Annotated in this window: 41 protein-coding genes (2 of these 41 only partly in view); 19 read left to right on the plus strand and 22 right to left on the minus strand. The window is 51.8% G+C overall.

Features of this window, described 5'->3' with window-relative positions; genetic code table 11:
• A protein-coding gene (locus MRY86_RS18805; protein ID WP_293569527.1) for a hypothetical protein crosses the window boundary here: on the minus strand, positions 1-771 show its 5' portion. Its footprint begins 1,083 nt before the window's first position; only the first 771 of its 1,854 coding nucleotides appear in the window; its start codon is at positions 769-771; the stop codon falls past the left edge of the window.
• A gap of 120 nt (positions 772-891) precedes the next feature.
• Here MRY86_RS18805 and MRY86_RS18810 point away from each other — a divergent pair, with 120 nt between their 5' ends.
• Positions 892-2,436 carry a thiol-activated cytolysin family protein gene (locus MRY86_RS18810; RefSeq protein ID WP_293569529.1) on the plus strand — a complete coding sequence of 515 codons (1,545 nt, stop codon included), beginning with the start codon at positions 892-894 and terminating at the stop codon, positions 2,434-2,436.
• A 210-nt stretch (positions 2,437-2,646) separates the two neighbouring features.
• Here the strand turns inward: MRY86_RS18810 and MRY86_RS18815 are convergent, their stop codons facing one another.
• Positions 2,647-3,201 (minus strand): hypothetical protein, encoded by a 555-nt coding sequence (locus MRY86_RS18815; protein WP_044219012.1) that lies wholly within the window; start codon positions 3,199-3,201, stop codon positions 2,647-2,649.
• Between the two features lie 92 nt (positions 3,202-3,293).
• Between MRY86_RS18815 and MRY86_RS18820 the strand changes: the two genes are divergently transcribed.
• The 3 genes from MRY86_RS18820 to MRY86_RS18830 are packed head-to-tail and all read left to right on the plus strand — an operon-like array spanning position 3,294 to position 7,468.
• The gene (locus MRY86_RS18820; RefSeq protein WP_293569533.1) at positions 3,294-4,076 is read left to right on the plus strand and encodes a type III pantothenate kinase; all 783 of its coding nucleotides are present in this window, start codon (positions 3,294-3,296) and stop codon (positions 4,074-4,076) included.
• A gap of 3 nt (positions 4,077-4,079) precedes the next feature.
• Positions 4,080-5,222: a methionine aminotransferase gene (locus tag MRY86_RS18825; protein WP_293569535.1), complete on the plus strand. Its 1,143-nt coding sequence runs from the start codon at positions 4,080-4,082 to the stop codon at positions 5,220-5,222.
• 8 nt (positions 5,223-5,230) lie between these two features.
• Positions 5,231-7,468, plus strand: a complete 2,238-nt coding sequence (locus MRY86_RS18830; protein WP_293569537.1) for a DUF5682 family protein — start codon at positions 5,231-5,233, stop codon at positions 7,466-7,468.
• A 277-nt stretch (positions 7,469-7,745) separates the two neighbouring features.
• On the opposite strand, the gene MRY86_RS18835 is transcribed toward MRY86_RS18830, so the two are convergent.
• From MRY86_RS18835 to MRY86_RS18855, 5 genes are all read right to left on the minus strand, one after another.
• A complete protein-coding gene (locus MRY86_RS18835; RefSeq protein ID WP_293569539.1) occupies positions 7,746-8,384 on the minus strand; it encodes a LysE family transporter in 639 nt (212 codons plus the stop codon).
• 120 nt (positions 8,385-8,504) lie between these two features.
• Positions 8,505-9,812, minus strand: a complete 1,308-nt coding sequence (locus MRY86_RS18840; RefSeq protein ID WP_293569541.1) for an aminopeptidase P N-terminal domain-containing protein — start codon at positions 9,810-9,812, stop codon at positions 8,505-8,507.
• Between the two features lie 138 nt (positions 9,813-9,950).
• Positions 9,951-10,337: a YkvA family protein gene (locus MRY86_RS18845; protein ID WP_293569542.1), complete on the minus strand. Its 387-nt coding sequence runs from the start codon at positions 10,335-10,337 to the stop codon at positions 9,951-9,953.
• Positions 10,338-10,348: 11 nt separating this feature from the next.
• Positions 10,349-11,401, minus strand: coding sequence for a 23S rRNA (adenine(2503)-C(2))-methyltransferase RlmN (rlmN, locus tag MRY86_RS18850; protein WP_293569543.1), 1,053 nt, complete (start codon positions 11,399-11,401; stop codon positions 10,349-10,351).
• Positions 11,402-11,429: 28 nt separating this feature from the next.
• Positions 11,430-13,235: an aminopeptidase P family protein gene (locus tag MRY86_RS18855; protein WP_293569544.1), complete on the minus strand. Its 1,806-nt coding sequence runs from the start codon at positions 13,233-13,235 to the stop codon at positions 11,430-11,432.
• A 258-nt stretch (positions 13,236-13,493) separates the two neighbouring features.
• Here MRY86_RS18855 and rpoN point away from each other — a divergent pair, with 258 nt between their 5' ends.
• Positions 13,494-14,996 carry an RNA polymerase factor sigma-54 gene (gene rpoN, locus MRY86_RS18860; RefSeq protein ID WP_293569545.1) on the plus strand — a complete coding sequence of 501 codons (1,503 nt, stop codon included), beginning with the start codon at positions 13,494-13,496 and terminating at the stop codon, positions 14,994-14,996.
• Between the two features lie 15 nt (positions 14,997-15,011).
• Here the strand turns inward: rpoN and MRY86_RS18865 are convergent, their stop codons facing one another.
• Entirely contained in the window at positions 15,012-16,187 is a 1,176-nt protein-coding gene (locus MRY86_RS18865) for a serine hydrolase domain-containing protein (RefSeq protein WP_293569546.1), read from the minus strand.
• Between the two features lie 209 nt (positions 16,188-16,396).
• Between MRY86_RS18865 and MRY86_RS18870 the strand changes: the two genes are divergently transcribed.
• The 3 genes from MRY86_RS18870 to MRY86_RS18880 all read left to right on the plus strand — a co-directional run bounded on the left by MRY86_RS18870 (position 16,397) and on the right by MRY86_RS18880 (position 18,493).
• Positions 16,397-17,464, plus strand: a complete 1,068-nt coding sequence (locus tag MRY86_RS18870) for a TrkA family potassium uptake protein (RefSeq protein WP_293569547.1) — start codon at positions 16,397-16,399, stop codon at positions 17,462-17,464.
• Positions 17,465-17,553: 89 nt separating this feature from the next.
• Positions 17,554-18,171: a nucleotidyltransferase domain-containing protein gene (locus tag MRY86_RS18875; protein WP_293569548.1), complete on the plus strand. Its 618-nt coding sequence runs from the start codon at positions 17,554-17,556 to the stop codon at positions 18,169-18,171.
• Complete coding sequence (locus tag MRY86_RS18880) at positions 18,149-18,493, plus strand: HepT-like ribonuclease domain-containing protein (protein WP_293569549.1); 345 nt, start codon at positions 18,149-18,151, stop codon at positions 18,491-18,493. Before MRY86_RS18875 ends, MRY86_RS18880 begins: the two co-directional genes overlap by 23 nt.
• Positions 18,494-18,561: 68 nt before the next feature.
• On the opposite strand, the gene MRY86_RS18885 is transcribed toward MRY86_RS18880, so the two are convergent.
• The gene (locus tag MRY86_RS18885; RefSeq protein WP_293569550.1) at positions 18,562-20,118 is read right to left on the minus strand and encodes a hypothetical protein; all 1,557 of its coding nucleotides are present in this window, start codon (positions 20,116-20,118) and stop codon (positions 18,562-18,564) included.
• Between the two features lie 271 nt (positions 20,119-20,389).
• Here MRY86_RS18885 and MRY86_RS18890 point away from each other — a divergent pair, with 271 nt between their 5' ends.
• The 5 genes from MRY86_RS18890 (at position 20,390) to MRY86_RS27230 (ending at position 26,323) form a co-directional block, all read left to right on the plus strand.
• Positions 20,390-21,586, plus strand: a complete 1,197-nt coding sequence (locus tag MRY86_RS18890) for a Pycsar system effector family protein (RefSeq protein WP_293569551.1) — start codon at positions 20,390-20,392, stop codon at positions 21,584-21,586.
• A gap of 228 nt (positions 21,587-21,814) precedes the next feature.
• Positions 21,815-24,202, plus strand: coding sequence for a TonB-dependent receptor (locus MRY86_RS18895; protein WP_293569552.1), 2,388 nt, complete (start codon positions 21,815-21,817; stop codon positions 24,200-24,202).
• 101 nt (positions 24,203-24,303) lie between these two features.
• Entirely contained in the window at positions 24,304-24,936 is a 633-nt protein-coding gene (locus tag MRY86_RS18900) for a Uma2 family endonuclease (RefSeq protein WP_293569553.1), read from the plus strand.
• A gap of 100 nt (positions 24,937-25,036) precedes the next feature.
• Positions 25,037-25,912 carry a cation diffusion facilitator family transporter gene (locus tag MRY86_RS18905; RefSeq protein ID WP_293569554.1) on the plus strand — a complete coding sequence of 292 codons (876 nt, stop codon included), beginning with the start codon at positions 25,037-25,039 and terminating at the stop codon, positions 25,910-25,912.
• An 81-nt stretch (positions 25,913-25,993) separates the two neighbouring features.
• Complete coding sequence (locus MRY86_RS27230; protein ID WP_363325454.1) at positions 25,994-26,323, plus strand: AAA family ATPase; 330 nt, start codon at positions 25,994-25,996, stop codon at positions 26,321-26,323.
• Here MRY86_RS27230 and MRY86_RS18910 read toward each other — a convergent pair.
• The 4 genes from MRY86_RS18910 to MRY86_RS18925 all read right to left on the minus strand — a co-directional run bounded on the left by MRY86_RS18910 (position 26,232) and on the right by MRY86_RS18925 (position 31,406).
• Complete coding sequence (locus MRY86_RS18910) at positions 26,232-26,870, minus strand: DUF4349 domain-containing protein (RefSeq protein WP_293569555.1); 639 nt, start codon at positions 26,868-26,870, stop codon at positions 26,232-26,234. The genes MRY86_RS27230 and MRY86_RS18910 overlap by 92 nt on opposite strands.
• Before the next feature lie 68 nt (positions 26,871-26,938).
• Entirely contained in the window at positions 26,939-29,863 is a 2,925-nt protein-coding gene (locus MRY86_RS18915) for an FAD-binding and (Fe-S)-binding domain-containing protein (RefSeq protein WP_293569556.1), read from the minus strand.
• Positions 29,864-29,972: 109 nt separating this feature from the next.
• Entirely contained in the window at positions 29,973-30,608 is a 636-nt protein-coding gene (locus MRY86_RS18920; protein WP_293571821.1) for an isoprenylcysteine carboxylmethyltransferase family protein, read from the minus strand.
• 21 nt (positions 30,609-30,629) lie between these two features.
• Positions 30,630-31,406, minus strand: coding sequence for a hypothetical protein (locus MRY86_RS18925; protein WP_293568781.1), 777 nt, complete (start codon positions 31,404-31,406; stop codon positions 30,630-30,632).
• Positions 31,407-31,751: 345 nt separating this feature from the next.
• Here MRY86_RS18925 and MRY86_RS18930 point away from each other — a divergent pair, with 345 nt between their 5' ends.
• Positions 31,752-32,648 carry a hypothetical protein gene (locus MRY86_RS18930; RefSeq protein WP_293568783.1) on the plus strand — a complete coding sequence of 299 codons (897 nt, stop codon included), beginning with the start codon at positions 31,752-31,754 and terminating at the stop codon, positions 32,646-32,648.
• A 206-nt stretch (positions 32,649-32,854) separates the two neighbouring features.
• Positions 32,855-33,529: a response regulator transcription factor gene (locus tag MRY86_RS18935; protein WP_293568785.1), complete on the plus strand. Its 675-nt coding sequence runs from the start codon at positions 32,855-32,857 to the stop codon at positions 33,527-33,529.
• On the opposite strand, the gene MRY86_RS18940 is transcribed toward MRY86_RS18935, so the two are convergent.
• From MRY86_RS18940 to MRY86_RS18950, 3 genes are all read right to left on the minus strand, one after another.
• Positions 33,526-36,726, minus strand: a complete 3,201-nt coding sequence (locus MRY86_RS18940; protein WP_293568787.1) for a sensor histidine kinase — start codon at positions 36,724-36,726, stop codon at positions 33,526-33,528. The two genes, MRY86_RS18935 and MRY86_RS18940, sit on opposite strands and share 4 nt — an antisense overlap.
• A gap of 249 nt (positions 36,727-36,975) precedes the next feature.
• The gene (locus MRY86_RS18945; protein WP_293568788.1) at positions 36,976-37,518 is read right to left on the minus strand and encodes a DedA family protein; all 543 of its coding nucleotides are present in this window, start codon (positions 37,516-37,518) and stop codon (positions 36,976-36,978) included.
• 95 nt (positions 37,519-37,613) lie between these two features.
• Positions 37,614-37,835, minus strand: a complete 222-nt coding sequence (locus tag MRY86_RS18950; RefSeq protein ID WP_293568790.1) for a heavy-metal-associated domain-containing protein — start codon at positions 37,833-37,835, stop codon at positions 37,614-37,616.
• Positions 37,836-38,072: 237 nt separating this feature from the next.
• Here MRY86_RS18950 and MRY86_RS18955 point away from each other — a divergent pair, with 237 nt between their 5' ends.
• Together MRY86_RS18955 and MRY86_RS18960 are read left to right on the plus strand one after the other, a co-directional pair.
• Positions 38,073-38,930 carry a hypothetical protein gene (locus tag MRY86_RS18955; RefSeq protein WP_293568792.1) on the plus strand — a complete coding sequence of 286 codons (858 nt, stop codon included), beginning with the start codon at positions 38,073-38,075 and terminating at the stop codon, positions 38,928-38,930.
• 21 nt (positions 38,931-38,951) lie between these two features.
• Positions 38,952-39,728, plus strand: a complete 777-nt coding sequence (locus MRY86_RS18960; RefSeq protein WP_293568794.1) for a hypothetical protein — start codon at positions 38,952-38,954, stop codon at positions 39,726-39,728.
• Here MRY86_RS18960 and MRY86_RS18965 read toward each other — a convergent pair.
• Positions 39,725-40,864 (minus strand): VWA domain-containing protein, encoded by a 1,140-nt coding sequence (locus tag MRY86_RS18965; RefSeq protein WP_293568796.1) that lies wholly within the window; start codon positions 40,862-40,864, stop codon positions 39,725-39,727. The two genes, MRY86_RS18960 and MRY86_RS18965, sit on opposite strands and share 4 nt — an antisense overlap.
• Positions 40,865-40,948: 84 nt before the next feature.
• Here MRY86_RS18965 and MRY86_RS18970 point away from each other — a divergent pair, with 84 nt between their 5' ends.
• On the plus strand, positions 40,949-41,836 hold the full coding sequence (locus tag MRY86_RS18970; protein WP_293568798.1) for a bile acid:sodium symporter: 888 nt from the start codon (positions 40,949-40,951) through the stop codon (positions 41,834-41,836).
• 650 nt (positions 41,837-42,486) lie between these two features.
• On the opposite strand, the gene MRY86_RS18975 is transcribed toward MRY86_RS18970, so the two are convergent.
• Entirely contained in the window at positions 42,487-45,744 is a 3,258-nt protein-coding gene (locus MRY86_RS18975; RefSeq protein ID WP_293568800.1) for a PAS domain S-box protein, read from the minus strand.
• Positions 45,745-45,774: 30 nt separating this feature from the next.
• On the minus strand, positions 45,775-47,145 hold the full coding sequence (locus MRY86_RS18980; RefSeq protein ID WP_293568857.1) for a sigma-54 dependent transcriptional regulator: 1,371 nt from the start codon (positions 47,143-47,145) through the stop codon (positions 45,775-45,777).
• 275 nt (positions 47,146-47,420) lie between these two features.
• Between MRY86_RS18980 and MRY86_RS18985 the strand changes: the two genes are divergently transcribed.
• The gene (locus MRY86_RS18985; RefSeq protein ID WP_293568802.1) at positions 47,421-54,302 is read left to right on the plus strand and encodes a T9SS type A sorting domain-containing protein; all 6,882 of its coding nucleotides are present in this window, start codon (positions 47,421-47,423) and stop codon (positions 54,300-54,302) included.
• Between the two features lie 325 nt (positions 54,303-54,627).
• Here MRY86_RS18985 and MRY86_RS18990 read toward each other — a convergent pair whose 3' ends face one another.
• The 3 genes from MRY86_RS18990 to MRY86_RS19000 form a co-directional block, all read right to left on the minus strand.
• The gene (locus tag MRY86_RS18990; RefSeq protein WP_293568804.1) at positions 54,628-55,170 is read right to left on the minus strand and encodes an RNA-binding protein; all 543 of its coding nucleotides are present in this window, start codon (positions 55,168-55,170) and stop codon (positions 54,628-54,630) included.
• 498 nt (positions 55,171-55,668) lie between these two features.
• A complete protein-coding gene (locus MRY86_RS18995) occupies positions 55,669-56,088 on the minus strand; it encodes a DoxX family protein (RefSeq protein ID WP_293568806.1) in 420 nt (139 codons plus the stop codon).
• 54 nt (positions 56,089-56,142) lie between these two features.
• Positions 56,143-57,671: the 3' portion of an FAD-dependent protein gene (locus MRY86_RS19000; protein ID WP_293568808.1), read on the minus strand. It continues 40 nt past the right edge of the window; the window shows 1,529 of its 1,569 coding nt (coding positions 41-1,569); its start codon lies off the right edge, out of view; its stop codon occupies positions 56,143-56,145.

Consider the following 57,671-nt stretch of genomic DNA (forward strand, 5'->3'; position numbering starts at 1 on the left):
CTGCAGCCGGTGGTAGTTGGAACCCAGCAGAGTCAGCACTTCTGCGTAGTACTGTTGTTGACCGGCCAGTTGGTAGTGCTTAGCCGATGCCAAAAAGTAGGGGAGCGCTTCCTTGTAATTGGACTCGTCGAAGAGGGTTTTGCCGATATGCTGCTCGGCCTCTGCAACCCGCGCTGTTTCCTGTAGCGCCAAATGGACTTCCCGGGCGGTTTGGAAATCCTGAAGCGCTAGTCTGCGGTAGCCCTTTTGCTGATAAAGCAGTCCTCTTTGCACGAAGTGTTGGGCCAGGAGGGAACTGTCGTGATGCGCCACCAGGTATTGCATGCTTTCTTCAATGGCTTCCAGCGCCCCGTCTATGTCGCCTGCCTCTGAGCGCAGGATGGTCAGATTCTTTCGGATGCCGATCATGTGCAGGCTGTCGCCATCAAGGGCAGCAAATTGCATGGCAGTATCCAGAGAAGAACAAGCGGCAAGCGGCCGGCCGCCCATGTAGTGATAGTTGGCCCGAAAGTTATGCACATCGCTGAGCCCCCGGTAGTACTGCTGAGGGCCGAGGTAGCTTTCGGCAATCCGAAGCAGGGAATCTGTTCTGACGGGATTTTCCCAAAACCAGGCTTTAGCTAATTCCAGATAGCGCATGCCCGTGATGGTGTCATGGGCAGGCTGTTGTACCAGCTGAGCCAGGCTATCGATAGGATCTGCTGATAATTTTTGCGGCAGCAGTAACACTGCTGCCTGTAGTAGGATGAAAAAGAGCCTTCGGGATTTCATACGGTGAATATAGGGCAAAACAGCAGTATTTACTAGCTGTCCACGATTTGTCCACGCCTTAATTTTGGACGGAGGCACCATCGGGGTCTACTTTTGAGCCATACCAAAATCTATTCTGCGATGACTATTCGATTTACTGCCTTGCTATGCTTATTGAGCCTCTTCCTTTTCCAATCCTGCAATAAGGACAAGGAAGAAACACCCTCTATTCCCGAAAACCCCATGGCTACAGATATCAATGCCTACATCCGGAGCCTGACCTACAACCCCGTGGACATGCTTAATATCAATAATACGCCCGGAGATTTGGCGCAGAAAACACCGGGGGAACCGAGCACAGAATCCGGTCCTCTGGATCGTGGATACCGCAGTAGTTGTGTGAGCCAGCCTTACGAGCTGGAGAGAGATTTTTCAGAAATTGCGATCCTTAATCCGGGTAGCGGAAATATCTATCCGGGCGCCCTGGTCTTGGCCAATGCTGATTTATTATCGGGCACACCCCGGCCATTGGGCCTGGAGCGCAACCCGGTGACGCTAACCATCGACCTGCCTGGGATAGGGGATAAAGGTTCCTTTACGGTGGCTGATCCATCGAATGCAACGGTAAGCCCCGCTATCGATGAGGCATTGGAGCACTGGAACAACACGGCTTTCCAGCAGGGCTATTTCAACGGAGCCCGTTCCTATTACGAGGCCAGTGAAGCCTTTGAGCAACGGCAGTTGGGCATTGAACTGGGTATCAATGCAGAGTGGGTGACAGGATCGGTATCCTCACACCTCAGCACTAGTACGAGCACAGACCGGCGGGTGGCGCTCCTGGCTTACCGGCAAATTTTTTACACGATCACCGCCCAGTCGCCCTTTGAGCCTACGGACTATTTGGGGCCTGATGTCACTTTGGAGCAGGTGCAGTCCTCCACGGATGACAACAACCACCCGGCCTACGTGAGTGCCGTAGACTACGGCAGGATCATCCTGTTCCGCATGGAAGCCACTAATGTGGAAACGTCCATTGACCTGAACGCTGTGATGAACTACGCCGCCGGTGGGGTAAGCGTGGCGGCTGATGTAGCCAGCCGGTACGATGAAATCCTGAGCAACTCCTCCATCAGTGTGCTCACCATTGGAGGGAGTGCCCAGAGCGCTGCCCAAGCCCTGGAGAATATTAGTGGCCCTGGAAGCCTGACCCCGCTCATTGTTGAAAACGCTGTCTACTCCCGGGAGAATCCGGGGCTGCCTATTGCCTACCGGGTCAACTTGTTAAGTGACAACCGGATTGTTAAAATGGGATTTAGCTCCGATTATACAGATGTGCGTTGTGGAAAGATCGCTTACAACCATCCAAGGATTGACTTTTACAATGATTTCGATACCTACAACTTACGAATTAAGCTGACTTACGATCACGATTATCCGCCCGCAGATGATACGGGCGAAACCACAGAGCTGCAAATTAACGATGAAAGCTCCGCTACCTTGCCGGACGTACCAGACGGCGCATTCGATGTCCGTATGATCGTAAGGCGGATCGATGGATTGACTTGGCGGGAGTGGGAAACGAGGAACCTTTACCACATTTCTTCGAGCCAAAACGAGGATTGCTGGCGGGCCTACCGTGGTGGTTTTTCCACCGGCTTTGCTACCTTTTTGGAAAAATGTGACTAGCGGGAATAAAAAGCGCCTGTTTGTACTTCAGTTGAGGTGAAAACAGGTGCTTTTCCGTTTGCGCCGGGTTGAGAGATTTATTCCTGGCGTCATCCGGCTTAAGCCGGGCTCCAAGCATGGGCACCTGTTCAGGTCCTGATCCAGCCAGCCAGGAGCGAAGGTCTTCGAGCCCGGTCCCTTCCAGACAAGCTTCGTCAAAATAGCAATCAATTATTCCGGAGATTCTCCGCCATTGGCACCGAAGTTGAGCTGAAAACCGATGCGCTTGTTGGGTTCATCATCGTCGTAGTCTTCCCAATTGGTGATTTCCTGCAGGAATTCTTCCATATGGCGCAGGAAGTAAGGCTCTTTCAGTTCCTCGGGCCGATAGATGGCAATGGTCTTGGGTGGGCGGGGCTGCCCGTAATTCTCAATGAACGGATAATTGATCAAAACGATGATTTTGCCGTTGAACAGCTGCTGGTATACAAGTGAGCCGTTGTGCTTGATGAGGTGGCGCTGCACATCATCGCTAACCTGCTGGTACATACCGCTCTTTGACTGCCCAAGTGTGAGCACGATCGCCTCCAGGTTTTCCACATCCGAACGGTGTTCCAGGCGGGCAGCAAAGCCCGTAGCTTCGAGCATATCCTGTAAGGTGTCCTGAATTTGCTTGCACGTCTCCGTTTTCCAATTCTCCCGGTAGGTCTGCGTATTTTGGAGAACTTCCTCGTACTGTTGTACCTTTCGCTTGAGGTTGAATAGTTGAGAATCAGGTTGTAGCATCAGATTTTGGTTTTGGTTGCGCTTAAAATATAAAAAAAGCCAGAGGGCTCCCCGGATTTTTTTACATTTAGGGAGATAGCAAAAGCCAAATAATGATCCTAGCCATAGATATAGGCAACTCTAATGTAACGCTTGGTTTGTACACTGATGGGCACTGGGCGCATTTTCACCGCCTGCCGACCAAGACCGACCGGCAGTCTGCTATGTTTTATCAGATGGGCTGCACCTCCTGGTTGATGGAGCAGGGGATAGAAGCGGGCGCTATTGAGCAGGTTGTGGTGAGTACGGTTGTCCCGGCCCTGAAGCGCACCTTTATGCAGCTGAGCAGGCACCTGTTCGGTCAGGAGGCACTCCTGGTTGCCCCGGAAATCTACCAGCACCTGCAGTTGAAAATTGACCGGCCCGAGGAGCTGGGCACCGACTTGTTTGCCAATGCGGTAGCAGCACACTACCTGCACCGGCAGGACTGCATTATCGTGGACTTTGGTACAGCGCTGACTTTTACAGTAGTGGATCGAAAAGGGCAGCTGCTGGGCGTTTCCATCGCGCCGGGGCTGAAAACAGCCATCGGTGCCCTGTTTCAGAAGACTGCACAGTTGCCGGAGGTGCCCCTGCAAATGCCGGAGTCGGCTATTGGCAGAGATACGGTACAGGCTATTCAAAGTGGAATCCTGGTGGGGTATGTGGGACTGGTGCGGCATATGTTGTCCAGTATTCGGGCAGAAGTAGGGGCGCAGTACATGGCGGTGGCTACCGGAGGCTTATCGGCTATTTTGCACCCCCTGGAGACAGATTTTGATGCCATCGATCCTCACCTGACACTCGATGGCTTGCGGATCATCGCAGAAGAAACGACTAAAAAGCTTACCACCTGAACTATGCAAGTGTATTCCAAGCTGCCGAATGTCGGCACCACCATATTCTCTGTTATGTCAGCCCTGGCCAATGAGCATGGGGCGATTAATCTCTCTCAGGGATTTCCCAATTTTGAGTCCCCGCAGCGGCTCACTGATCTGGTTTGCGATTACCTGCAGAAGGGATACAATCAGTATGCGCCAATGCCGGGCCTGCCGGAACTGCGGGAAGCAATTGCCGGAAAGATAAATCTGATGTATGGTGTTAACGTTGACCCCGGCTCAGAAATCACCATTACTGCCGGGGCAACACAGGCCATTTACTGCGCCATTGCTGCCTTCGTTCGCCCGGGCGACGAGGTCCTCCTGCTGGAGCCTGCTTATGATTGCTACCGGCCTGCCGTGGAAGTCAACGGGGGCATACCAGTCATATACGAACTCAAAGCCCCGCACTACAAAGTCAATTGGGACCATGTGGAAGCGCTCCTGACGCCGGCTACCCGCATGATCATCATCAACACGCCAAATAACCCCACAGGCACCACGCTCCAAACCACTGATCTGCTCGCGCTGCAGCAACTTACCGCCGGCACCGATATACTGGTGCTAAGCGACGAAGTGTATGAGCACCTGATTTATGATGAGGCCAGCCACCAAAGCGTACTGCGTTTTCCGGGTTTGCGCAGCCGCAGCCTGGCAGTCTATTCTTTTGGAAAAACCTTCCATAATACGGGTTGGAAAATCGGCTACTGCGTTGCCCCGCCCGAGCTGATGGTGGAATTCCGTAAGGTACATCAGTACAATACCTTTGCGGTGCACCGACCTACGCAGCATGCGCTGGCCGACTACCTGCAGGATGCTACGACCTACGAAAGCCTACCGGGATTTTACCAGCAAAAGCGAGATCTGCTGCTCGAAGTCATGGCGGGCTCGAGGTTTAAACCGCTCCCTTGTCAGGGTACTTATTTCTGCAATTTCGATTATTCCGGGATCAGTGATGAACCGGACCGGGTCTTTGCGCATCAGCTGATCACAGAGCACGGAGTAGCCGCTATCCCAGTTTCTGCCTTTTACACAAGCGGGCGGGACGAGCGGATCATCCGGCTCTGTTTTGCGAAAACCGAAGAGACGCTACAGGCCGCTGGTGAGCGCTTGCGAAAAGTATAGAACGACGCATGTACAAGATCTACGGCATACGGCATCACGGGCCGGGCTCCACCCGGAGCCTTTTACAGGCTTTGGAAGCCCAGCAGCCCGACTGTCTGTTGATTGAAGCGCCGGAAGACGCCAGCTCTGCATTGGAGTACATGTTGCACCCCGGGCTGCACCCACCGGTCGCGATTCTCATTTATGATGACAAAGACCTGCGGCACGCCTCTTACTTGCCCTTCGCGGAGTTTTCACCCGAATGGCAGGCGGCGCAGTTTGGTCTGGCACAAGGGCTGGATGTGCGGTTTATGGACCTGCCTATGAGCATGCAGTTTCAGCTGGGAGAGGAGGAGGAGCAGTTGTCGCTGTCTTTGCCAGATGCCGTCCGGGAAGCGCCCGAAGTACGCGACCCCATGGGCTACATGGCCCGCCTGGCGGGCTACCGGGACAGCGAGCGCTGGTGGGAAGCCACCTTCGAACAGCCCGAGCATGATATCGATATTTTCGCAACCATAATTAGCCTGAACACGGCCCTGCGCGATGAACTCGGGCGGTCAGAGCGCCCCCTCAACCGTTTGCGGGAAGCCTACATGCGCAAGCAGCTGCGCAAAGCCATCAAAGACGGATTCAAGAATATCGCTGTGGTTTGCGGTGCCTGGCACACCCCTGCGCTGCACTACCTCGACCGCTTCAAGCAAAAAGACGATAATACGCTGCTCAAAGGGCGCAAAAAGCGTAAAACCACTGCCACATGGATTCCCTGGTCGTATCAGCGGCTGGCGTTTCAAAGCGGGTATATGGCCGGTGTGGTTTCTCCGGCTTACTACGAGCTGCTCTTCAGCAAGCGGGAGGAGACCGTACAGTATTGGATGGCGCGGGTAGCCGGTTTGCTAAGAGGCGAGGGCTTTGATGCAAGTGCCGCGCAGGCTGTCGATGCTGCCCGGCTTTCCCAAACCCTTGCAGGCATGCGCGGACAACCGGTAGCAGGCATTGATGCCATGAAAGAAGCCGCCCTGGCGGTCTTCGCGCAAGGGAGCCCGGAGCCTTTGGAGCTTATCGAACAGGAACTTATCATCGGGCAACAGGTGGGGGAAGTGCCGGACAGCATCCCGCAAATTCCCCTGCAGCAGGACATGGAAGCCCGGATTCGCTCCGCCCGCCTGACCAAGCTATACAAGTCAGGTGCACCTGAAGATAAAGCCCTTGATTTGCGCAAAGATACCCACCTGGATGCCAGCCACCTGCTGCATCAGCTGCGGATTTTGGACGTACCCTGGGGGCGTGTTCAGGAGCAGCCGGACGGCAAGCTGGGCAGCTTCAGTGAGTACTGGCACCTGCACTGGCAACCCGAGTATGTTATCCGGCTTATACAGGCGGGCATGTGGGGCAATACCGTGGAAGCAGCGGCTAATAACTACCTCCTGAAAAAAGCACAGGAAGCTCATAAACTTGATGAATTGGTTGCCTTGGCTCGTGAGGCACTGTTAGCCGGGGTCACCGCTGCCTTCAATCCCCTGGTGCGGCAACTGGAAGACGCTGCAGCGGTCACTCAGGATGTGTATGCCCTTATGCAGGCCTTGCCCGTATTGGCCGACATTCAGCGCTACGGCGATACCCGGCAGACGGATACGGAGGCGGTGGAAGCTCTCATCCGGCATATGGTACCCCGTATTGCCATTGGACTACCAGCAGCGGTGCTGAACATTGAGGAAGAAGTGGCCAGAGACTGGCTACGCCAACTGGTGCAGAGCAACCGCGCCATCAGCCTGCTGAATGAGCCGGCATTTCACAAAGAGTGGAACCGGTCGCTTGCGCAAATCACGAATGCTGTACCGGCACACCCACTGCTCCGGGGGCTCTGTACCCGTACTTTGTTTGATAAATCAGTCTTGTCAGACGAGGCGGCGGCGACACAAATGCGCTATGCCCTTTCCTCCGCTGCTGAAGCAGAACAGAGTGCTTTGTGGCTCGAAGGCTTCCTCTACGGGAGTGGGCTGTTACTGATCCACATTCCAGCGCTTTGGCAAATTCTGGACGAATGGATTGCGGAACTGCCGCAGATTGTATTCGAGGAGACCCTTCCTTTGCTGCGCCGTTCTTTTGCCAATTTCTCCCCTCCGGAGCGGGAAAAAATGCTGAGCCTTTCCAAAACCGGTGCGCCTAAGCCTGAAGCGGAGGGGGGAGCATTGCCAAAAGCCGCTTTTGATCAAAAGCGTGCCAAAGTTGTCCTGCCCACCCTCAAGCTGCTGCTGGGTCTGGACTAATGCCGCGCGTTGTGAATTAAAGGAACCTTAACCTCCACTTCATCTTCAGTTAAGGCCAAAAGAAGACATTTGCTATTGTAAATGTTGATTTCTTGCTGTCAAGACATCTTAATAAGATGCTAATCTTTCCTGCAATTTAAAGTCGCTTTTTGAAGCCAGGTTCGTGCCGCCCGGCACCTACCTGGTTATTTTTTGCAGGAGCAAAACGAAAACGAAGAATATCCTATACTGTAGCCCTTTAATTCTTTGGCTGTGCTGTTCCTAAGCACAGCCTTTTTTACATCATCCAGAGGACTCTGCCCAGTAATACTGCCGCAAAGACAATCAGTGCAATACCGGAGATGCGACGTAGCCAGAGTAGATGGATTGGACGGAGCACCCGTCGTATGCGCTTAGCCAGCAGGACTTTCAGCAGGTCCGTGATGATGATGGTACCCAGTATGCCCCCGAAGAAATAACGGGCCTCCATAAGTTCCATTTCTCCATCAACCACCACAGTAGAGGCGACGCCTATCCAAAAGAAAAAAGTGAAGGGGTTAATGGTATTGATGAGGAAGCCTTTGAGCCAAAGCCCGGAATAGGAGGACGTGCGCACCGTCTCCTTCGACCATTCCGGGAGTTCGTGAGCTTTCGGTACCGTAAGCAGTGCCCCCAGCCCGAATGCAGAAAGGGTAATGCTGCCGCCAATGCCCAGGTATAAGCCAAAGTTGGGCCCCTCCACCACCTGACTGATGTAAGCCAGCCCGAAGTACACGGCCGCGATGAACAGAAAGTCGCTCACCCAAATGCCCAGTCCTACGGTAGCCCCCGCCCGGAATCCCTCTTCCACGCCCGCCTGAATGATGGCGAAGAAGATAGGCCCAATGAGCATGGCGAGGATCAAGCCAATTTTGACCCCCTCAAAAATGAGGTTCATATTGATTAGGGTTTGGTCAAAGGCCTGGTGCGACCAGGCCGAATTACTTGCTAGGTTTTGGCCCCTTAAGCTCTTACTAATGCTGCACTTAAAATAATCAGGCATTTGCGGATTAATCCACTAGGTGCTGCTCAGTATGCTGGCATTCATGTGTTCTTCGATCGCCTCTGCGTCTACAGGGATGTGGCCACAGAGGTCTACTGGCCCGTCATCCGTAACCAGGATGTCATTCTCAAGACGGATGCCCAGCCCTTCTTCACGTATGTAAATTGCAGGCTCGCAGGTGAAGACCATACCTGCCTGTATGGGATCGTAGCGGTTGGAGAGGTCATGCACATCCAGCCCAAGGTGGTGGGAGGTGCCGTGCATGAAGAACTTTTTGTAAGCCGGGGATTTTTCGTCCTGATTTTTGATATCCGTTTTGTCAAGTAGTCCCAGTTGGAGCAGCTCGCTTTCCACCATTTTGCCCACTTCCTTGTGGTAATCTTCCAGCATAGTACCGGGCAGGAGCATTTGCTGAGCGCCTCTCATGCACCGGAGTACAGCATCGTACACCTTGCGCTGCCGGTCTGTAAAGCGCCCGCTAACAGGTATAGTACGGCTCAGATCGGCAGCGTAGTTGGCATATTCTGCTCCGAAATCCAGGAGCAGCAGGTCGCCGTCCATACAGCGCTGATTGTTTTGGACGTAGTGGAGCACGCAGGTGTTTTTGCCACTGGCTATAATCGGCTCATAAGCGTGGCCCCGGGCACCGTTGCGGATAAACTCCGCGATGATTTCCGCTTCCACTTCGTATTCCATTACACCGGGGCGGACAAAGTCCAGCACCTTCTCAAAGGCTTTACCTGTGATATTCACCGCGTGACGGATAAGCCCGACCTCCGTAGTAGATTTGATCATCGCCTGCTTCTTGAGCAAAGGCTGCGCCCGGTGAAATTTATGTAAGGGGTAGCGTTCCTGTAGCAAACGAGCAAAGCGCATGTCCTGTGTTACGACCCCGGAGGCGAAGCGGTCGTGCTCATTAAGGTTGAGGTATACCCGTTTGGACAGCAAAATGAGCTCATGAAGGATGTTATCCATCTCATCGGCCCAGTAAATCTTCTCAATGCCGGAAATCTCCCGGGCTTGTTCCTTGGTCAGCTTATCGCCTTCCCAGATCGCGGTGCGCTCGTCGGTACGGCGGATGAAAGCCACCTCCTGAAAGCCTTCCTTGATACAATCGGGGAAGAGGACAATCACCGTGTCCTCCTGATCCAGGCCACTGAGGTAGAACAGGCCGCTGTTTTGCCGGAAGGGGAAAAAGGTGTCCCCACTTCTGGGCATCAGATCGTTGGACTGGAAAATAGCGATGGAGTCCGGCTGCATCTTACGCATGAACCGCTGCCGGTTGTACCGGAAAAGGTCGGACTTTATGGCTTCGTAACGCATATTTTGTTGCTTTTGGTCATAAGCAGGTTTAGTTTCCTACGGGATAAGCCCTGCGGGAAGCAGCTGCCAAGTTGCAAAAATTGCAGCAAGAACAAAAGCCAGAAAGGCAGTTTGGAATGATTTTACGGTTACGCGCCTTTAGAGTTTGGCGTCTACTTCCGCCAGTTCGTCCTCATCATAAGTGCCAAACCAGCGGTGGAGCTGCCCCTTAGCTTTTTCCTTGACCTCCTGATTGACATAAGCAGCGATAGTCACGAGGCCGAAAGCGAGCACCCCGATATCATCGGTATAGCCAATGATAGGCGTGAGGTCGGGCACGGCATCGATGGGCGAAAGGAAGTAGCCCAGGGTGCCAAGCACGATGTTTTTTGCCCAGTAAGGTGTATCCTTGCGGCGGTAGGCGTAGAAAAGGAGCAGCGCAGAGTAGACCGTTTTTAGGCCTGCCTGACGGGCGTAGTCCCGGAGTTTATTCCAGAAACGGTTCTCAGAGAACTTATTGATGTAAGACCGAAATGGATTTTCCATAGCTTCAAAAATTACTTGTTGGCGAGCTGCCCGCAGGCAGCGTCGATGTCTTTGCCCCGGCTGCGCCGTACGGTGACCATAATGCCCTGATCGCGGAGGTGGCGTGCGAAGTCATCAATCCGGTGCTCGGTGGACTTACGGAACGGCGCTCCGTCAATTGGGTTGTATTCGATAATGTTGACCCTTACGGGAAAGTCTTTACAGAGGCGGGCCAGCCGGTCGGCATCTTCCAGGGTGTCGTTGAAATCCTGAAAGGTGATGTATTCATAGCTGATGCGGTTGCGCGTCTGCTGATAGTAATACTGCAAAGCCTCCATGAGCGTCTCCAGATTGTTCTGCTCATTGATCGGCATAATTTCGTTGCGTTTGGTATCGTCGGCAGCGTGGAGGGAAAGGGCGAGGTTGACCTTTACGGCATCCTCTGCCAGCCGCTTGATCATCTTGGCAATGCCTGCGGTGCTGATGGTGATGCGGCGGGGCGACATATTGAGCCCGTCCTCGTTGGTGATGCGGTCTATGCTTTCCAGCACATTTTTGTAGGCCAGCAGCGGCTCGCCCATACCCATGTACACGATATTGGTGAGCGGGTGCCCGAAGTGGGCCTCGCACTGCTGATTGACCATCACTACCTGATCGTAGATTTCGGCGGCATCAAGGTTGCGCAGGCGCTTCATACGGCCAGTAGCACAGAAGGTACAGGAAAGGCTGCAGCCCACCTGAGAAGATACGCAAACGGTATAGCGGTTGTCGGCCGGCACCGGAATGAGCACCGATTCAATCAGGTGCCCGTCGTGCAGGCGGAAGCGCGACTTGATGGTGCCGTCCTGACTATGTTGTACCTCATCCGTCATAATGGCATTAATGGCAAATCGGGCTTCCAGCTTTTCCCGCAGGCCCTTCGATAGGTTGGTCATTTCTGTGAACGTGCGGGCGCCCTTTTTCCACAGCCATTCGTGTACCTGTTTGGCACGGAATTTCTTCTCGTCCATACCCAGAAAGACCTCCTGAAGTTCCTTTAGGCTCAATTGCCGTATATCAGCTTTATCGGTATCTGTTACAGTCATGATATTCTGCTTCGCATTTCGTGTCCCGTCAAATTGCCCGGCACTTCTTTTCCAGCCAGGCCTGCTCTTCACTATTGAGCAGTGGAGACAATTCCTTCAACACCCGAGCATGATATTCGTTGAGCCATTGCCGCTCTTCTGCACTCAGCAGGGGCAACAAAATCAGGTCGGTGGCAATAGGGGATAGGGTCTGAGGCTCAAAGGTATAGAACTTTCCGGTGTCCGTTTCCATCTTTTCTACGCAGAGGTCCAGATTCTCGATACGGATGCCGTATCCATCTGCTTTATAGAAGCCCGGTTCATTGGAGGTCAGCATGCCAGGTATGATCGGGGTTTGCCCTCGGCTGGTCCGTGGGTTGGGGGTGATGCCCTGCGGCCCTTCATGTACATTGAGGAAATGCCCGACGCCATGCCCGGTGCCATGCCCATAGTTGAGCCCAACGGACCAGAGGTGCTGCCGGGCGAGTATGTCCAGCTGCACACCGGTGGTGCCTTCTGGGAAAATGGCACTGGACAAGCCGATATGCCCTTTGAGTACCCGGGTGTAGTGGTCTTTAACCTCCTCGCTTACGGGCCCGAGGGCAACGGTACGGGTAATGTCAGTGGTGCCGTCTTGGTATTGTCCACCGGAGTCGAGCAGGAGTAAGCCTTCCGGGCGTATCCTTGCAGCGGTATCGGCTTCTGCCCCGTAATGCACTATGGCACCGTTGCCGGCATACCCCACAATTGCCGGGAAGCTTTCGCCAAAATAGCCTTCCTGCTCAGCCCGGAAGCCCGCCAGCTTTTCACCCACTTCAAATTCGGTAGGGGCTGCCCCTTGGGCCAAGGCATTTTCCAGCCAGCGGTAAAGGCGGAGCAGGGCCACACCGTCTTTGCGCATGGCAAGCTTTAAATTTTCTTTTTCCACGGTATTGCGCACCGCTTTGAGAGGGGCAATGAGATTTGAGGTTTTTACCCACCGGCCGGCCTCCAGCAGTTCGTAGAGAAAAACGCTTAGGGCTTCCGGCTGATAACCAATCCTTTGGTTGGAGCCTGCCTGTCGCAAGGCTTCTGCTATGCCAGCGTAGGGGGGGACGGAAATGCCGTCCTGCTCCAGGCTTTGCTTCAGGCTGTCAGGGACTTTAGCCGAGTCAATAAACCACTGCGCACTTTCCGGCCCAAGGAGAAGGTAGCTGATGGCCACCGGATTGCACTCTACGTCGTTGCCGCGTATATTGAGCAGCCAGGCAATCTCGTCCAGTGCGGTAATCAGGTAATAAGAATCACCCTTCATTTTGCTGCGGACGGCAGTGAGTTTATCGGTGCGGCTCTGCCCGGCGTAGGCTTGCTCCAGCTCAAAAACCTCCTCACCGGGCAGGGGCGGGCGGTCCGCCCACAAGTCGTCAATAAGGTAATTACTGAAGCTTAGCTCAATGTTCTTTTCGGCAAGCTTCCGGCGGGCGGATCGTGCCTGGCTAACCGTAAACAACCGGGCATCGCAGCCCACCGTAGCACCAGAAGGCAAATGCTCACAGAGCCACTCCAGGTGCTCCGCGGTGTAGGGTACCGTTAGCTTTTGAAGTTCAAATTCTGAGCCGGCAAGTTGGGCTTCCGCCTGAATGAAATAGCGGGAGTCGGTCCACAAATGGGCAGTGGAAGCGGTGACGACTGCTGTGCCGGCCGAGCCTGTAAATCCGGTAAGCCAGCGGCGAGCCTGCCAATGGTCAGCAACATACTCGCTTTGGTGCGGGTCCTGACTTGGAATGATGTAGGCGTCCAGCCCGTTTTCTTTCATAGCCTGCCGCAGCCCGCCCAGTACAGGGGCTTTAGAAGAATTCGATGTTTTTTTTGGCATATTTTTTGATAAATATTAAAATTCCCTTGATATTTGAAGTGTATAGCGCGTACAACACTTTACCCCTCGTTCCGTTTTTCTGATTTGCAAAAGATAAGAAAATTCAGTAAATAGAATCTGTTTGTTGAAGTAGCCAGTAACCTATTTATCGCAAGCAAACTTCTACCATGAGGTTTGCCGCGTAAGTGAACCACTCAGCACAAAGCTTGCTTTTAAGCAAAAGGGGCGCAACAAACAGTCAACCTAAAATCAGTCCCCATGCTGAAACAGAGTCTAAGCCAGAAAATGCTACAGAAGCTGTCGCCGCAGCAGATTCAGCTTATGAAGCTGCTGCAAATACCGACGGCTACCCTGGAACAACGCATTAAGGAGGAGTTGGAAGCGAACCCGGCTTTGGAGGAAGGCGAGGAACGCGATGAGATCGTAGACCTGGCCGAGGAGCAGGGGAACGATGATTTTGATGACGAGCCTTACGAGCTGGACGATTACCTCAACGAATACATTGAGGACGATCCCACCACCTACAAAACACAAACCCATAACTACAGCGCTGACGAAGAAGATAAAACGGTACCTATTGCAGTGGAGCATTCTTTCCATGAGTACCTGGAGGAGCAGGTCGGCCTTATGCAACTGGAAGATGAGCGCAAGGAAGCTATTGCGCTTCAGATCGTAGGGAGTATTGATGAAGATGGCTACCTGCGCCGGGAGCCGGATTCCATCATTGATGATTTGATGTTTGCCCAAAATATTTTCGCTGACGAAGCCGAAATCCTTGAACTGCTCAAGCAGATTCAGCGGTTCGAGCCGCCGGGTATTGGCGCACGGGACTTACAGGAATGCCTGCTCATACAGCTGGAAATCAAGGCTGAACAGGATGACGAGGAGGATTTCCTCGACTTTGAGGAGCGGGAAGACCTCGACCTGGCCATTAAGGTCATCCGCGATTACTTTGACGAATTTACCAAAAAGCATTATGATAAACTCCTTCGCCGACTGGACATTACGAACGATGACCTGAAGGCTGCCATTGATGAGATCATCAAGCTCAACCCTAAGCCAGCCAGTGGCTTTTCCAGTGGCGGCAACAGCCGGGCTAATCAATATGTCGTGCCGGACTTCATCATCCAAAACCGCGATGGAGAGCTGGAACTGACCCTCAACTCCCGGAATGCGCCCGACCTGTGCGTGAGCGATCAGTATCAGGACATGCTGCGGTCCTATAAAAAGAAAACGGCAGGCCGGCGGAACAATAAGCAGGAGCGGGAGGCCATTATGTTTATCAAGCAAAAGATTGACTCTGCCCGGTGGTTTATTGATGCGATTCGGCAGCGGCAGGATACAATGTACCGGACCATGTACGCCATATTGCAGTACCAGTATGACTTCTTCCTGACCGGTGACTCCACCAAGCTTAAGCCGATGATCCTCAAGGATATCGCGGACATTACCGGGCTGGATATTTCCACTATCTCCCGGGTGGCGAATAGTAAATTTGTGCAGACAGAGTTTGGTACCAAGCGGCTAAAAGAGTTTTTCTCAGAATCCATGTCGAAGGATGACGGGGAGGAGGTTTCCACCCTGGAGGTTAAGCAAATTTTGGAAGACATCATTGGGCAGGAGAACAAGAAAAAGCCGCTTTCCGACCAAAAGCTGCAAAAGGCGCTGGCCGACAAGGGCTATCAAATCGCCCGCCGGACCGTTGCCAAATACCGGGAGCAGCTCAATATTCCGGTGGCTCGCCTTAGGAAAGAGTTGTAGAGCGCATCAGCCCCGCTAATCCAGCAGTTTCAAGATGTCCATCCCAAGTTGTGTCGCTTCGGCCCCGGCTTGGGCAGTCAGGACAACCACCCCGATCTGCTCATCTTTTACAAAGCCCGCAAAGGCGCTGTAGCCTGCAGTACCCCCGTTCATCCATACCGCCAGCCTGGGCTGCGGTTCTGGCAGGTAAGATACAAGCCATCCGTAGGCTGCCTGTGTGCTGTATTCCAAGGTGGGGAAGCTGACGTCGGCCCGCGCCTGTTGGGCTTCAAGTATGGTGTTTTCCCATGCCTTATCCGGATTTAGATAAGTTTTGAGCATATTGGCTAAGTCGGCAGTTGTCGATTTGAGCCCCGCTGCGGGCGCCAGTGTCTTAAAATGCCAGCTGTCGGTGCGTCGCCCACGGTTGGTATGCCCTTCTGCCAGGCGGGTACGCTGTTCAGCACTAATGTCCACTTTGGTGTCCTGCAGTCCAAGAGGCCGTATGATGTGCTGGTGCAGCAAATCCTCATACCGCTGATTGATAGCGCTTTCCATGGTCATGCCAAGCAATGCGATCCCGGCATTAGAAAAGTGATAGCTATGCCCTGGTTCTGACTTAAAAGGTGCTTCCCCTAATTGCTGCAGCAACTCCGCATTGCTAAGCCTGGTATTGGGTCCGGTTAGAAAGGCAGCCTTGCCGATGGGGTGCCAGTCGTACAGGCCGAGGCCGGAATTCGGCAAACCCGAAACGTGGCTGGCTAAGTCGCAGCCGGTGATGCACACGGATGCCCGGGAGCGGTCATTGGAACAGCTCATGATACGGCGCACCGGATTGCCCGGGAGCACCACTTCCGCACAGCGTTGAGGCTGAAATCTGGGCGGAGATAAGCTATCGGGCAGGTAGGCGTTGATTTCCCGTTCTGGATTGAACAAGTCTTCATCAGCAAGCCGCAGCATGAGGGTAGTGGTAAAAACACTGCTCAGTGCGCCAATCTCGTACAGCGTGTGCTCATCGGGCGTGGAACGGTCAGCCTTTGAAAGTTGCCCGAAGTGGTGGTAAGCCACCTGGCCGTCCTTAATAATCGCAATAGAAACTGCCGAGGGGCGCTGCGCATCGGCAAATTCCTGCAGCCGCTCATTTAGCGGTTGGGCAGCAAGGCCGGGTAACAATAAAAGCGCAGCGGTTAGGGACAGGAGCATCTTTTTCATGGCAGTAAGTTTTTGGTAGACCAGCAGAGATGCTTCATGTTTCAGCTAGGGCGGCACAGAATGAAGGGATTCGGGTTTTCGGCCGGGTATTGTGGTGAAATAGGTTAAGTTTGGCATAATTTGATTTAATTTGGTTATTTCAAAATTAAGGCCTTTGCAGGCTGCTTCGGGTTGAGAATCCGCAAGGCAAAACGCTGATTTTTATCAATATGCTCAGAAGGTTAAACTTTAATCGATTTAATATTTACCAGGTACCCTCCTCCTTTTTGAGCCTGAGGGTGGCGGTCATCCTGCTCGTAGCCGAGCTGCTGATTAGCCAGATTGGGTTTATGGTGCTGGAGTCCTACTCTTTTTCTGAAGCTTTCTACATGACAGTCATTACCATCTCTACGGTGGGTTTTACGGAGGTGCAGCCGCTCAGCCCGGTCGGGCGGTTTTTTACCTCCGGGCTGATCATTACAAATATTGGTATTTTCGCCTATGTCCTGGCGGTGTTTTCCTACTATGTAATCCAGGGTGAAATTTTCAAAAACATGCACTTTAACCTCATTAGCGCATCTATTGATAAGCTGTCCGGCCATGTTATCCTGTGTGGATATGGCAAGTACGGGCGTGAGATCGCCTTGCATTTCCACAAGCACGATGTAGACTTTGTGGTCATTGAGAATGACCCCCACAAGATCGAGGAACTGCAAAAGAGCGAAGACCGCATTCTTTACCTCGAAGATGATGCCACCCACGATGAAGTGCTGGTAAAAGCCGGCATCTCCCGGGCGAGCGCGCTGATTTCTTCCCTGCCTGATGACTCCGACAACGTCTTCGCCGTACTCACCGCACGGCAACTCAACCCCCGACTGACCATCATCAGCCGGTCCAAGGACTTCCGGTCCCAGAAAAAGCTGCTGATGGCGGGCGCGAATCATGTAGTCATGCCAGAGCAGATAGGTGGTTTCTATATGGCCACTCTGTTCAGTAAGCCCGGTGCCGTGGAGTTCTTTTCCTACATCACCAATGAGTACCAATCCGATATCGGCTTTGAGGAAGTGACCTACGCCGACCTGCCTGCCGAATGTCAGGGCCGGTCGCTCCGGGAGCTGCATATCCGTCAGGAGACGGGCAGCAATATCATTGGCTACAAAGCGCCAGACGGGCACTACGAGGTCAACCCCTCTCCGGATACCATCCTGGAAAAAGGGGCGAGCTTTATTGTGTTGGGCAACAGCCGGCAACTACAGCGCCTGCGGGATTATTTGGAGCATTATTCAGAGACGCACTAATCATCACCGCCTCCTTCAATCAGGCGGAGCTTGCGGAAAGGCAATAATTTCTTTAAATTGGAATAATTTTTCCAGAAAAAATATTCCAGATGGACTCGGTGGCATTTGGCGAATTCATTAGAAAAAAGCGAATAGAGCTTGGCTTGCCTATACGGGAAGTGGCCGGGCAAGTCGGCTTAGATCAATCACTCCTCAGCAAAATTGAAAGAAATAAGATGCAAGCTCCGGCGAGGATCATCCGGGCGTTGGGACTTTGCCTTGGCGTGGACTTCAAAACACTTCAAAAACGGTATTGGAGTGAACGGATCTATCAGGAAATCAGGAATGAGGCGTACGGGGCTGAGGCCTTGGAGTTAGCACTTCGGAGGCTGGAAAAACCTGGCTCTGGTACAGACGCTGAAACCAAGAAGGCACAACTGCTCACCAAGATCAGAAACTATCTGGATAGCCAACCGATAGAAAAGGTGTGGTTGTTCGGTTCGTTTGCGAGAGATGAAGCCGGCTTAGACAGTGATATAGACTTACTTGTCCGGTTTGAGGACGGCCATCGTATTGACTTATTCGATTACATCGGGATCAAGCAAAACCTCGAAGATTTGACAGGCCGGACAATTGACTTGGTAGAGGAGGGGCAGGAGGACCCCAGAATTCAACCTGTGATCGCCAAAGAAAAAAAGCTAATTTATGTACGTCAGTCCGTCCAGTAACGACCGGTTGCTACACATTTTAGAGGGAATTGACCGGATTTTCCGATTTCGGGAAACCCTGACCTACGAGGCGTTTTCGGAAAATGAAATGGCACAGTTCGCCATCATAAAAAACTTCGAAATCATTGGGGAGGCGGCCTATCGTCTTCCCGAAGAGGTAAGGGCATTAAACGAAAACATAGAATGGAGGAAAGTCATCGCTTTCAGGCACATCTTAGTGCACGACTACTATAAGGTGAATACCAGGATTGTATGGAATGCGATTGAAAACAAGCTGCCTGAAATGAAGCTGGAGATAGCGCAAATGCTGGAAGAAGAATGATGCCCGGGTAATTATTTGAATTGTAATACCCGGGCAACACGCTCAGCACTGACGTTAGGAAACCACCTCTACTCATTCCGCCGCCCAAAGATGGCACCAATCTTCACATCTACGCCCTGATCAGCCAGCAGCTTCACATTTTTGGCACCCTCGCCGGTAGTGGTGAAGGTCGCCACAATATGCATGGAAGCCGCCGGACGGATACGGTCGAACCGGTCTTCCGGATAGTCGATGAAGGTGACTTTTTCGGCAATATTGGTGGAAATGCCGTTGTCATCGGCAGCGGCCCCCTCCATGATGAGCTGCTCGCCGGTGAAAAGCGAATCCAGCACCACGCCCTGCTCATCCAGAAAGTAACCCTGAATGGAGACATTGAGCGGGAGCTCGTTTTGCGTTACCATCTTGAACTCGGCTTTGTACACTTCCTGCCCCAATTCTCCCAAAGAAAGGTCAATGGTGTCCTGCGATAGGAAGTCCACGGCACTACCATACAGCGGCAGGTCCACCTCCACGTCTACCTGATAGTAGCTGCTATCGGTCAGAAACCCGCGGATGTTCCGGTTGCTGTCGGGGTGGGTAATGGCGTCCACATCGTAGTCGATCGCCAGAGGGCCTGCGCCCAGGATTTCGTCAATATTGGAATTGTCTTTGTTGAAAACGTAACGCTCCACGTAAGTCTCGCCCACTTCGTCAAGCCCGGGGTAGACGAAGTCGATGCCGTTGTCAATGAGTTCGCCCTCCAGTGGCAGGGTCTCGCCCCGCACGGTGAAAACGTTGAACAAATTGACCCTGGAACGAGTGGGGATGCCAAATGAGTTTTCCACCCTGAAAGTAACGGTAGGGTCGGCAAAGTAGATATCGCCCTTCACCCAGTCATCAAAAAAGTCGATGATTATGGTATCTCGGCCACCGGCTTGCACTTCGGTTCCAAAGTAGCCCTCCATGTAAGAAAAGGCTAGATCGGAAAGGTTGATCCCCCCAAAGGCGATGGTGTCTTCCTGCCCGCCTTCCCGGATGAGCTCGTACTCCACGTAGATGGAGTCGGTGCCCTGAGCAGTGATGATTTCGGTGCCGGCCAGGTTGAAGGGGTTGAAAACGTTGGTATAGGGCGAAAGCGTGCCTTCTCCATCGTAGCCTGCTGCTGAGCCGGTGAGTTGCAAAGGCTCCCCGTCCTTGTACAAGTCCGGAAAGGTTAGGGTGACCGTGACGGGTTCCGGATGAGCATTTTGAAATGCCCAGACTAGTTGACCTTGTTTTATTTTCAGGCGGTCGAACTCTGCGCCTTCTGCAGTTTTAAGTGGCAGCCCAATTCGTTGAGCAAAAAGTGGGATTGGTTGCCCCTCCAGTGATTCATTGATGCGGGCAAAAAGGGTATCGCTGTTCTGGGCAATGATATCCCCACGGTATTCAAAATGGATGACACCCTCCTCGTCGATGTAAAGGGCCGCGAGATCGCCGGTGCTTTCCAGCGCATCCCGGATAGAAAGCCGGGAGTTGACAATGGGGAATGCATATTCGGCATCGTAGCGGGCGCCATCAATGCTGGAGAGGTCTTCGAAGTCTTGGCAGCCTGTGAAGAAAAAAGCCACAGCAAGCAGGGTGAAAAAGGTCGATTTTTGGGTCATACAAGCAATATGTTGGTACGAAACAAAGCAGAATTTTGCTTTGCCTGTCTATGAACAGGAAATGATGCTGATTTATTTTGTGGGTGTCTTTTCAGCAAGCGGGGATAGTGGTTGATCAAAGTTAATCAAAGGTGCAGATGTTGCGGGCGTTCAGGTACAAATGAGAATGTCTCCCGGCAATCAATTTGCTAAATAGGGGCGCGGGTGGGTCATCATTTGCAAATGCGGGGCTAATTTACGTATCTTCCGAGCAGTAACAAAATCGCATGGCATGCAGGAAAAGGAAGCCCCGGCGGCACTGTCTTCCATCGTTGGCCAGGCCCGGCAGTTTGTGCTTCGGCTGTACAGCCAAAAGCAGGATGCCCGGCTATTGCTCCATAACTATAGCCTGGGGGCTGCCCTGTCTGAGGCAGTGGTGGAAATCGGTCAGGCAGAAAGCGCTTCGCCAGCTGCCATTGAATCTGCAGTGCTGGCCGCCTGGTTTTTGCCCACTGGCTGGCTGTTTGATGCGAATGCCCCGGCGAATTACAGCCCCAAGGTTGCTCAGCAGTTTTTTCAAAAAGCAGGCACAGCCTCTGAGGCACAACAATCCGTAGTGATGGCCATTCAGCAGGTGCTGGCAGGGACTATGCCAACCACTACCACAGGCAGGCTGTTGAGTGATGCCTACGCCTACGTAGTTTACCTGAGCGAAGGCGAGGACCGTCTGATCGCGCTGCGCATAGAGCAGGAAATGCTCTCCGGGCAGAACCACACGAAAACAACCTGGTCGAGAGAAGTGTTGGAGCATCTCCTCCGCGTCAAGTGGCATACTCACCACGGACAGGCCCATCTACAGCCCCTTTTGGCGAAAGCCATACACGAACAGCGCGCAGAGGTGGAAAAGCGCATTGAAAAAGAAGAAGTGCAGCAGGGGCGTTTCACCAATCTCGAAAAGAAAGACCCGGTACGTGGCGCTCAGACTTTTTTCCGCACCAACTACCGCAACCATATCAACCTCAGCGCCATCGCCGACAACAAAGCCAACATCATGATCAGTGTGAATGCCATTCTGGTATCGGTGCTGATCACCTTTTTGTCTTACCGGAATATTGGGGAAAACTCTCCTCAAATCCTACTGCCTGTAGTGGTTTTTCTGGTCACTGGCATGTCCTCCCTGATTTTCGCGGTGCTTTCTGCCCGCCCCAAAGTAACCCGTCTCAACCCTCAGCAGGCCGACCCGCAGACCGCTAAGCAAAATTTGGTCTTCTTTGGCAACTTCGTACAGCTCGACCTCGAGGATTACGAGGCGGCTATGGATGAGCTATTCCAGGATGGGGAATTACTCTATGGGAACATGGTGCGTGACCTTTACTTCCTGGGCAAAGTTCTGGACAAAAAGTACCGCTATCTCTCGATCTCCTATACTGTGTTTATGGTTGGCTTTATCGCTACGGTGGTTAGCTTTTTGGTGATGTTGCTGGTTTAAACCTATTAGCCATTCTCAAAGCCATGCGGCCTCAATTTTCGGGTATACCCGCAGTAAATAGTCGGATGGAGATCGTAAATGTACGTGGGGTGGACTATAAGCTGATTTGTTAGCTATTAGCCAAGTCAGGGGTCAGATGCTTTAAAGTTTAAACTTTATCTTTGTGGTCTTGGACCGGTACAAACAGGCAACAGCTCCGATCATTTAGCTCACAAACAGGTCAGTCAGATGGATAAATTCGCGGTAGGAAAAAGAATAGGGATACTCATTTTTTGCACCTTATTTTGCTGGGGAGTAGCCGGTGCCCAAAGCAAGATTGAGGTGAGGGGTACTGTATTGGAGAAAGCTACGAATCAGCCCATTGAGTTCGCTACTGTGATGCTTCAGGACCAACAAAGCAAAGCCGCACTGAGCGGGGCCACTACCGGTGCTGATGGTGCCTTCCTGCTGTCGGCAGAGGCAACGGACTTCACCGTGAAGGTCAGCTTTATTGGCTATGCTGCCCGGGAGTTTGCAGACCTTGCGCCGCAGAACGGGCAGGTGGACCTGGGTAACATCTACCTTTCTGCCGAAGGGCAAACCCTGGATGAGGTACTGGTGCGTGCGGAGCGTTCCCAAACAGAATTCAAGCTCGACAAGCGTGTGTTTAATGTCGGCAAAGACCTCAGCAGTACGGGAGCGAGTGCGCTGGAAGTACTGAATAACGTGCCTTCTGTGAATGTCAGCATAGAAGGGGAGGTTAGCCTGCGGGGTAGTGCCGGGGTGCAGATCCTCATCAATGGCAAGCCTTCTGTGCTCGCCAGTGAGCAGGGCAATGCGCTGGGTACGCTTACGGCCGAAATGATTGAAAGCATAGAGGTGATCACGAACCCATCGGCTAAGTACGAAGCGGAAGGTACCTCAGGCATCATTAATATCATTCTCAAAAAAGATGAACGCAAAGGCCTCAATGGTTCCGTAACCGTCAACACCGGTACCCCCCACAACCACAGCGTGGGGCTGAGCCTCAACCGCCGTACGGAAAAGTTCAACCTGTTTAGCCAGTTGGGGGTGGGCTACCGGGAGCTGCCCAGAGACCGTGAGGTCATTAACCGCGACCTCGTGAGCGGGACAGAGGTGCGCAGCGAAGGCCGGGAATACCGCAATGAGCAGTTCTACAACGTCATCCTCGGGACGGACTACCACATCAACGACCTGAATGTGATTACCCTGTCTGGCAATTTTGCCTATGAAATTGAAGATCAGCCCTCCCGCACCGATTTCCGGTTTTTTGATGAAAACGGCTTATTGGCCAATGAGTGGTACCGGGAGGAAGTGACAGAAGCGACCAACCCCAAGTGGAACTACGAGTTGCAGTACAAAAAAGACTTTGAAGACAACGAAGACCATGTGCTGCTTTTCAGTGCTATGGGTAATTTCTTTGGTAAAGATCAGTCCTCCGAATTTACCAATACCTCCCTTCTTGACGGGGAAGCCTTTGGCGATCAGCTCACCCGTACCAATTTTCAGGAAGCCGAGTACACCTTTAAGCTGGACTACACCAAGCCCTTTTCCGATAAGCTGACCCTGGAGACGGGGGCTATGTATGTGGTCAATGATGTGAGCAACGATTTTGCGGTGAGTAACCTGGAGGGGGGCAGCTTTGTAGTGGATTCCAGCCTTACCAACATCTTTGAGTACAGTCAGGACGTACTGGGCGTGTACACAACCGGGGCCTACGAAGGCGAACAGTGGGGCATCAAGCTGGGCATGCGTGTGGAGCATACCGATCTGAAAACGCTGCTAGCCACCACCGGCGAGTCCAACAATCAGAATTTTGCCAACCTTTTCCCTTCCCTGCACACTTCTTACAAACTCAGCGACCGGGTATCCGTTCAGGCGGGCTACTCCCGGCGGATTTTCCGGCCAAGACTGTGGGACCTCAACCCCTTTTTCAATATCCGCAACAACTTCAGTGTCCGTACCGGCAATCCTAATCTGCTGCCGGAGTACACCGATTCCTATGAGGTGTCGAGCATCTATCTTCTGGGGCCATTGTCCATGAACTTTAGCGTGTACTACCGGTACACCGAAGCAGTGGTGGAGCGCATCTCCGTCTTTGAGAACAACGTCAACATCACCATGCCCATGAATATCGGTACCAACCGCACTACCGGGCTTGAGTTCAATGCCAAGTACAGCCCGAAGCCCTGGCTGACACTCAACGGCGACTTCAACTACAACTACTTCAACCGGCAGGGTGAGCTGGAAGCTACCTCCTTCGACTTTACGGGCGATCAGTGGTCCGGCAAGCTGACCACTAAGTTTAAACTGCCTGCTCATATTGACTTTGAAGTGACGGGTCAGTACGAATCAAGGGTGCAAACGGTCCAAAGCCTGGTTTCCGAAAACTATTTCCTGGATCTGGGGCTGCGCAAAAAACTGATGAAGGGCAGGGGCGTGATCAACCTGAGCGTACGCGATGTTTTCGCCACACGGATCCGGGAAAGTGTCGTGCAGCAGCCTGCATTCTACCTGTATAGCTTCGGACAGCGCGGGCGGTTCATCACGCTCGGCTTCAGCTACGGCTTTGGCAAAGGAGAGGCGATGGAGTTTTCGGGCCAGAAGCGGTTTTAAGGTAAGATGCCCGGTAAATGTGAGAGATGCATGCAGCAATGTGTGCTGGATTATTACCTGAAACTTCCTTATCTTACGAGGTACATTATTAAAATACTTGTATGGCTGAAACTGCTGTAGCAATACCGCGTACCCTCGAAGAACGACTGTCCTATGGAGAAACCATGATTGTGGAAGCAAGCTGGGATACCTTTCTCGATTTATTAGAAACAGGAAACTATCCAGTGCAGTACGACGAGGGTCAAATTCTCTCTTTTATGGGTTATGGAACGGAAGACCATGAGGTGTTGGTAGGTGAAATTATCCGACTTCTGGGAAATCTTTTGAGATCAAAAAACTACCGTATCTCAGGCAGTAATCTTGCTATTTCACTACCAGGACCGGGAAAGCAATACTTTAATGCTGATTGCGCTGTTTTAAAGAGGAAATCAGAATATATTCCACTCCGGGGCGAAATGAAAGCCACCGCTAATCCGGTTATCCTGGTGGAAGTGCTATCCAAAACCACTCGGAACTTTGACCTTGGGCAAAAATTTCAGCGTTACAAAACCATACCCTCCCTTCAACAGGTGCTTTATATTGATAGCCAGTCGCCATTGGTGATCAGCTACCGCCGGAAGGATCAGGAGGGCACCTGGCTGATCGAGGAATTTACCGGGCTGGAAGGAGAAGTACCGGTGCTGGAAGAAGGGACGTTCAGTTTGAAGGCGCTGTACGAACCGCTGGAGCTGTAAACCCCCACCATATACCGAACATCTAGCGTGCTGGCCTGTCTCAATCAGCAGGGCTCAACTGATCACTACACCAGGTAGCGGCAATAAAAACAGCACACTGATGTCACACCAACACCACCATTCCGGCAGAAACCTCAGGCTCGCCTTTTGGCTTAACCTGTTCTTCACGATCTTCGAATTCATAGGAGGGCTCTATGTCAACAGCGTAGCCATTATCTCCGATGCTATCCACGACTTGGGAGACAGCCTGTCGCTGGGGCTTTCGTGGTACCTTGACCGTAAGTCGAAGCAGGGCGCGAACAGTACTTTTTCTTTCGGGTATGCCCGGTTTTCATTGCTTGGCGCGCTCATCAACTCCCTGGTCCTCATTGCGGGGTCCGTATTTGTCATCCGGGAAGCGGTGCAGCGCTTGTTTGAGCCCGAAATGTCCGATGCTACAGGGATGCTCGTCTTTGCCCTGATCGGCGTGGCGGTGAATGGTTATGCTGCCTGGAAACTCAGTAGCGGTAAATCAATGAATGAGCGCGTGGTGTCCTGGCATTTGCTGGAAGATGTACTGGGCTGGGTCGCCGTTTTGGTCGTCGCCATTATCCTGCAATTTTATCAAACGCCCTATCTGGACCCGGCATTATCATTGTTCATCACCGCCTATATTCTTTGGAATGTCATCCGACGCCTGCGTGAAACCCTAATGTTGTTTTTGCAAGGCGCGCCCAAAGACGTCAACCTGCAGTCGCTTCAGGATAAACTGTTGTCCATCCCTAATGTCGCTTCCCTGCATCATACCCATATCTGGTCGCTCGACGGGGAGCAGCACGTATTTACCACCCACGTCAAACTGGAGGAAATCCAGGGGCTGGCCACGCTGCTCCATATCAAGCAGCAGATGAAAGCGGCTTTGAAACCCTACGGCTTTGCACACTACACCATTGAAGTGGAGCTGAGTGCGGAGGATTGCGGGTTGGGAGAATATTAGGATGGTTTTCCGAAGAGGTGTTTTCAAGGGAGTTGAAAAGTTTGACTTTTTGCATTGAACTCGTCCAAAAAGTCAAACTTTATGTATAAGAGGGTGCTGTACAAAGTATTGGAGGACCATCTGGACCGCAAACTTATCACGGTGGCCACTGGCATGCGTCGGGTGGGCAAAACCACAGCAGTGAAATACCTATTGGGAAAAGTGGCTCATGACAACAAAGTCTATATCGACTTTGAAAAGATAGAGCACCGGCATATATTCATGCAATCCAGCCACAAGGAAGTTCAGATTGAGTCGAAAAGTAATGCCGCCCTTTATACTATCCACGCACAAACAGCCACCGCACACCCCGGTATAACCCAATCCCGATATAGCCTAGTATACCGGGCTTTTGCCGCTCCCGAAGGTTGATCGTAATCGTGGCGTAGGTATCCAAATGATCGATGCGGTTCATCTTGCCCTTGAGCAAGTCGATGGTTTCGTTGAGGCGTTCCAGTTCTTTTTCCACTTTTAGGATTTCATCCACGGTGGCGGCCTGGTCAAGGAGGTCGAGGTAACGGCCACGTGCCTGTTGGGCATTATCCAGCCGGATTTGGTAATCGAGGTAGGTTTCGGTGACGTCCTGCCCGCGTATGCTTTTGCGGTCGAGGCGCCCGAGTTGGCTGATGTCATCAATAGCGGCATCAAGCAATTGACTTTCCACCCGGATGATGGACCGGTAGGTGCCGGTTTCATTCACATACCCTCCATAGCGTTTGGCGATCGCCTGAATGTACGAACTGGTGCTATCTGGCGTTTCGACGGTCAGCGTCAGGTCGGCATTATACAGGATTTTACGGTCGTCTTCCTGCTGAGGGCGGGCGATCATCGTATCGCTCATCTGATAAGCCGCCTTCTGAGACGTACAAGCGGTGCTCAGGGCGAGAATAAGCATAAAGGCGTGGCGCAAGTAGGGCATAAAGCAGTGGTTTGATCTGCTTTAGTAACGCAAATTCATAGCAAAGGCGTACAGGGTATACTATATTCCTACTTCAACGCTCCCCAAAGCACCTCCACCGGGTGCAGGGCCTCCCGCTTGGTCCCGTCTTTGATTTGGTGCCGGCAGCTTGTGCCCGGGGCAGCGATGATATGCTCCCTGGAAGCCTCCCGCACTGCCGGGAAGAGCACCTGTTCCCCCACTGTCATGCTCAGCTCGTAGTGTTCCTTCTCATACCCAAAGGAGCCGGCCATTCCACAGCAGCCGGAAGGGATGGTCTCCACGGTATAGTTGCGGGGCAGGTTGAGAATGAAGGCGGAGGGCTCAATGCCGGCCAGTGCTTTCTGGTGGCAATGCCCGTGGAGCATTACCTTTCGGGATTCTGTAGTGAAAGCGTTATCGTTTAAACGGCCCGCTTCCACTTCCCGCATCAGGAATTCTTCCACCATCAGGGCATTTTCACCCAGGGTTTTTGCAGCTTCCTGCAAGTCTTTGCTGACCAGCTTCGGGTACTCATCCCGGAAACTAAGGATGGCCGAAGGCTCAATGCCGATCAGCGGGGTTTGGGCACTAATGAGGTCTTTGAAGGCGCTGACGTTTTCTACAGCCAACTTTTGTGCCTCTTCCAGCAATCCTTTAGACATATGCGCCCGGCCGCTTTCGCCATGATCCACACAGCGGACTTCGTAGCCCAGCCGGCTGAGCAGCTCCACGGCTTTGATGCCAATGGAGGTGTCGTTGTAGTTGGTGAACTCGTCGATAAACAGGTAAACGGCACCGAGCGGCTGCCCCTGCGGCTTCAGTTTGTCCGCGTGTTTGCGGGCCCACCGGCGCAGGGAGATGTTGTGAACGGTGGGCAGGCTCCTGCCGGGGGCTACGCCGAGGACACTTTTTGCCAACCCGCTCAGCACCGGATTGGTCAGTGCAAAATTGCTCAGTGCCGGTACACGGATAGCCAGGCTGTTGATGCGCCCAATATTGGCAAAGGCGCGGGACCGCAGGGGCACCCCATTCGCTTTTTGATATTGGTAGAGAAACTCCGATTTCAGGGTCGTCATATCCACATTGGAAGGGCACTCTGCTGTGCAGCCTTTGCAAGCCAGGCAGAGGTCCATGGCCTGATAGATTTCCGGGTGGTCGAAGGGGTTTTCCTTCACGTTCATGGTAAGGAACTCCCGCAGGATGTTGGCCCGGCCCCGGGTGGTGTCCTTCTCGTCGCGGGTAGCCCGGTAGCTGGGGCACATGGTGCCACCTGAAAAATTCAGCTTGCGGCAATCGCCGGAGCCGTTGCAGCGCTCTGCAGCCCGCAGTATGCCACCGGCTTCTGAAAAATCATACACGGTGTCATGCACAGGCGTAGGCTGCTCTGCTTCGTATCGGAAACTGCTTTTCATCGGCGGGGCATCCACGATTTTACCGGGATTGAAAATGCCCTTCGGGTCCCAGGCTTGCTTGATCTGACGCAGGTACTCGTAGTTGTACTCGCCAATCATAAGCGGGATGAACTCGGCGCGGACCCGGCCATCGCCATGCTCGCCGCTCAGAGAGCCATTGTATTTTTTGACGAGTTTGGCTACCGCTTTGGTGATCTCGTAGAAGAGGCGCTGTCCCTCTGCCTTTTTCAGATCAAGAATGGGGCGTAAGTGGAGCTCGCCCGCACCAGCATGCGCGTAGTACACCGCCTGCTGCCCGAAATTGGCCATGAGCTGATCGAACTCTTTGATGTAGGCGGGCAGGTCCTTGATATCTACCGCAGTATCCTCAATGCAGGCTACAGGCTTGGCGTCTCCGGGGATGTTGGCCAAAAGCCCGAGCCCTGCTTTGCGCAAATCCCAGGCTTGTTTGGTTTTGGGTGCCTCCACGATGGGATAAGCGTAGCCCAGGCCGGCCTCCTCCAGCGCTGCAATCATTGCCTTGCCCTGATCACGAGCTTCCTCGAAGGTGTCGCCACGGAATTCCACCATAAGGATGCCCTCAGGGTCGCCTTCCACGAAGAAGCGGTTTTTCTTTTGTTCGATGTTTTGCTTGGTCAGATCGAGGATGATCTTGTCCATCAGCTCACAAGCCGAAGGCTGGAAAGACATCGCTACGAGGACGGCCTCCAGCGATTCCGGAATGCTGTTGAAGTGGGCGCAAACCACGATCTCCTTAGGCTTAGGCAGCGGGTCCACATGTATCTTGATGGCGGTGGTAAACGCCAGGGTGCCTTCAGAACCGCACAGCAATTCACAAAAGTTGAAAGCCCGCCCAGCTTCGTCAAAGGGCTGCTGTTCGATAAGCAGGTCTACGGCGTATCCGGTATTGCGGCGCTCAATACTCGCCTTAGGAAAAGCCTCCCGGATGGCAGCCTGCCGTTCAGGGACAGAAAGGGTCTGATTCAGATGGCGGTAGAGGTCGCCCTCCAGGCCTTCTGCCTTTAGTTTTTGGCGAAAGCCCGCCTCGTCCAGGTCATGGAATACGGCTGTGCTGCCATCGCTGAGCACCACTTCAAGCTCTTGCACATGATCGCGGGTGGAGCCGTAGACAATGGAGGTGGTACCGCAGCTGTTATTGCCCACCATGCCCCCGATCATCGCCCGGTTGGCGGTAGAGGTGTTGGGGCCAAAGAAGAAGCCATATTCCTTCAGTACGTGGTTGAGCTCATCGCGGATAACGCCCGGCTCCACGCGCACCCAGCCTTCCTCAGCGTTGATTTCCAGAATGCGGTTCATGTACTTGGACACATCTACTACGATGCCGTCGCCCACGCACTGTCCGGCCAGCGAGGTACCTGCCGCTCTTGGGATGAGGGAGGTGCCGTTCTCATTGGCAAAAGTGACAAGTTTGCGGATATCCTCAGCGTGCATAGGCAATGCGACAGCCAGGGGGAGCTCCCGGTACACCGAGGCATCCGTGGCATAGAGGTGCCGCATCATCTTATCGTAGTACAATTCGCCATCGAGCTGGGCTTGCAGTTGCTGCAGTTGCGCATTCATAGTCTGAACCAGTTTGTGTAGACAACAGCAGTGCACCTAAAATGGATAGCACTGCTTTGTCAGATTCGGGTTGAAATTAGCAACTTTTTCCGAAGCCCAGACCGGCCGGTTACCAAATACCGGGTATTAACCGGCTGGATTGCTGCTGGTAGTCCTGGTAGCGCTGCCCGAATTTACTGACTAGTGCCGCTTCCTCAGCCGTAATCCGCACATAGTAGGCATACAGCATACAGGCAGTGGCGATCAGCAGCCCAAACCAGGACTCCAGTACGATAGCGCCTCCTACGGCAGTCAGCAAGGCTCCTGTGTAGCTCGGATGGCGGATGTAGCGGAAGGGGCCATGCTGAATCAGCTGGTGCTCTTCCTGAATTTGTACGGTAGCGGTGAAAAAGCGCCCCAGGGTTTGTATCGCCCAAATGCGCAGCCCGGTGCCTGCTATGACGATGAGCCCTCCCACGATTATCCAGTGCAGGTGGGCGCGTTCGGGGTGGAAATAGCCCCACTCAATGACGGGGACAGCAATGGCTAACACGGAGAGCACGAGTATAAAAATAACGCTGTTGTTATCAGCGGTACGGTCACGCTCTGCTTCTTCTACTTCAAAGCCTGGTTGAGTCAGGAATACAGTGACGGCAGCTAACATCAGAAACAGAATTCTGTAGTCCAGCAGCAACGATGGTTGCAAAGCCAAAGGAAGTAGGTAAGCTAAAAGTAAGAAAAGGACAGTGTTTTTGATTTTTCCCATGATTGGTGATGTTTAGAAGGTTTAGGCAACAAGACGTTCTTTAGATGCAGGCATAGGCGCACTCCAGTCTTTCGACTCAGGGTGCAATAGCAGGCTGCCGTGCCGCTGCTGAGCGAGGCCCATTTCTTCAATCTTGGATTGGAGTGCAGGCCGGATATCCGGGATTTGCATGCTGAGGATGCTGGCAGCTAAGCCGTTATAGTCATTCTGATTTCCATCTACAATTTGCTTAAAGCCATACCTCCGGTAGAGGGCGGCATGGCGGGGATGGCAGGCGAGCATGATGCCGCTGTAGCGGTGGTGGTACAGCATACGGGCAATGGCTGCTTCCACGAAAAACTTTGTATAGCCGCCCGAACGGGCTTCGGGGGCAAACACGAAACGACTAGCCTCTACGATGCCGTTGCGTTCCGGGCGTAGCAGGTTCATGTGTTCGCTGATGGTAGCTTTTTCCGGACAGTTGCTAAGCAACGGTAGACCGGGGCCTTCTTCGGGCAGAGGGCACGCGATGCTATAACGGTTAGCAATGGCTTCTACGTGGTCTGAAAACGGCCCGGCATGTTCCTGTACCAGCCTGAGATAGCCGATTGGATGAGCGCCGAAATTGCCTTCCTGAAAGAGCCCGATGTGGTGAGCGTAATGATCATAAACATCCAGCTCGAAACCGTGTTGATTATCGGTGACGAGGCTGGCACACTGACTTTCCAGATAGCCTTGGTAACGCAATCGGAATAAAGATTCCAATTCTTTCGTGTTACGTGCAGGCCGGAAGGCCAGTCGTTGGGGGGTAATACTCATGGCTAAGAATTTTTTTGAAATTCAAAAAAGAGCAAGCAAGCTGTAGAACTCTTAACCATGTGTTGAGCAGCGTTTAACTACTCAAATTGCCTTGTTTTGTGTTGTACTTGTTTGGAAGAACAGAAGTGCGTTTTGCTTTTTTACAACCGCCCTGAAGGTGGCAGCAAAATGCAACGAAACTTGACAGGGATCAATTTACCTGTTTATGTATATATAAAATTAATTGGCAAAATTAGCCACAATTAAGCTGGAAAGTCAAAAAAACGAGTAGTTTATTCGTTTTTTCTACAAAATCAAAAGGCCGAGTTGTGACATTTATAGGTATTTAAATGAATAACGGCAATTATGGAGATAAAATTCGTTCCGAGAGCGGAAATTGATAAAGTAAAGTGGAACAGCTGCGTACATTATGCCACCAATGGGAACATTTTTGGCTACATGTGGTACTTGGACCATATTGCGAAAGATTGGGATGCTTTGGTAGAAGGTGACTATGAATCGGTTTTCCCACTGGTCTGGAGGCTTGGGCGCCTTTCCGGTCAGGAGTTGCATCAGCCAGCTTTAATTCGGGAACTGGGTATTTATTCCATTCATGTTTTATCAAAATCCAGGATAGAGCGGTTTTTGGGCGCCATACCTGAGCGGTACAAGCATATTTCCATACATCTCAATGAGCAAAACCCTGTGCCTGAGGACAGCGCGTTTGAAGTTGCTGAACAAACGAATTATCAGCTGTTTTTGGATAAATCCTACGAAGAGATTGCAGACGGTTACAGCCGCGCTCTGATGGAGCGGCTACAGCTTGCGGAAGACGAAGGGCTAGTACTGACTTCGAGTATGAAGCCAGAGCAAATTGCGGCGTTTTATAAAGAACACCGGCCAAGAAAGCAACAATCGGAAGAAGCCTTTCACGGTATGCAGCGTGTGATGTATAATGCTTTGCACCGGGGATGGGGTTTTGCCTCTACCGTTTTGGATACGAAAGCCAACCCACTGGCTGTCAACTTCTTCCTTTACAGCCATGGGAAGGTGGTCAGCTTTGTGCCCGTAGTTTCACCAAAAGGCAGGGCGGTAGGAGCGCTGGAACATTTGTTCAACGGGCTGATTCGGCAACACGCCGGGCGTCCGGTTATTTTAGATTTTAATGTTAGCGGTAACGATCAAATGGCGGTAGATTTTGGAGCCCGGAAGAACCCTTTTTACAAAATTCAACGGAATAAACGAAAGTTTATCTGGTTTTGAAAAAAGGAAGCAGGCAGGCCTGCTTCCGGAAATTGTGCATATTTTCTCCGATAGGAAAGCAAATTAGGTGAACTCAGGCAGCTAAACAGCTTTGTATCATGTAGAAAAAATGTAAGCTCGCCCGGAATTTGGTTTTTCCTAATCCTTTTCGCATTTCCTTCGTTTATCAATTACCATGTGGAGTGGCAGGCTAAACAAAGTTTTAATTGAGTCAGGTAATCCGAACGGCTATTATTGATGATCAGGACTTGCTACTGCAGCAAATGAAAATGCTGTTGGAGCTGTCTGCTCACCACATCCGGTGTACGCTGATGGCGACCTCGGTAGAAAGTTTCTTTGACCAATTACTTGAACAGCAGCTCACACTTGATATCATCTTGCTGGATTTGGACCTGCGCGGACAGGAAAGTATTACCCACCTGCCAAAAATCAAACGCCTGGCGAAAAATACTAAAGTTATTATGGTGACCGGGCATGACAATCCGGTGCTGTTGGCCAAAGCCATTGAGTCCGGAGCAGATGGCTACTTTGTGAAGCGGACTGACCCGCAGCCTGACCTGGCAGAGGTCGTAAAACTTACCTACGAGGGGGGCGCCTTCCTGGAGCCCAGTATTTCTGCCAATCTGCTGAAAGCCTTCCAGAACCGAAAACTGCCACATCATCAGGTTAATATTGGTGAGTTGTCCAAAAACCTGAACATTATCCTGGCTAAGCGGGAAATCGAAGTTTTGGACGGCTTGCTGGAAGAAAAAAGCTATCAGGAGATTGCTGATGATAACCATATTTCCATTAACACCGTCCGGCACTACGTTAAAGGGCTTTACCAAAAGGTCGGAGTGAGTAGCCGGCGGGAACTCATCGAAAAAGTAGTCAATTCTTAGCTTTCCGCTTCGTACAGTGGGAGGGAAATGATGACCCTAGTCCCCTGCCCTGTTTTACTTTCAAAAGCAAGGTCGCCCGACTGCAAGTCAATGAGCTCTTTAGTGATATTCAGCCCCAGGCCAGTGCCGACTTCCCCGGATGTGCCCACCCGGCTTTCCTGCAGCGTGCTCGAAAATACCCGGTTAATGGTTTCCTGGTCCATGCCTACGCCCGTGTCTTTGACCTCAATGTGAACACGGAGGCCCTGCGCGAAGCAGTTCACATGGACGCTGCCGCTCTGATCTGTAAATTTAAGGGCGTTGCGCAAGAGGTTTTGCAGGCAAATATTCATGGCATTGAAATCAGCCAGAGCAGTGGGGTCTCCGGAAATATCGAGGGACAACTCAATGCCTTTTCGCTCTGCTACGGGCTGCTGTTCCCGGATTAAGCGTTCGAGGAGTGGCTTTAGGTGGACTTCACCTTTCTGTAAAACCATCTGGCCACTTTGCAAGGTAGCCCATCGCGTAAGGTTTTCGATAGCGCCTTCCATGCGGAGTGCAGCATGGTGTATGTTCCGGCTGAGCGCCTCCGCACTGTCGTAGTCCGCAGCCTTGATGGTCAGTAGAATTTGCCGGGTTGCGCTGCCAATAAAAAACAAGTTGCCTTTAATTTCATGCCCAATGATGGACATCACCTTGTCCTTCCCCTTATTCAATTGCTCGAGCTCAGTGTTTTGCCTTAAAATGGTTTGCCGGTCCTGATTGATGGTTTGAGTACGGCGTTCTACTTCACGGCGCAGGCGCTTTTCTGAAAGCTTAAGCTGCCTCAGCCTGAACCTGAATACCAGGAAGCCAATACCGATAGTACTGAGTGTAATCAGGAGCCAGAAATACCATTTTTCGTAATAGGGTTGACGAACAAACAGCGGGATACGCAGCTCTTCAGAACTGTGGGCATGGGTGTTGGTCCGCCCGCGTATGCGAAGCTGATATTCGCCATATGGCAGGCCGCTAATGACCAGCTCGTTACTGCTCATGGGAATCCAGTTGTCATGCTGCCCGTCGATGCGGTAATCGTATTGATGGTCCTCAAGCGGGAGATAGGAAGCCACATGCACTTTTAGGTGACAGGCCATATTGGTCAGGGGGGAAAGCTCAATTTGGTGGGTTTGAGACCACGTTGCAGTCCGGTCTACCAGCAGCCCGGTCTTCTTGTCCGGCACACCGAAATAGACCACGTTTAGGGAGGCATTTCGCTGTAGGTCAACCAGGATACTGTCTGGATGAAATACCACGGCACCCGCTACGCCACCTAAAATGAGGCGCCCGTCCTCAAGCTGAAGGTGGGAGTTGTAGTTGAACTCATTGTCTGGCAGCCCACTTTGGCGGGTGAAGGTGCCAAACTCACCGGTAGAGGGCAGGAGCCAGATCAGGCCGTCATTGGAGGGCACCCAAAGGCGGCCGGAGCGGTCAGGGTATACCGCATGGTGGACATCATTGGGCAGGCCCATGGTGTTGCGGTTGTATTTTTTTACCAATTGGCTGGAGGGCGTCCAGCGCCAGAGGCCATCACCATTTGTGGCCATCCAGCAGGTATCTGGTGAGGACCAATACAGGTAATTCAGGGAAATGGTGGTATCGGCTTCAAAATGATGCACCACAGCCTGGGTTGCTGTATGTACACTGTAAAGGCCCTTGTCGGTGCCCAGCCATAGGCGGTTGTTATGCTCAGTAATGTGCCGCACCGAAGATCTTCCAAGCGCTCCTGTCGTATTGATATCAGTACAAAATCGGTAATGATCGCTTCCTTTTTGGTAGGCTGCAAGTCCGGATGAGGAGCCCAGCCAAATTTGACCCGATGAGCTTTCAAACAAGGTGTAAATGGTTAAGAATGACCGGTCCAGAGTAGCCTGGGGTATGATTTGGAAAAGGTCTCCGCTACTGTTGCAAAGTTTTATCTTCGGCGAGTGGTTGCTGGCCAACAGGGTATCTGAACTAAGCTTTATGGCGTCTAGCCAGACCTCATTTTCAACTTTGCGTATCCAGGAAATTTCTTCAGTTATAGGATTATAGCTTGCCAGCCCGGAATAGGCACTGAGCAAAACAGTATCTGCGTGGTAGGGAAGAATGGTTCGCATACTGTTCAGTTCCTCGCCGTCCGTGAGCAATTTCCGGAACGGCAGATCGAAAACCTTAAGGGCAAGTATTTTGGAGTACATCGTAGCGTAAGCCACCCCAGCCTGATCAAAATAAAGCTCCTGGGGCAGGTTGTTGACGAGAAACCCCCTGGCTTCTTCCGGATAGGTCTTTTTGAAGGAGAACGACCGGTTTGTTGCCTTGTCGAATACCCGCCAGTCATCGGTGCTAACGATGTGCCAAACGCCCTCCTCTTCCTGCCATTTGATGCTGATGGCATCTGTAATGTCAATTTTGGTATCTTCGTCAATGGGCAGATGGGTCTGAATACCCTGCCCCGGTATTAAGAGTAGTTGTCGGGCTGCCTGTCCGTTGTAGCCGATTTCGGGCCAAAAAATGAGGGTATAAACCTGAGGTCCGGCTTTGACAATTTTCAAGGGAGATACCGGAACAGGGTAGGTGGCTGTTATTTGGCCATCCGGGCTGATTTGTGACAGGCGGCCACTGCTTCCTATCCAGAAGGAGCCGTCTGTATCGGGATAGATGGTATTGATCAGTTCTCCGGATAGCGGCATAGGTACTTCATGGAAGCCAGACTTATCATACCGGTAGACTTTGCCATTTTGGGCGCAGAGGTAAATGGAGGACCCGGGTCGGCCATCGCTGCAGATATTGATGACATCTCTGCTTGAAAATGGCAGGCTGTTTTGATAATACTCCTCGAAACTTTGCTGCCGCCCATCCGGGCTGACGACTTGTATGGTAAGATTGGTGCACAAATCTGCTTGTGCTTTCCTCTCAAGCAAATAGCTGCCAGCCCAGATGGTCCCATCAGGAGCTTCGAAAAGAAGATTGTTTAATCGGGCAACGACCGGCGGCTTTTCATTTAAGAATGCGCGTACCCTGTAACCATCGTAGCAATTGAGCTGCTTTTCGGTGTAAATCCAGAGCTTCCCGTCAGAACTGATCATGCTGGCGTGAGGGTTGTGTCCCTCTATGCCGTCGCGGTAACTAATGAGCCCCATCGCACTTTGGAAGCCTTGCCCCAGCCCTGTTTTTGCCAAAAGGAGCAGTGCCGCCACCAGGTATGTTTTGACCCGGTACGTTGTTTGCCTGTTGAATATGTCTGGTAACGCCTGCATAAGTGAGTGTAAGAAGTGTTCACCGGACCAAAGCCTCCCCCGGAAGTTGAATCGGGCTGCACTGTGCTATCCGTGCAGCTGCTCCATAAAAAGGCCTCCAGTGTAGGGAGCAAAACGGAGCACCATTTCTGCGCTCAAGTCCATTGCTACTCTGTGCAGGCTAAAGATAGGCCTTCCATAGCAATCTCTTTATAGCTTATTTTGATAACGGAAGAATAGAAGGGCTGCTAAACCCGCCAGAAGAAGGAGCAAGGCCGGAAGGTAAGGTTTGAGTGCTGTCAGCCCAAAAAGCAGAGACTCGGAAAAGAAAAACCCCAGGTTGCCTACGATAAGCACCCAAAGCAGCGTACTGATGAAGCTGAAAATGGCAAAGCGGGTAACCGGAACTTTGGCCACACCAAAAAGCGTAGGCAAGACAACCCGAAAGCCGTACATAAACCGGTAAGCCAGCAGCAATAGCGTAGACCGCTGCTCAACTGCGGCAGCCATCTGATTGAAGCGGGGCTGAAGCTTCGGCCGCCGGTCGATAGCGGTCTGCCCGCCTTTGCGGCCGGCCAGATAAAGCGACCAGTCTACGGCCTGAGCTCCCAGAAATACGGCTAGCAAAACGTAATAGAAATTGAGGTAGCCCAGCCGGGTAGCCTGTATGGCGGTCAGGAAGGCTACTTCCCCCTCAAGCACTGCACCCAGGAATGCTCCAATATATCCAAGAGACGAGATCCATTCTGCCATGATGTTAATTTTGGAATTAACAAATCAGCTGTTCAACAGGCAAAGATGCAGGATTGGTTCCGGAAACGGGTCAACTAACCGTTAAAAAATGATAATCAATTTGTTACCTCCACCGGGCGAATGTCAAAACCGGCATCTTCAACTGCTTCAACGACCGCCGCTTCGTCAAAATCTGAACCGCTGACCGAAAGGATTTTGTCCGGGTTGTCCGTGTCTACTTCCCAGTGGTCAATACCGGGCACATCGCTCAAAAAACCAGTTACGGCTTTCACGCAGTTGCCACAATTAATATTGGTTTTGTATTTTTTCGTTGCCATTATCGATTTACATATTGATATTGGGTTGAGAACGCCTGAGTAAGCGGGATAGTTGAAGGCCGGGCCTGCATATTCAAGCGCCATAAAAATTGGGGTGCGGTCAGATAAATTTGTGATCAAATAAGGTATGCCTTATATTAATCTTTGAAATTTATAACACCGGCAAAAGACAAGGAAAAACGACCACATTGCTGGTTAATTAACAACTATTTATTTGGAAAGGACAGAGGAGTAAGGATGAGCAATCAACCAACAGAACAACATAGGGCATTATTTGAACAGGCGCAGCAGTATGAAGCAGCGGCCGACCCCTACAACGCGGTCAAGCTTTACAAGCTGGTGGCCCGGGAAGCCCCACAATGGGAGCAGCCCTATTTGCGGTTGGGGCACCTGTATAAATACCGGAGAGAATGGAAGCCGGCCCTGTACTACAACAAAAGGGCCGTTACCCTTGAAGTCTCCAACCGGCAGGCATGGTGGGATGTTGGCCTGGCTGCAACGGCAATCGGAAAATTGAAGCAGGCACGTAGGGTCTGGGAGAAATTTGGCTGGAGCGCTCAGAAGCAACAACCCTTGAAGCCGGTTTCCGTGAGGCTTCAATTCCAAAATCAGTTTGAGGTGCTGTGGGTCCAAAGAGTTAGCCCTTGCCTTGGGTATATCCGTTCCATTCCTCAGCCTGCATCCGGCCGCCGTTACGGAGATCTGGTACTGATCGATAATGTAGTGCGCGGCTACCACAGCAGCGGCATGTACCGCTTGCCTATATACGATGAGCTGGGGCTTAAGAAATGTGGGCATTACGGGGCTTTTTCCTGTACTTTGCTTCAGGCTACGGAGGAGGACATCAAACTACTTCAGCAGTTGTGCCTGGAGCAGAACCTCGGCTTTGAGGTATGGGGCAATGCAGCTCAGGCGGCTACCGTGCGGGCAACAGGAGGTAAACCAGAGTACTACGCTTTCAACTGGGATACTGCCCCGGAGTTATTGATCGCTATTGCTGCCCGGCAAGAGGCAGAGGCGCTTAGCGTGCTGAAAAACTGGGAAGTCATTTCGCTCAAAAGCTTCACAGGCTTTCGGGCACATCAAATATTTTAACCTGTTACTAACTAACTACCAATGACTGAATCACAGCGCAATCGCATCAATGCGATTACCGAGGAAGGCTACCACTTTGACCTTGGCGATTACATAAGCCGGGGCTTTACGCTCTTCCAGAAAAGTGCGGGCAACTTCATCGGCTTTGCCTTTCTGGCGGGCATGATCCTTGTTGTCGCCAGCCTTATCCCCTTCATAGGGTCTTTGCTCAGCAATCTAATTCTAACGCCTGCCCTCATGGTCGGAGGCTACCTGGCTGCCCACAAGCTCGATCGGGATGAACCACTGGAGTTTGGCACTTTTTTCAAAGGTTTCGATTATTTAGGGCAACTCGCATTGGCTGCTTTAGTGACGAACCTGATCATTTTGGCTTCCTTTATTCCGATGCTCATCGTTTGGTATCTGACGGGTACCTTTGATTGGGTTTGGAATGCCATTGAAAACCCCCTGGCTACTGCTGAGCCACCGTCATTCCCCCTCTGGTCCTTCCTGTTGCTGGCGCCAGCTGTTTATTTCAGCATAGCTTATTCCTGGGCTTATCACTTCATTGTTTTTTACGGGATGGAGTTTTGGGATGCTATGGAGACCAGCCGGAAAATCGTCAGCAAGAAGTGGGGGCTGTTTTTTCTTTTCTTTCTGGTTCTCGGGCTTCTGGTCGGTCTGGGTTTTGTGTTATTCTTTATAGGTATATTAGTGACCTTCCCTGTGCTGATATGTGCCAATTATGCTGCATTTGCGGATGTCACGGAACTGCTTGTAGAAACAGAAGACGATTTGGTTGAGCACCTGATTGATTAGTTCTTAACCGGGATGTTTTCCTGGGCAAGCCACGCTGTGATCGGGCGTTGCTGAATAGCCGCGGCCATCATGCCGGGGAACTGCTCAGGCGTGCAGGCGAAGCAGGGGATGTCAAGCACGGCCAACTGTGCTGCGATATCCTTGCTGTAGGCTGGTGCGCCCTTGTCATTCAGCGCAAGCAATACGATGAACTGAGTGCCTGCTGCCTTGATTTGGGCAGCTTGGGCAATGAGCTTTTCCGGCCGTCCACCCTCGTACAGATCACTAATGAGTACGAGTATGGTATCATTGGGGCGGCGGATAAGCGGCCGGGCATAGGTGACGGCTTTGGCAATGTCCGTGCCACCGCCAAGTTGAGTGGCGAATAGCAAGTCCACCGGGTCTTGCAGGTGCTCAGAAAGGTCTGCAACCGAGGTGTCGAAAGCAATAAATCGAGTGTGAAGCGCCGATACAGAAGCCATAATGCAGCTCAGGATGCTGGCATAAACCACAGAAGCAGCCATGGAACCGCTTTGGTCAGCCAGGATAAAGACATCTTTCAGCCGTGACCGCTTTCGCCCGTACCCATACAGTTGCTCAGGGATAATCGTTTTATAGTCCGGCTGATAGTGCTTCAGATTGGTTCGGATCGTGCGGTGCCAGTTGATTTCGTTGAGACGGGGGCGCCGGTTGGGAGTAGCCCGGTCAAGGCTGCCCCGGATGGCTCGTTTTAGTGGGAACTCCAGGCGTTTTTCCAGTTGTTGTACAATCCGGGTAATGACCATCCGCGCGGAAGCTCTCGTTTCGTCTGTCATCTGCTTGTTCAGGCTCAGCAAAGTGCCGACAAGCTCCACGTCGGGCTCGATAGCTTCCAGTAATTCCGGCTCCAGCAGCATGCGCTCCAGGCCCAGGCGCTGTAGTGCATCGCGTTGCATGAGCTGTACAACCGGAGTGGGGAAGTAACGGCGGATATCCCCCAGCCAGCGATTGACATTTGGCGAAGAACTGCCAAGGCCGCCTTTTCGGTCGCTATCGTAGAGGGCTTCCAGAACTTTGTCCATGCCCTTCGCGTTCCCTGACAGCGGGACGGAAGCGGAAGGGTCTGACTGTTTTCCAAGGATAAGCCGCCAGCGTTCTGTTTTCTGAGCCTCGTCCAATTTTTAATTTTGAGTTTACAACTTTTACCTTTCTTTGCACGAAGATAGTAGATCAACCTGCCTTTTGCATATTTTCATACGAATATGGTCTTTATAGATATTCTTATTCCGGTGGTATTGGCGCTCACGATGTTTGGCGTTGGGACTTCTTTGGAACTTTCAGATTTCAAAGAGATTGTGGCCCGGCCCAAACTGGTAGCCCTGGGATTGAGTTTGCAAATGCTGTTTCTGCCAGCCGTGGCTTTTCTGGTCTGCCTGCTGTTGCCGGTTAGCAATACCTGGAAATTGGGCATTATTATTTTGTCGCTTTGCCCGGGCGGTGCAACCTCTAATTTCATCTCCTACTTGCTGGAGCTCAAGACCGCTCTTTCCATCAGCCTGACGGCGATCAACAGCCTGTTGATTTTGGTGACCATCCCGGTGGGGGTCAACCTCGGGGCAGAAGTGTTTATGCATACCTCGGCCTCGTTCAGCCTTTCGGTTACAGAGACCTCGCTCAATGTACTGTTCATTGTGCTATTGCCCGTTTCACTGGGGTTGCTATTTCACCGGCGTTTCCCCGTGCTGTCAGAGCGTTTTAAGCAACCGGTAAAAGTGGTGACGACTTTGTTGCTGGCAGCCGTTTTTGCCATCAAGTTCTTTGGGAGTGAAGAGAGTGGGGGGAGTCAGATCAGCTGGGCGGATATTGCAGTGCTTGCTCCGGTTATGCTCGGCTTCCACTTGTTTACGATGTTTATGAGCTACTGGAGTGCTAATCGCATGGTGAAGAATAGCGCCTACGATGCCATCACGATCGGTATTGAGGTAGGCCTGCAAAACACAACTTTGGCGCTGCTGGTAGCCACTGTTATGATTGGTGACGAACAGATGGCGGAGCCCACGCTGGTGTATGCCATGTTTTCCTTCTTTACGACGCTTGGCTTTGGCTATCTGGCGAAGCGGTCTGCCGACGGGGACGCAAAGGCAAAATAGATGAGCTGTGTGCGTGACTGTAGCAAATAAGTAAGCGCAGTTTTAACAATTTGCAATGCCCTGATGTGTCAAATAAAAAGCCCTCTGAGCAAAGAGGCTCAGAGGGCTGCAATTCTCCCAACACATTTAAATCTTTTCTCTTACGCTAAGAGATTTGGTAAAGAAACGAAGAATGAAGGGTTTCTAAAATGTGAAAAACATGTAAGAGGGGCTTTATACTGCTCAGGATACGATTTGTCCCAACAGAAGACACTTTCCCGAAATGGGAACGTTGTCTAAAATTGAAATTAGTTTAGCTGGACTTTAATGTTTAAGATACTGGACGACAAGGCTTTATTTTTTTTGGCACGGCTTGTGCAGGAGATTGTCCAGGTAATGAGAACGAATCTGCCTAAACTTTAGGTAGCGTTCATTGTGAGTTATGAAGGAGGAAGCCTCGCTTTTATCATGGGGAATCACAACAGAGGCTTCCTCCCCATAATTGATCAAGATTTACATAATACGTTGCGCAAGAGCAGCGATTAAGATAAATGGGTTTTTAGGTGTATTTGTAGCTAGCCGCCAAGTACTGATTTTATTCATAAGAGAGCGAATAATAACCTGAGGGTTACAAAAGTTTAACGGAGAATCAGCATGGTGGCTAGCTTTTTTTATGCCTCCAATTCAGATAGTTTTTCCTCGAGCAGAGGGAACGCTTTATGGGTATCAGCCACGAGCTGAGTGATCATATCATCTATTTCTGTTTTTTGAGGCCCGCTTTTGGCCAATTTTTCTATAGACAAGGCCGCTTCCTGCTGAGCAGGCATGCCCAGCATCATATAGTTGGGCTTAAGCTGATGTGCTGCCCGGTACACAGAATCCCAGTCTTCTTCTCCGAGGCCCTCTGATAAACGGGCTACATTGCCCGGGGCTTCTTGTAGGAAGGTCTGAATGATTTCCCTGATAAAATCCTTGTCTCCCCCGCTAAATTCATTCAGGTAAGCAAGGTCGACGCTTACAGGTGCCTGGTTGTGCTCTTGCTCTGTATTCATATCTAACTGCTTTTTTTCAGATGAATGGCTCAATTGTAAACTATTAAGGATGAGTTCCGATAAGGCAGAAGGGGAAAAAGGTTTAGTAATGAACTGATTCATGCCGGACTCTATAGCGCGCTGTTTTTCATCGAGCATGGCGGCGGCTGTCAACCCAATAATTAAGGTGTTTTGATTGATGTTTTGGCCGTCTGCTCTGATTTGTGCAGTAGCTTCGCAACCATCGAGTTTGGGCATATGGATATCCATCAGGATGATGTCGAAATGACGTTCGCGGGATTTTTCAATGGCTTCTTCTCCATCGTTGGCTACTACAAAGTGGCAGCCCCAGGCTTTGAGGATATGGCTGGCCAGCTTTTGGTTCATAGGGTTGTCTTCCACGAGAAGGACCCAGAGCGACCGGAGCAGGCCCTGATGGCCGACATCTCCTAGTGGGGTGGCCTCCGGACTGTTGTCTGCCTTTTCAGATACCGGAAGGGACAGGTTAAAGATGAAAGCCGTGCCCTTGCCTAGTTCGCTTTCCACCCAAATATTGCCCCCCATAAGCTCAACCAGTTGCCTGACAATGGATAGCCCCAACCCGGTGCCTCCGTACTTTCGGGTAATATCCGAATCAGCTTGTTTAAAGCTCTGAAAAACAAACTCCAGCTTCTCATTGGCAATGCCAATGCCGGTATCAAATACCTTAAACTGCAAGCTCATATGCTTATCGGTGCGCGCTATAACCCGGGCTTTGATGCCAATCGTGCCCCGGCTTGTGAATTTAATGGCGTTGCCGAGCAGATTGGTGAAAACCTGGCTCAACCGGGTAGGGTCGCCAATGAGTTGCCGGTCTATCTGCTCGTCCAGGTCCAGCGTGACGCTCACCGGTTTATCCTTTACCTTAAGTTGGAAGCTCTGCTTGAGGTTGTTCAGTATACGGCGCAGGCTGAAGGGGCTTGATTCAAGGCTGAGCTGGCTGGCCTCAATTTTAGAGAGGTCCAGTATATTGTCGATAAGAGATAGCAGGCTGTCTGCTGAAAACTTGAGCGAGTCCAGGTAGTCCCGCTGCTCAGGGGTAGGCTGTGTATTGAGCAGTAGGTGCGTCATGCCAATGACGGCATTCATGGGCGTCCGGATTTCATGGCTCATGTTGGCCAAAAACTGCCGTTCGGCCTGTATGGCTTTCTCCGCCCGGTTTTTTGCAGCTTGCAGCCGTTCTTCCAGCTGCTTGCGCTCTGTGATATCGTAGTGTATGCCAATGTAACCCTTTAGTTGGCCACGCCGGTCAAGAATAGGCGTGCTGCTGACTATGGCCCAGATGACCTTGCCGTCTTTGCGTGTAAACTGTTGCTCGTAAATTACGGCTTCTGAAGTCAGTCTCTCTTCCCGGTACTGCTCATCTCGGTAAATTTCCGGAGAAACCACAAAGATATCTTCTGGCCTCCTGCCCGTAAGTTCTGCCTCTTGGTACCCCAGCATGGTGCAGAAACGATCAAAAGCCCGGGTGATGATGCCGTGCTCATCGAGCTCTAGCAGCCCCAGCTCCATGTTTTCCAGAATACCGCGGTAACGTTCCTCGCTTTCCTGCAGGCGGGCTTTGGCGGTTTCCCGTGCTGTGATGTCATGACACTGCCACAGCAAGCCAAGTTGCTCCGTGCCTGCATTAACAGGAATCGCATCGAAACAGAGAATCTTCCCATCGGGCATTGTAAACTTCTGATCGGTGGATAGCACCCTTGCTTCCAAGGTTTGCCTGGTCCATTCCTGGAATGCTTCCGGCCGGACATGCTGTTGAGCTACTTCCTGGAGCAGGACATTGGCTTCTACCCCGATCAGGTCGTCCGGAGTGTAAGGAATGCTGAACAACTCGCAGAACACCTTATTGACGAGCAAAGTCTTGCGCCCGGTGTCTTCAAAAAGTATAGCGGCCTGTAAGTTGGCGACTAGCGCACTGAGCTGAGTATTGAGTTGGCTCAGCCTTTTTTCGTAGGTATATTGGCTGGTGATGTCCCTTACAATGTGCCTTGACCCGGCGCGATGCCCGCTAACGCTGCGGATAAGACTGGAGTTGAACGATACATACCGTTCCAACTGCCCGGAGGTCAATATCCGGCACCGGAAATTACGGTCGGACTCGAAATCAAGCAGTTTTTGCAAAAAATAGTCGAACTTATCCCGGTCCTCCGGGTGGATGAAGTCGGTAAGCTTATGCTGGTAAAGCGCCGCTCTGCTTTGATCGGCTTCAATATCCAGCAAAGCCTGTGCGGAGCGGTTGGTCTTTATGATATGGTCGGCTTCATTGAGGATGAGGAGGGAGTCAGACATGTTCTCAAAAAGGTCGCTGTATTGAGCCACACTATTCTCGAGCTGTCCCTGCACCTGATTGACGAGTTGTTGCTGTTCCCTCAGGCGGGCGTGTACCATGCAGGCATCCATGGAAATGCCAAACTTCACAATGAGCTTGGCAAGCTCCTGCATGGAGTTTAATTCGAATGGCCTATCCCGATGGGCTTCAAAGATTTGTACAAAGCTGAATACTGGCAACTGAAAATAGCCGTAGGCACCGCTTCCAAGATGGTCGCTGTAAATAAAGGACTCATCGGGAGCTTCTTTGGACAAGACTTCTGTGAAGAAAGGCCTCGCTTCGAGAGCTTTAGGCGTATCGTGATATTCGGGAATGAAGGCGGTTGGGTTATCGTCTTGTTCAGGGTAGGCAAATTCAAGCTGATAGGCACCGGAAGGAGACCGCAGCCACAGCCCTGCAAAGGTGAGGCTGGTAGACTCAACGAGCTTGCTCAGGAAAACCCTGGCATTCTCCTCAGCATGGAGCGATGTTCCGATCGCGAGCGAGAGCTCAAAGAAGCGCTCCAGCTCGGTTCTTTCTATTTGGTGCATATCTGATGGCCTGATTGATCGATTGGTGATTTACCCCGCCTGCTCGACATCTTCTTTTTCTTCCTTAAGCATGCGATAAATCGTCGATTTACCAATATCGAGTTTTTCAGCGACCTTGATGACATCATTTTCATATTTTTTCAGAAAGTGATGAATAATCAGGCGTTTATATTCCTCCAGGGTTAGCTCTTCTGTCAGGAAAGCATCTTCTTTCCGGATACTTCTAAACTGAATATCATCAGCAAGGATACCTTCTGATTCATCGGCCATCACAGCCGCGAGCTCAATGACAGCGCGAAGTTCCCGCACATTCCCCGGGAAGCTGTAGCCCAGTAGTTTATTCTTGGCTTCTTTGGTTAGTACAAGGTTGCTCAGATCGTTTTGTTTTCGGAACTCCTTCAAGAAGGAATTGGCCAGCAGAAGAACATCGTTACCACGGTCTCTGAGCGGAGGCAACTCTATAGTTAGCCCCAAAAGCCTATAGTAAAGGTCTTCCCTGAACCGACCGGCTTTGACCTCTTCGCCCAGGTCTTTATGGGTGGCAATAATGATCCGGGCATCAAAGGGGATCGGCTCTTCCCCTCCTACCCGCACAATCTCTCGTTCCTGAATCGCCCGGAGTAGTTTGGCTTGCAGGTTGAGGTCCACCTCGCCAATCTCATCCAGGAATAGCGTGCCCTTGTCCGAAAGCTCGAACTGTCCCTTTTTACGGGTCGCGGCACCGGTGAAGGCTCCTTTTTCGTAGCCAAAAAGTTCACTTTCCAGAAGGTCTTTGGGGATAGCGCCCATATTAACGGCCACAAAGCTGCCGTCCCGGCGTGTGGAATTGTAATGAATGCTTTTGGCGACGACCTCCTTGCCCGTCCCGGTTTCTCCGTGGATAGAAACGGTAATATTCGTCCGCACGGCTTTTTCCATCAACCGGAATACCCGCTGCATAGCCGGGCTCGCACCAATCACAGACTTGCTGAATTCGTATTTTGCCACTACCTCGCGGCGCAATTGGTCAACTTCTTCCTCCAGGTTGATCTTTTGCTTGATCTGCTTGATGTCGTTCTCAAGCCGGGCCCGGAAATCCTCACTCTTAGTGATGTAGTCGTAGGCCCCTTCATTACGTATGAGCTTGACTGCCGTTTCCACGTCTTGCTGGCCAGACAAAATAACGACCGGTATGTTCTGGTCATAATGCTTAATACGCTCCAGAACCTCCTCTCCCGTCATGTCGGGCAAAGAATAGTCTAAAGAAATAAGGTGAGGGTTGAGGTTCAGTTTGTCCAGGCAGGCAGCACCAGTGGCGAATACGTGCACTTCATGATCAGGATTGAGCTCCAGGAAGTACCGGAGCATGCGCATATATGTGGGATCGTCTTCTACGACGAATATTCTAAAAGAGGTATCCATGGGCAAATCAGCAAACAGGTTGATGGGTAAGATATTGTTTATGGTGGAAAATTCCTAGCGATGGGTTAGAGAAAACCTCCAAGGGCCGTTTTTGGCACGGTTGTTGAAATGTATTCTGTGCAGGGCATTTTACGGCCCTGGTCAGCGGTCTTTAGCTCCCCCCTCCCTGACCGTATTCATCGCCCGAGAGGGCCTTTATTCATTAACCGATTGATAGCAAGCCGGTCAATTGACCCGGTATTGCCTGTAAACCGTATTGTCAAAATCAATTAACCATGCACAACTTATTTAACCTTCGTAAAAAGCAGCACCCCCCACAGCCTGCGCCCCTGATGAGCCTGTTATTGGCGATTATGCTTTTCGCAATCAACCAGGCTTGGGCCACTGATAATGGTACAGAAGCTTACCAGATGCCAACTTGCTCGGCACCTGTATTGAACCCGGTGCAGTACAATTGCGACGGGTCGGTGACAATAAGTTGGGCATCAGCTCCCGGTGCAAATACCTATTCTGCAGATATCATGAACCAGGGTAACCCGGTCCTTGACTTTGCGAGCATGATGGATACCTTCTTCACAGTAGCTCCCGGCTCACTGGCACCAGGTACAGACTATACCTTCGCAGTGACCTCAGAGTGCAATAACAGCACCGCGGCCTCTAACCAGGGCGTTATTGAGGGCAACGAGATTCAAAACCTGCTGCCGGTGTTGAGTGTTGCCGGTTCGGAAGGGACTTCCTGCCCGGATGCAGCAGATGGGATGGTCATGCTTGTGGTCAACGATCAAAGCTGCGGCGCGACCTACAATATCACTTTGAACGGGATGACGCAGAGCACAACAAGTAGCAACTTCGTTACCTTTAGCAACCTGACGGTGGGAAACTACACGGCAACGCTTACCTTAGATGACCCAGGTATGTGCAACCTGAACGGCAGCTGTGTGGATGGCATAAGCATAGATTTCTCTATTGCCTCTACAGATAATGAGATGCCATCGCTTGATATTACCTCCAACATCGGTATTACGCCACCTGCCACTTCTACCTTCAATTTGCCAGAGGGCAATTGCGGCTTCCAGTTTTTGTGGCTGATTACCACAAGCGACAATTGCAATAACGCTCAGGTGAGCGCCACCATTCAAACGTTCACCAATAATGCAGCTGTATTCCCCGGAGGTAGTGTGAACCTAATCAATACCGGAGATGCCTACGTACTGGAAGGGTTTGCAGCCATTGGTACGAATTTCCTCACCATTACTTCTTCGGATCAGGATGGTAATCAGATCACTGCCGAATTCGAAATCGAAATTGTGGACAACCGGCCCCCAGTCTTTCAGGGCCCTGACGGTCTGTTGGTACAGACCCCGTCATGTGATAATGAAGTACCGGTCAACTGGTCTGTCATCGCTATTGACGATTGCGATGTTGATGCCGAAATCATTCAAACGCAGGGCCCGGCTTCCGGTTCTTACCTGACTCCTGGTACCTATACTGTAGGCTACGAAGCCTTTGACGATTATGGCAATACCGCTACCTACAGCTTCGATATCACAGTAGTGCAGGGCGACAGCCCGGCGCCGATTGTGGACGTAAGCGGCAATACACAGTACACGGTAACGGCCTGTGAAACGGATGCATTTGTGATTTTCTCCGGTAATATTTTTGACTGTAACATCACGCCGGGCACTAATGTGCAGCCTGATATTGAAGTGACAGGAGCGCCTTTGAATGTAGGGTATACCAATGTGCAAAGCGGCTTTGCCTACTTTGAGCTTTCCGGGTTCCTGGACCCTGGATTTTACGGTGTGAATGTATCCTATCAGGGTGTGGAAGTTAGTAATATCCTGTTGGAGGTAACGCAGGAAGCGGACCTGCCTGCACAAGTCACGCTGCCCGGTAACTTCGCTTATGCCTTGCCTTACTGCCAGGATTCTCTTTGGATCAATATGCAGGTGCAGATCACTGATGACTGCGATGAGGTGATCAGCAGCAATGACCTTACGACTACCCTGAACGGCAATGCCCTTGATTTTAATACCGATCTTTCAGAGCAGGGGAATTTTGTCTACCCAATATTGCTGACACCAGATTTGGACAGCGCAGAACTGCTCGTCATTTACACCGATGGCGCTGGCAATACCACAGAGGCATTTGCCCGGCTTAATGTAACCCACAAGCCAGATACGATTGCGCCCATCATCATTTACCCTAACCAGAACCTGCAGCAGCACCTGAATGCCTGCGCAGAGAGCCTGACGGAAGTGTGCTTTCAGGTGAAGGCCGTGGATGACTGTTCCGATGAGGTAACCCCCTTCATTCAGCTCATTGGCTCCGGAGGTTCTTTATTTCCGGTGACCAACACCGTAGGCGATACCTATTGTGCCAACCTTAACCCTGGTCTGTACACAGTAAATATCATAGCCACTGATGCGTACGACAATACCCGGCAGGAGTCTTTCAGTATCGGGATCACACAAGACACCGCTCAGTTGGTTAACCTGGCATGCAATGATCAAATTAACGTAGTTACAGATACGCAGTGCCAGCGCTTGATTACCGCGGACATGGTGCTCGATGGCAACTTCGGGTGCCTTACGGATGGTGACTTTAGCATTAGCATTGATGACGTGGACCCTTCCAATGGGGACATCCTCGACGGGCACGGATTGTTCTCTTACGAAATTGAACTGGCACCGGGTGTGGATGTGGGCAATGGCTTTATCCCCTGCTGGGGCTACGTGAAAGGCATTGATAACAAAGCACCGGAACTTACGGCTCCTGCTGATACCGACGAGGCCATTATTAGCACCAACGGGTTTGTATTGCAGGGTAACCTGTCAGATACTATGCCTACACTAAATGCACCCACTTACATTTGCCTGGATGGCTTGAGCAGCAACGGTACCCGCTACTACAATCTGCAAACAGTGGAAGTGGATGCAACCGGTTTTTACACCTTCCTGGTGTCTTCCGACTTTGCGGACGGGCTGGTTGCTATGGCGCTTTTCGAAGGCAGCTACAGTGCCTCCAACCCTTGTCACAATATCGTTGCCGAGGGTACAAATCTGCAAGGCACATCGGGCACAGGCATTCCTTACATTGCATTGAATGTACTGCTGAATGAAGGTACTACCTATACCCTGCTCACCAGCTCTCAGCAACCCGGGCAGACTGGTAACTACACCTACACTATATTGGCAAACGGGCCAGGGCAGGCTGGGCTTTTTGACACCAATTACAACTCAGCGATGGTGGAGACTGTTACTTTTTCACCCTTTGCCCTTGCTCCAGTGACGTACAATCAGCCGCTGTTTTGTGAAGACCTGGACTCCCTGCTCAATAATCCAAACAGCCTTCAGTACACCGGTTCCCCTGTAATTGAAGATAACTGCGGGGAGGTGACGCTCACTTTTGAGGATACTTATAACCATATTGGAGGCGACTGCGGCGTCACGGTCATTACAAGGACCTTCACGGCGATTGATGCAGCGGGTAACAGTGCTACAGCGGTACAGACCATTACATTGCAACGACCTGACCCTGAAATTGATGTCAATCTGCCTCCTAATAACCTGCCTATAGATTGCCAGGCGACTTATGCGACACTGCCTAATGGCTACCCCTCGCCAACGGTCACGGGCTATCCTTACATCAATACTATCTTTGGGGTAGTAGAGCTCGATTACGCCTTCTGCGACGTGGCAGCGACCTTCCAGGATGGCGCTCAGATTCCACTGTGTGCGGGTGCTTATAAGTTTGTCCGCACCTGGCAAATATTCGACTGGTGCGACATGAGCACACTCTATACCTATCAGCAATGGATCAAGGTAGGCGACTTTTCCGCACCTATCGTAACCGCGCCTGATATTGATTACAACGGGGACGGCGAAATTGATATGCCCGTTTTCTCCAACAGCCCTTTCAGCTGTGAGGCCGCCTTTGAGGCACCCCTTCCGGTCGTGGAGGAAAATTGCTCCGACTATGAAGTGCATACCGCTATTGTACGGGAAGACATCGACAGCACTTTTGACAACAACGGTCAATTGATCGCTACAGAAACAGATACCGTAGTGGTGCGTGTTATAGGCTGGAATGCTCCGAGCCGGGTAGTATCTGGCATACCCATTGGTGACTACTACTTCCGCTATACGGTCACGGATGGTTGTGGCAACAGTGCGACGCGTTTTTTCCCATTCGTAGTGGAGGACAATGTAGCGCCTACCGCAGTTTGTGATCAGAATACTGTGGTCTCCATTGGCGGACAGGATTACGGCCGCGTCTACGCTGAAGACATCAATAATGGCTCTTGGGACAACTGCGGTGTGGAAAACCTCGCGGTCCGCCGCAATGGCTACAACAATCAAACCGCAAGCTGTGGGAACGATTTCTCCAACTTTGGCCCCTACGTAGACTTCTTCTGCTGCGATGCCGGGCAGCCCATTATGGTAGAATTGCGGGTTGTAGATGTCAATGGCAACATTAACACCTGTATGGTACAGGTAGTACCAGGTGAACTTGCTGTGCCAGACTGTATTGCTCCCGCAGATGTTACCGTTGATTGCACGGACCTGCCACTGGCTTTTGACGCAGAAAACCCTGCAGCGCTTGAGCAGCTGTTCGGGGCAGCTACTGCTAATGACAACTGCGGTGCCACCACTACAGAGCTGACTCCTATTGTAAATATGAATTGCAATGCTGGCACTATCCTCCGCCGTTTCACCGCCACCGATGGCTTCGGTAATGTGAGCACTGGTGATTGCCAGCAGCTGATCACCGTAGAGCAGGTGCACAATTATGAAATTCGATTCCCGGCAGATAATGCGGCGGTCTGCGGAGCCACTCAGGCGGATACAGTTACTTATAGTGCTCTGGGTTGCGATATGCTTGCCGTAAGCTCTGAAGATGAAATCTTTGAACCCACTAACGGGGAGTGCTACAAAATTTACCGCACCTGGCGAGTGATGAACTGGTGCCAGTACGATGGCGTAAGCGATCCCTTCATCGTGAGCCGTGATCCGGACTGCGATACAGAGAATGGCGAAGAAGCCGTGTTTGTCCTGCACCGCCCGGATGGCTTTACCTACATCGACCGCGATAATGACGAAACGGAGCCTAACAATAATCCGCTTGCCAGCGAGAACCTTTGCCAGGGCTTTGACGACTACTGGCAGCGGGCAGACTACGATGGCGGTTTCTACCAGTACACACAGATTATCTCTGTTTTTGATGAAGCTGCGCCAACGATCAACTTTACACCGGCTTCGCCTTTCTGCAGCCTGGACAACGAAACCTGCGAAGGGCAGGTAGACTATACCTTCAGCGTTAGCGACGATTGCGTGATGGGTACGGCCAATAATGATATCCTGGAAGTGCGGGTATTTCTGGATGCCGGAAACGATGGTACGTTGGATATGGAGCTTACCCTAACCGATATGGTAGTAGCCAACTTCCCGAGCTACGAAATCAGCGGGCCCTTCCCAATCGGCAGCCACCGCTTTGAGGTGCAGGTAAGCGATGGCTGCGGCAATAGCACGGTACAGAGCCTGCCTTTTGAAGTCGTAGATTGTGCAACACCTACCCTGTCCTGCCTGAACGGGCTGGCAGTAGAGCTGGATGCCTACGACTCTGATGGCGATGGCATAGCAGACAGCGGTATCGGTGATGTATGGGCAGATGACTTTGTGATCGGCGATCTTACAGACTGCTCTGGCGAAGTCACCTATTCCATCAACCGCCTGGGCGATCAGCCTAATGTGGACAGCACAGGCATCTATTTCAGCTGTGCAGACACCGGCCTGGTCATGGTAGAAGTCTACGCCTGGGACCCGGTGGGTAACAACACCAGCTGTGAAACCTTCCTTTTCGTGCAGGATAATGCGAATTATTGCAGCGGTGCTCAACCTACTGCCGCGGCTGCCGGCAGTATTGAAACACCGGCAGGCGCCCATGTGGAGGAAGTGGAAGTTAACCTGAGTGGTCAAAACGGCGGATGGCTGGTGACCGGCGCAGATGGTTCCTTCACCTTTGAAGGGCTCACGCCCGGGCAGGACTACACCGTTACCCCGTCTCGGGATGGCGATGACCTGAATGGCGTTTCCACCTTCGACCTCCTGCTCATGAACAAGCACATTCTGGGCATTCAGCCCTTCAGCACGCCTTACCAGATTATTGCAGCGGATGTCAACAACTCGGGAAATGTGTCCACGCTTGACATGATCGTACTGCGGAAACTCATCCTGGGTGACGAAATTGAACTGACCAACAATACCAGCTGGCGGTTTGTGGAGGCAGATTATATCTTCCCCAACCCTTCCGACCCCTGGGCAGAGCAGTTTCCTGAAGTGTTGAACATCAATGATATACCGCAGGCGGGAATTGCTAATGTCGACTTTGTAGCAATTAAGATTGGCGATGTCAATGGCGATGCCCAGCCTAACAACCTGGTAGGTATTGATGAGCGGGACTTCGACGGTGTCTTCGTCCTTAACTTGGAAGACCGTCGACTGGAAGCCGGTGATGAGCATACCATCTATGTTACCTCTGAGGACATCAAGTCCGTAGGTGGTTACCAGGGAACGCTGTTTTTTGAAGAGGATGCAGTGGAACTATTGGATGTAATGCCCGGCCGTATGGACTCCAAGTATATTGGTACCTCCTTCACCGGTCATGGCATGGTAACGCTGAGCTGGAATAAATCAGATGATGAGCTGGCTGATTACTTTGCACCCAATGATGTCTTATTCTCCATCAAGCTGAGAGCAAAGTCAAATCTGATCCTAAGTGAAGTAATGCGGACAAACTCTCGGGTGACCATTGCAGAAGCCTACAGCGAGCGCGGCGACCTGTATGCGTTCGACCTGGCGTTTTACGGCCGGATTAACGGTGCGAATGCCAATGACCGGTTCGAACTGCACCAGAACTACCCGAACCCCTTCCGAGACGAAACCGTAATCGGGTTTGAGTTACCTGAGGCTGCGCGCTACCTGCTGACCATCAGCGATATTGCGGGCCGGGTGGTCAAGACGATCGAACAGGATGGCCAAAAGGGGTACAATGCGGTCACGCTGAATAAAGCGGGCCTGCCCGAAGGCGTGCTGCAGTACACTTTGCAGGCCGGAACGCATGTAGCGACAAAACGCATGATGATATTGGCAGACTAAGGCTTTAGGCTCCTTTGCCAAACGATAAATATAGTGTTTCATGATGATGCCGGGCGTACGGAATGTGCGCCTGGCCTTTTTTTGGGCTTCTCGAAAAATAAAATGCACAACTGGTTTTGTTCCAACGTTGCACAAAACCAACCAGAGGGAGCGTTTTGTGCAATGTTGGGGCAAAAGCTTTTTGAAAGTTGTGTATTTTATTTTTGCCCCGCTATATGTGGTATGCCGGAAAAAAATAGGGGATGCCTCGAAAGGCACCCCCTGAAATTAGATTATTAAGGGTAAGCAAGTCTATGTAATACTCACCTGCTTATCGTATTTTTTATTAATACCGGTCGTTATTATCCCGGTTATTGTCCCGGCGGTAATCGTCGCGCCGTCCGCCGCTGTAGTCATCGCGCTCGCGGCGGTCACGCCCTCCACCATAATCATCTCTGCGCCCACCACCGTAGCCGCCGCGGTCTCGCCCGCCGCCATAATCATTTCTGCGGCCTCCGCCGCCACCGCCACCGTAGCCACCACGATCGCGCCCGCCACCGTAGTCATCTCTGCGCCCGCCGTAGCCGCCCCGGCCCCGGCCACCGCCGCCGCCACCGAAACCACCGCGTCCGCCGCCGCCACGTTTTTCACGAGGCTCTGCTTTTTTCACCACAATTGTGTTGCCGTCCAGGTCTGACTCGTTGAGCGCTTCGATTGCATTCATGGCCTGCTCATCATCGGGCATCTCTACAAATCCAAAGCCACGGGATTTACCGGTGAAGTGGTCATTAATGACTTTGGCGGAGTCCACCTCTCCGTAAGCCTCAAAAGCAGCGCGCAGACCATCACTGTCTGTGTCAAAATTAAGCTTAGCAACAAAAATATTCATCACATAAAAGTTGAAAAAGTGATTAGTAAAAGATTAAAATGAAAATTAGGGCTCAATACCCTCGTATACCAGGCGCACACACGGTGCGAAAAGCGTCTTATTGCATCAGTCTTGAGTTAATTGGAAGCCTTTAAACAGGGGCGGTCAACAAAAGGCTGGCTTAATAAGGCTGGTTGATGTTAAATATAGCTAACTATGCGGTATTTTTTAAGCGGTCATGATGTGGTTAAATGTGCATCGGTTATTACTATGGCTTAAATGAATCGGCTAAATGCATTGTGCAACGTTTCCTCAGTTACCGGGCGTACAAACCTTTCTATTACGTTGTATAAATACCCACTCAATATAGGATAATTTCGGAATAAAAATCAAGTCAAGTCAAAAATGTACAGAAGAAAGCGCCGTAAATGGCAGGCAATTCACCTCCTGGACAGAAGCACCTACCGGGGGGTTATCGCAGCTCAAACCCAGCAGCTTTGTATTTTGCGATGTGCGCCATTAGTTTCCAGGCACATGTGTGGTGGCAAACAATCGTTTGATGCTGTACTTGCCGACACCGTTTGCCCAGACCATGAGGAGCCCGCCCACGATGGCAATATTTTTCATAAACATAATTGACTGCATCCGGCGTTCTGGTTCCGGGTCCAGCCAAAAAGCATGTACAATAAAGGTAACGGGAATCCAATAGCAAAGGAGCATAAACATCGCGAGGCCTGTACGGTAGCCAATAAGCAGCAGCGTGCCGCCCAGCGTGAGCAAAATGATAGCGCCTACAAGTTGGAGGTCTTGCTGCCATTCCAGGCCGTAGGCCGTCATCTTCTGTTTGGTGGCTTCATAGTAGAAAATGGAGTCGTAGGCCTCATATAAAAAAATAAAGGCCAACAATCCTCTGCCCAACAAATCCAGAATATCTTTCATCGGCTGTTATTTTTTAGAGGCCGCAAGGTATGGTATTTTAGGAGATGAACGAGCTTATCGCGGCACAGGTACCAAGAATTTTTTTACTGCACGAGCTACATTTTGACCATCCATTGCCGCAGAGATGATACCGCCTGCGTAGCCTGCACCTTCGCCCGCGGGGAAGAAGCCTTTGACCTCGTTATGCATATAGGTATCGCGGTCCCGGGGGATCCTGATTGGCGAGCTTGTCCGGCTCTCCGTACCGATCACATTCGCTTCTTCAGAGTAGTACCCTTTCATTTTCTGGCCAAAAACCTGGACGGCCTGCCGCAGCTTGTCGGCAATGGAAGCTGGCAGCAGTTCATGCAGGGGGGCAGCGTAAAGCCCAGGGATATAGGAGGAACCATTCAGATTGGCGGACACTTTGCCCTTCACGAAATCAGTCAGGCGCTGTGCAGGCGCTTGCTGGCTGCCGTCTCCATGGTTGAAAAGCGCTTGCTCAACGCTTTGCTGGAAAGCCAGCCCGGCGAAAATGCCGTATTGTTGGAATGGCACGAGGTCTTCAAGTTCAACGGCGACTACTGTGCCTGAGTTGGCGTAGGGGGAGTCCCGTTTGGACATAGACATCCCGTTGACGACAAGCTCTCCCGGTGCCGTTGCAGCCGGGACTACCAGCCCGCCTGGGCACATGCAAAAGGAAAAAACGCCCCGGTCGCCCACCTGACAGGCCAGCCGGTAGCTGGAAGCCGGTAGTGCTGCCTCCCGCTGCCGCTGATTGTACTGTATCTGGTCGATAAGCGGTTGGGGGTGCTCAATTCTCACACCAAGGGCGTAAGGCTTGGCTTCAAGCCTGACCCCCTTTTGATGAAGCAAGTAGTAAATGTCCCGTGCAGAGTGCCCCGTTGCCAGGATGACAGCCGCTGCGGTATGCTTTGTATCGTTGTTAACGGTTACGCCTTTGATGGCACCGTCCTCAATGAGGAAATCGGTAACGTTGCTGTTAAAGTGCACCTGCCCGCCGTAGTGCTCAATGGTAGAGCGGATATTGCCTACTATCTTGGGGAGCTTGTTGGAGCCGATATGCGGGTGGGCATCAATCAGAATATCGGATTTGGCACCATGCTCCACCAGCAGGCGCATGGCTTTTTCGATATTGCCACGCTTATGAGAACGGGTATACAACTTGCCATCCGAATAGGTGCCGGCACCGCCTTCTCCAAAACAGTAGTTGGAATCAGGGTTGACCTCCCCAAATTGCTGAATGGCGCGGAGGTCGCGGCGCCGGGCACGGACGTCTTTTCCCCGGTCAAATACGATAGGCTTCAATCCCAGCTCGATAAGCTCAAGGGCGGCGAAGTAGCCTGCAGGCCCTGCACCCACTATAATGACTTCCGGAGCTTCATCCACCATCCGAAAGCGGTCGAGGATAGCGGGCTCCGGCTGATAGTGCTCGCCCGCGTAAACGGCTACGCGCAACCGGATAGCCGGCTGCTTGCCCCGTGCATCAATTGACCGCCTGAGCAGGCGTACCTCTTCAACGGTATCTGCAGGCAGGCGGCATTTTTGTATCGCCCGGTTGCGTATAATTGATTCGTCTTGAG

This window comes from Phaeodactylibacter sp., from assembly GCF_022763345.1.
Classification (GTDB): Bacteria; Bacteroidota; Bacteroidia; order Chitinophagales; family Saprospiraceae; genus Phaeodactylibacter.

Bases quoted from the DNA above. Each gene is read 5' to 3' on its own strand.
- MRY86_RS18990 (WP_293568804.1), bottom strand. From the start codon at position 55,170: ATGAATATTTTTGTTGCTAAGCTTAATTTTGACACAGACAGTGATGGT.
- MRY86_RS18925 (WP_293568781.1), bottom strand. From the start codon at position 31,406: ATGAGTATTACCCCCCAACGACTGGCCTTCCGGCCTGCACGTAACACG.
- MRY86_RS18945 (WP_293568788.1), bottom strand. From the start codon at position 37,518: ATGGCAGAATGGATCTCGTCTCTTGGATATATTGGAGCATTCCTGGGT.
- MRY86_RS18980 (WP_293568857.1), bottom strand. From the start codon at position 47,145: ATGGATACCTCTTTTAGAATATTCGTCGTAGAAGACGATCCCACATAT.
- MRY86_RS18855 (WP_293569544.1), bottom strand. From the start codon at position 13,235: ATGCCAAAAAAAACATCGAATTCTTCTAAAGCCCCTGTACTGGGCGGG.
- MRY86_RS18835 (WP_293569539.1), bottom strand. From the start codon at position 8,384: ATGAACCTCATTTTTGAGGGGGTCAAAATTGGCTTGATCCTCGCCATG.
- MRY86_RS18880 (WP_293569549.1), top strand. From the start codon at position 18,149: ATGTACGTCAGTCCGTCCAGTAACGACCGGTTGCTACACATTTTAGAG.
- MRY86_RS18960 (WP_293568794.1), top strand. From the start codon at position 38,952: ATGACTGAATCACAGCGCAATCGCATCAATGCGATTACCGAGGAAGGC.
- MRY86_RS18890 (WP_293569551.1), top strand. From the start codon at position 20,390: ATGCAGGAAAAGGAAGCCCCGGCGGCACTGTCTTCCATCGTTGGCCAG.
- MRY86_RS18810 (WP_293569529.1), top strand. From the start codon at position 892: ATGACTATTCGATTTACTGCCTTGCTATGCTTATTGAGCCTCTTCCTT.
- MRY86_RS18975 (WP_293568800.1), bottom strand. From the start codon at position 45,744: ATGCACCAAATAGAAAGAACCGAGCTGGAGCGCTTCTTTGAGCTCTCG.
- MRY86_RS18895 (WP_293569552.1), top strand. From the start codon at position 21,815: ATGGATAAATTCGCGGTAGGAAAAAGAATAGGGATACTCATTTTTTGC.
- MRY86_RS18815 (WP_044219012.1), bottom strand. From the start codon at position 3,201: ATGCTACAACCTGATTCTCAACTATTCAACCTCAAGCGAAAGGTACAA.
- MRY86_RS18955 (WP_293568792.1), top strand. From the start codon at position 38,073: ATGAGCAATCAACCAACAGAACAACATAGGGCATTATTTGAACAGGCG.
- MRY86_RS18870 (WP_293569547.1), top strand. From the start codon at position 16,397: ATGCTCAGAAGGTTAAACTTTAATCGATTTAATATTTACCAGGTACCC.
- rlmN (WP_293569543.1), bottom strand. From the start codon at position 11,401: ATGACTGTAACAGATACCGATAAAGCTGATATACGGCAATTGAGCCTA.
- MRY86_RS18825 (WP_293569535.1), top strand. From the start codon at position 4,080: ATGCAAGTGTATTCCAAGCTGCCGAATGTCGGCACCACCATATTCTCT.
- MRY86_RS18920 (WP_293571821.1), bottom strand. From the start codon at position 30,608: ATGGGAAAAATCAAAAACACTGTCCTTTTCTTACTTTTAGCTTACCTA.
- MRY86_RS18900 (WP_293569553.1), top strand. From the start codon at position 24,304: ATGGCTGAAACTGCTGTAGCAATACCGCGTACCCTCGAAGAACGACTG.
- MRY86_RS18865 (WP_293569546.1), bottom strand. From the start codon at position 16,187: ATGAAAAAGATGCTCCTGTCCCTAACCGCTGCGCTTTTATTGTTACCC.
- rpoN (WP_293569545.1), top strand. From the start codon at position 13,494: ATGCTGAAACAGAGTCTAAGCCAGAAAATGCTACAGAAGCTGTCGCCG.
- MRY86_RS18970 (WP_293568798.1), top strand. From the start codon at position 40,949: ATGGTCTTTATAGATATTCTTATTCCGGTGGTATTGGCGCTCACGATG.
- MRY86_RS18845 (WP_293569542.1), bottom strand. From the start codon at position 10,337: ATGGAAAATCCATTTCGGTCTTACATCAATAAGTTCTCTGAGAACCGT.
- MRY86_RS18995 (WP_293568806.1), bottom strand. From the start codon at position 56,088: ATGAAAGATATTCTGGATTTGTTGGGCAGAGGATTGTTGGCCTTTATT.
- MRY86_RS18905 (WP_293569554.1), top strand. From the start codon at position 25,037: ATGTCACACCAACACCACCATTCCGGCAGAAACCTCAGGCTCGCCTTT.
- MRY86_RS27230 (WP_363325454.1), top strand. From the start codon at position 25,994: ATGTATAAGAGGGTGCTGTACAAAGTATTGGAGGACCATCTGGACCGC.
- MRY86_RS18915 (WP_293569556.1), bottom strand. From the start codon at position 29,863: ATGAATGCGCAACTGCAGCAACTGCAAGCCCAGCTCGATGGCGAATTG.
- MRY86_RS18910 (WP_293569555.1), bottom strand. From the start codon at position 26,870: ATGCCCTACTTGCGCCACGCCTTTATGCTTATTCTCGCCCTGAGCACC.
- MRY86_RS18820 (WP_293569533.1), top strand. From the start codon at position 3,294: ATGATCCTAGCCATAGATATAGGCAACTCTAATGTAACGCTTGGTTTG.
- MRY86_RS18930 (WP_293568783.1), top strand. From the start codon at position 31,752: ATGGAGATAAAATTCGTTCCGAGAGCGGAAATTGATAAAGTAAAGTGG.
- MRY86_RS18885 (WP_293569550.1), bottom strand. From the start codon at position 20,118: ATGACCCAAAAATCGACCTTTTTCACCCTGCTTGCTGTGGCTTTTTTC.
- MRY86_RS18875 (WP_293569548.1), top strand. From the start codon at position 17,554: ATGGACTCGGTGGCATTTGGCGAATTCATTAGAAAAAAGCGAATAGAG.
- MRY86_RS18985 (WP_293568802.1), top strand. From the start codon at position 47,421: ATGCACAACTTATTTAACCTTCGTAAAAAGCAGCACCCCCCACAGCCT.
- MRY86_RS18830 (WP_293569537.1), top strand. From the start codon at position 5,231: ATGTACAAGATCTACGGCATACGGCATCACGGGCCGGGCTCCACCCGG.
- MRY86_RS18950 (WP_293568790.1), bottom strand. From the start codon at position 37,835: ATGGCAACGAAAAAATACAAAACCAATATTAATTGTGGCAACTGCGTG.
- MRY86_RS18840 (WP_293569541.1), bottom strand. From the start codon at position 9,812: ATGCGTTACGAAGCCATAAAGTCCGACCTTTTCCGGTACAACCGGCAG.